Source organism: Arthrobacter sp. MYb227, from assembly GCF_002975435.1.
Taxonomy (GTDB): domain Bacteria; phylum Actinomycetota; class Actinomycetes; order Actinomycetales; family Micrococcaceae; genus Paeniglutamicibacter.
This window is the reverse complement of sequence record NZ_PCPT01000007.1, coordinates 115,343-173,013: the sequence shown is the minus strand read 5'-3', so window position 1 is coordinate 173,013 and position 57,671 is coordinate 115,343. Positions and strand designations below refer to the sequence as shown.

The following is a 57,671-nucleotide window of genomic DNA, read 5'->3' as shown; positions in this document are numbered from 1 at the left end:
ATGTGGTCCGAGGAAAGAACCACACGGCCGGCGGCGCTTGCCCCACCGTGAGCGCTTCGCGCTACCTCCGCGACCAGGTCGGCAAACACCGCAGGAGTTTCGGCAGGCGTCCCGGCAATCACCAAAAGTTCTGGGTCATGAATGTCGATGAGTTGACTTGCTACCCGGCCCACGTACCGATTACGTTCTGCGAGCACCTCAAGGGCAATCCCATTCCCAGCCTCGGCCAATTCAAGCACGTGGTCACTGTGCCGAACGCCTTTCAAACCGCGGGCAATGGCATTCTTGGCCAAGACAACATCCGATGCCATCACGGCCAAACACCCAAATTTCCCACATGCACAGGGCACCTGTTCATCACTGACCCGCAAGTGTGCAATCTGCCCGGCGGTCTGCGAATACCCGGCCCGAATCCGTCCGTCATCGACTAAGACGGCCCCCAAGTCCTCGGTGATCACCATCAACACAAAATCATCGCTTTGCTGACCATGGCCGTAGAGCAACTCCGATTGGGCCGCAGCGCGCGCATTATTATCCACGATGACCGGTCCGGGTAGCCGTCCTGCCAAAAGGTCCAAGACGTGAACATTCTGCCATCCAGCTCCCGGATTATCGATGATGACCGCTGCATGACGGTCAACAATGCCGCCCGTAGCAATTCCGGTGCCCAGCACCAGCTTGCCCCCCGCATGTTCGGCAAGTAACGCTTCGGCGGCCAGCACAATTTTTTCGATCGAGGCCACCGGATCAATTCCCGGGTGGGGTACCAAGACCGAGGCCCGTTCCACCCCATCAAGACCCATCAGCACCACGCCCGTGGTGCGCGGACCAAGGTGAATCCCCATGACAAGTGTCGATTGGTTATCTACTTCCAGCGGAACTCGTGGGCGGCCCTGCCCCCCGGACGGTGATGGCATGGTGCGTAAAAGCCCGGCCTCCAACAACGTCGAGGCGATCGCGGTAACCGATGCGGCGCTCAGGCCCAATTGCGCAGCAACTTCCGAGCGCGAAAGCCCCGGATGATCAAATACGTGTTTCATCACCGCAGCCGTGTTCAAGCGCTTGAGGTCATCGCCACGATGACCTCGCCCAGGGCGCGGCCCTGTTTTCTTCTCATTCCCCAGCAATTCCACGATGCGTTTCACAATCCGTTTCTAGTTCTCTGCCTCAGCATTTGGGCATCCAAAATACGCAAGCACGCGAAGTTTCTGGGCATGCAAGTCCCCGGCGACAAGATACCACGCAGGGTCATGCACCTTGGAGCAACATCTCGATGCCGTGGGCACCCACAGCATGCAATGGATCGCTCTGTTCTAGCCCGATCATCAGGCTTGCATAGTTCAGCGCCCAACCCCGCGCTCGTTCCCAGACTTCCGTGTCATACAGGGCATTATCCGCAGATAGACGGAATTCTTGAAGTCCAGAATCGCTAAAAAATAGCCATCCGCAGGCCAGATCGCTTGCCGGATCCCCAGCGGTTAAATCACCAAAATCTATTACCGCTGAAAGTCGTATTTTTTCCTGTGCACTTTTAGGAGTAACAATCACGTTATGTGGGTGCGGATCCCCATGTAGCCACAGCTGCGGTCCGGCATATTCTCCGGCCTGCAGCGCGTATTCCCACAGTCGAATTAGCTCATTTTTCCCTGCTCCAACGTAGTGTTCAAGCCGTTGGAGCAACGCAACGTTACGCGCTTGAAGTGGCACTCCGCGGACCGGGTTTTTTGGCGCATCGGCGGGTGCCGGGACATGTAATGCCCTAAAAAATCTGGCGAGTTCCGGCACCAAATCATCACGTGTTTTGACGTCCACACACGCGGCACTTTGCCCGCTAAACCACGGCACCACTGCCCAATGGTAGGGGTAGTTTTCCGCGGGCTTTCCACGGTATTTCACACTTGGTATTGCAACTGGCAGCCGAGGAGCCAAAAATGGCAACCAGCGTACCTCATTGAGCAGCAATCCATGAGCGCTCACCCGGCGTGGCAAGCGCACCGCAAGGTCATCACCGAGCCTGAAAACCACATTATCCCAGCCTGCCTCTACCCAGGACAGGGGCAACTCGGCTAGCTCGGGATATTGTGCTTCTAGTAGCCGGCGCACCAACACTTCATTGATCGCTACGTCCGCTTCCGGCCGAATGCCCTGCCCTTGATGCATGTTTATGCGCTTGGATCTTCCAGCATCTGGGCAAGCTGAATCAGGTTGCCGCAGGTGTCATCCAACACGGCGGTTTTGACGGGCCCCATCACCGTGGGAGGTTGGGTGAATTCCACGCCAAGTCCGACCAAGCGCTCATATTCGGCATCTAAATCTTTGACGGCAAACGAGGTGAATGGAATTCCGTCGGCGACCAATGCGTCTCTAAATGGTGCAACTGCTGGGTGGTTTGCCGGCTCAAACACCAGTTCAACACCGTCCAGCGCTTCTGGGGACACGACAGTCAGCCACGCAAATTCGCCGATCGGGACCTCTGTCTTCTTCACAAATCCCAACTTGCTGGTGTAGAACTCCAATCCCTTGTACTGGTCATCAACGAAGATGCTTGCCAGATGGATTTTCATAGAGTTTCTCCTCGTATATGTTCGGTGGGTGTTGTGGGCTGTGGCCAGCGCCGCTGAATATCTGCCAGCGGCGAGGTATCAATATAGTGGAACTTATAGCGGCCCAGGCGCTGCGTGCTGACCAGACCGACTCCTTCAAGCACGGCTAGGTGCTGGGAGATCGCCTGCCGCGACGCGCCTGATGCACCGCTGCTTGCCAATCTGGCACAGATCTCAAAGAGTGTCTGCCCGTCACGATCCAGCAACCCGTCAAGGATCGCCGCGCGGGTGGGATCCGCAATTGCTTTAAGAAGCTGTTCCACTTTTCAATTAAGGCAAGTATCCACTTGCCTGTCAAGAGATAGCTACGAAGCCACCGGATTTTTCGTACTATACGTCTGAGGCCGAAGCGCTCGACTACGCGCGATCATTCTTCTCCGCGCTCAAAACGTAGGTGACGTACCGAGCACAAACCACGTTAACAACAGTGGGGTCCCGCTCCTCGATCCAGCAAAGCGGATGAGGAACGGGACCCAACTATTATTTAGCGTTAGCTTTGAGGCTAAGAGTTAGCCAGCCAGACCCAACTTTTCAAGTACCAATTCGCGCACGCGGCCGGCGTCGGCCTGTCCGCGGGTGGCCTTCATGACCGGGCCCATGAGCGCGCCAATGGCAGCCATCTTGCCGGCCTTGATCTTCTCGACAACATCCGGCATCGCGGCGATCGCATCATCAACTGCCGCGCCCAGTGCCGAGTCGTCATTCACCACTGCTAGCGAGCGTTTCTCAACGATTTCGCTCGGGGTTCCTTCGCCACCAACAACGTATTCGAGCACCTGGCGGGCGATCTTGTCGTTGATCTTCTTCGCTTCGATCAGCGAGTTCAGCTCAACGATGGTCGCCGGGGTGACACCCAGGTCGATAACGTCCTTGTCGGCGGCGTTGGCCAGACGAGCAATTTCGCCCATCCACCACTTGCGGGCCACCGCAGCGGTAGTACCCGCGGCAATGGTCTCCTCGATCTGCTCGGTGATTCCGGCGTTGACCACATCGCGGAACTCGGCGTCCGAGTAACCCCAGTCGGCCTGCAGGCGCTTGCGGCGCTCGGCCGGCGGCTCGGGCAGGCGGGAACGCAGCTCTTCGATCCACTCGAGTGTCGTCACTACCGGGACCAGGTCCGGCTCCGGGAAGTAACGGTAGTCATCGGCATCGGACTTCGGGCGGCCCGAGGTCGTTGTGCGGGTGTCTTCGTGCCAGTGGCGGGTTTCCTGCACGATGGCAGCACCCGAGTTCAGCACCGCCGCGTGACGCTCGATCTCGAAGCGCACCGCGTGTTCGACGGCACGCAGTGAGTTCACGTTCTTGGTCTCGGTGCGGGTGCCGAACTTCTCGGCGCCCTTGAGCATCAGTGAGACGTTTGCATCGCAACGCACGTTGCCGCGTTCCATTTTTGCGTCCGAGACATCCAGGGCCTTGACGATTTCGCGGATCGCCGCGACGTAGGCCTTGGCCAGCTCGGGTGCACGCTTGCCGGCGCCCTCGATGGTCTTGGTAACGATCTCGACCAGCGGCACACCCGAACGGTTGTAGTCAACCAGCGAGTAGTCGGCACCCTGGATGCGTCCGGTGGAACCACCCATGTGGGTGAGCTTGCCGGCGTCTTCTTCCATGTGCGCGCGTTCGATCTCCACGCGGAAGACCTCGCCGTCTTCCAGCTCGATGTCGATCCAACCGTCGTAGGCAATTGGATCATCGTATTGCGAGGTCTGGAAGTTCTTCGGGGTGTCCGGGTAGAAGTAGTTCTTCCGGGCGAATCCGCAACGCTCGGCGATCTTGCAGTTCAGCGCCAGACCGATCATGATCGCGTATTCAACCGCGGTCTTGTTGACCACCGGAAGCACGCCGGGCAGGCCCAGGCACACCGGGGTCACATTGGTATTTGGCGTATCGCCAAACACGTTGGGGGCCGCGGAGAACATCTTGGTCTTGGTATTCAGTTCAACGTGAACCTCAAAACCGAGCACCGGATCATACTTTTCTAGTGCTACATCAAAGTCAACGAGTTCATCAATGTGTGAAGTCATCTTAGGCAACCCCTCCAGTGGCGGCGGACAGTTCGGGAGCCTGATCCAGCAGACGGCCACCCCACTTGTCTTCCAACAGTTTCTCAAGTGCCGCACCGGCACGGTACAGGCGGGCATCCTCACGGGCCGGGGCCAGGAACTGGATGCCGACCGGCAGTCCTTCGGACAGACCGCCCGGGATGGTGATGCCCGGGATTCCGGCCATGTTCGCCGGGATGGTGGCAATGTCGTTGAGGTACATGGCCAGCGGATCATCGACCTTGGAGCCCAGTTCAAAGGCAACCGTCGGGCAGGTCGGGGAGATCAGCACATCGGCATGCTCGAATGCTGCCTCGAAGTCGCGCTGAATCAGCGTGCGAACCTTCTGCGCCGAGCCGTAGTAGGCATCGTAGTAGCCGGCGGAAAGTGCGTAGGTTCCTAGGATGATGCGGCGCTTGACCTCTTCACCGAAGCCGGCGGCACGGGTTGCACCCATGACGCGTTCGATGGTCAGCGGACCCTCTGTGGGAAGCACGCGGGTGCCAAAGCGCACGCCGTCGAACTTGGCCAGGTTGGAGGAGACCTCGGAGGTGGAGATCAGGTAGTAGGCACCCAGTGCGTATTTGAAGTTCGGGCAGGAAACCTCGACGATTTCTGCACCCGCGGCGCGCAGCGCCTCGAGGGATTCATCGAAGCGTGCCTGGACGCCGGCCTCGTAGCCTTCGCCCTGCAATTCCTTGATGACACCCACGCGTACCCCGGTCATATCTCCGGAGGCGCCGGTTTCGGCAGCAGCAATCAGCGCCGGGACCGGTTCGTTCAGCGAGGTTGAATCGGCGGCATCGTGGCCACCGATCAGCTCGTGCAGGTAGGCGGAGTCGAGCACGGTGCGGGTGACCGGGCCAATCTGGTCAAGCGAGGAGGCCATGGCGATCGCGCCGTAGCGCGAAACCCCACCGTAGGTTGGCTTCACACCGACGGTGCCGGTGACGGCACCGGGCTGGCGGATTGAGCCACCGGTATCGGTGCCCAGGGCCAGCGGTGCTTCAAATGCTGCAACTGCTGCGGCGGAGCCGCCACCGGAACCACCGGGAATCCGGTTTAGGTCCCACGGGTTGCGGGTTGCGCCGTAGGCCGAGTGCTCGGTGGAGGAACCCATTGCGAACTCATCAAGGTTGGTCTTGCCCAACATTGGCAGCTTGGCGGCACGGATCTTTTCGATCACGGTTGCGTCGTACGGGCTCATCCAGCCTTCGAGCATCTTCGATGCGGCGGTGGTGGGCTGGCCCTTGGTGACGATGAGGTCCTTGATGGCGATTGGCACACCGGCGAACGGGTGCAGGGCTTCTGCTTCGGCACCACCGGCGGCGCGGATCGCGTCGACCTCTGCGGCAACGGCGAGCGCTTCTTCGGTGTTCACGTGCAAGAAGGCGTGGACACCGTGTTCTCCGCCGTCAACTTCGGCGATGCGGTCAAGGTGTGCTTGGACTGCGGCGACCGAGGTAATTTCGCCAGCGCGCAGCTTGGCGGCAAGTTCGGTTGCCGAGAGACGAATAATCTCGTTCATGAATTACTCTCCATCCAAAATGGCGGGCACACGGAAACGCGTGTCAACGGAATCCGGCGCGTTCATCAACGCTTCTTCGGCGGTGAGGGTTTCACCGACGACGTCTTCGCGGAAGACGTTCGTCAGAGCAATCGGGTGGGTTGTTGCAGGAACATCGGCGGATGCGGCTTCGGATACCGACGCGATGGCTTGAACAATGACACCGAGTTCACCGGTCATTTTGTCCAGCTCGGCATCGCTCATCTCAATGTGAGCCAGGTGCGCCAAGTGCGCGACGTCCTCACGGCTGATGGCAGACATGTATCTCCCCTAAGTGGGCGGATGGGTTTCCCCACTAGTCTAGTACGCTCACCCCTCCGTTTTTGCCCCGGAATCACCGCCTTCGATGGTGATCTTCCCCCGTGGAGATTTCCCACTTGGCTCACGGCCTCCGGGCTCGGCGCTCCCCCACATGGTGCATCCTTGGCTAGCCGGTGCAACTGTGCACCATCATTCCAAGACGTGTGGGCACCAACGTGCGTTAGACGCTCGGCCAGCATGCTTGGCGCCCACACAAGATTTACCGTCAGAGAAGTTCGATAACTGCCCCGAAATCGGCACTGTTTTCCGCGTGGCTTAGTGGAGCACTAACCCAGGCCCGGGCGTGTGCCGATCCTTTTCCACCGGCCACGGGACGACGAATTATCGAGGCAATGGGTTCATCCTGAGTCGGTGTCCCTTGATTCATGCTCACGGTGATCGAATGATCAAGCACATGTGAATCGTTCTGGTGTTGTGCCGTGACTTCTCCGGCAATCAGCGCCTTGACTTGGGCTTGCCAGACCGGGTCTACTGCCGCATCGTAGATCCACCGGGTCCCCAGGATCCCATGGGCGCTGGTGCCCAGCAAGGATTCTGCGGCGCCTTCAAGTTCGGCACCACGGTAGCTCAGCGGCACGTGATAAAGCACCGGAGTTTGGGGTGTTTCATCGAGGACCAGGATCATTTCCATACCCACCTCATCCGCGGGGTCATCGAGCCTGAAGCCACCAACTACTCGAAGTGAAAGCGTCGATTCGCCCTCAAACCACGACTGTTTGGGCATCCAGGCGGCAAGCAGCTCACCCTTGGTCGGATCCATTGTTGTTCTGTAAATGACGCTCACGTGGAATCTCCTTATGCTCGGCCACCGCAGTACCTGGTGTGCACCTAGCCAAGAGCCTAGCTAAAACTCAGGGTCAAAGCCCCACAAAGTCTTCATTGTTGAGCTAGTCTCTGCCGCACGATCTGCCGGCAAGATTTCTTCCTAAAAATTCCTCTGGCCTCGGCAAATCCCGGCAGCACTTCACCGGGCCACCTCAGGGACGTGTTTTTGGCTCATCTCGCTAGCTCTTTTAGCTACCGGAAAAAACACACGATCCCCTCGATCACGGGAGTTTTGGCAGAGATGATCGAGGCAATTTGCCTTGCGCCTTGGCCTTGGCAAAACGCTTAGAAAATTGCCCTCATGAGGCTTCGCCTACCACCCCATTGCCAAGAAGCACACTAGTTATCGGGTGGCAGCCGGCCAATGGATCCCTCGAATGTTAGAGCTTCAGGGTGTAAACGACGAGCACGATCTCGGTGTTTGGCACATACCAGTCACGTTCGGAAGCATGCTGGAAGCCATCCGCTTCGTAAAGGGCACGAGCGGCAACCCAGTGCCCACCGGTGGTCAGTGACACCGTATGTACATCTTCAATTTCACGGGCACGGGCAATGAGTGCGTTGAGCAGTGCGCGTCCGGCACCCGAGCGTTGCACCTTCGGGTCAACAACCAGCATGCGGAATTCGAGTTCGCCTTCGAGTGCGATATCCGCATAATCGCTACCGGGGCGCACCAGAGTTACCGAACCAATAACTACCCCGTCGCGTTCGGCAACAAGAATTTCGGTTTGCGCGTGACGCGCCGCCACCTGCTGCACGAATTGCATGTATTCGTGGTTGGGATCTTCGAAGTGGCCCGCATCCAGGTATGACGCGACGGTGATCCGTGCGATGTGTGGGTAGTCGGCGGGGACCGCTTCGCGAATTACAAGGGTGCTGGCTTCGGGGTGAATTGCAGTAGTCATCACCTCTAAGTGTGACAGCCCCGGCGCTTTCTCAAGAATGCCGGTGGCCGCGTTGTTGCCAAACTCACGCAAAGAAATATTCATCTGTCCCGTGGTGGGTGCACTGCCGCGTCAGTGCACAGTAATTTTGGCGTCCACTCGCACAAGTGGCGTTTGTTGAGCACGTCACAATTTGATTACGACCATAAAAGTTCACCGTTCGGTCTTGCGGATTGTTTGTTAGTACAGTTTACTAACACTCATGACCACCTCACGAGGACCCCTGCGCAGCATGGCGAATAACACCGCCGCACTGCCCTCACACGGCCGTGCACACAACCTCGCGTTAGCCCTGCAAACCCTGCACTCAACCGGCCCCATGAGTCGCGCGGATCTCTCCCGCACCCTGGGACTGACCCGCGTCACAGTTTCGGATCTCATCTCGGAGCTCCTCGAACGTGGTCATGTCATCGAACTCGGCCAGTCCGAGCGCATCCGACCCGGAAAACCAGCAATCATGGTCGATCTAAACCGCACGGGCCTACAAATCATTGGCCTAGACCTCGCCGAAAACTCGGCACTTCGCGCAGCAGTCCTCGATCTCGATGGAAACATCCTGCACCGCGTTGAAACACTCACCGGCGAGGAAAAAGGTGAAGAAGTCACACACCTGGTCCTGGACCTGGTCAACCGCGCCATCGATCTAGCAACGGCACCACTGCTGGGCATTGGGGTTGGCACCCCGGGCATCGTGGATGCCGACGGGGTCGTCCTCACGGCCCCCAACCTCGCATGGAAAGACCTTCCGCTGCGCGAACTGATCGAAACCACAACGAGCCTCCCAACCCTTGTCGCAAACGATGCCGACGCCGCAGTCCTTGCCGAATTCACCTTCGGCGGCGGCGCACATGACATGATCCTGGTCAAGGTCGGCCGCGGTGTTGGTGCCGGACTGATGGTCAATGGTCAACGCGCCCGCGGCGTGCACTCGGCGGCGGGAGAAATCGGCCACGTGGTCGTGGGCACCGATGGCGGCCTGGAATGCAAATGCGGGAAACACGGCTGCCTAGAAACCTGGCTCTCGGTCCCCTTCCTCGAACGCGGCCTGGCCCAGGCTTCTGCTGCCAGCGATCCGCAGGCAGCCGCCACCACGGTTCTTGAAATTGCCGGCGAGCGCCTTGCCGTGGCCCTTGCACCCATCGTGGGTGCCCTCGATTTAGCCGAAGTAGTCCTCTCCGGACCGGCACACCTTTTGGAAGGAACGCTGCGCGACAACGTCGAAAAGACCTTGACCGCGCGCATGCTTCCACACAGACCACCCCTGGTACAGGTGCGGCTTGCCAAGGAACCACAAGATGTGGTTCTGCGCGGCACCGCCGTCATGGTTCTTTGGAACCAGCTAGGAGTGGCCTGACCCCCCTGGGGGTTAGCCCCCCCGCAGTACCCCGGAGCACTACCCGGCTAGAAATGTTCGACCCTTCGCATGGGGTTTACCCGCAGTAAACCCGTTTCACCCCCCTTTGAAAGGATCTCCAATGAAGAAGTATCTTGGGCTTGCGGCTCTTACAACCGCCGCAGCACTGACGCTGAGCGCCTGTGGCGGAAGCGGATCACCCGCTGCCTCCGATGCCCCGGCCAGCACAGGTGCCGCAACATCATCTGCGAGCAATGCCGATAAGTCACTCACCCTCTGGCTTGCCGGCGGGGATACCCCGGACGAACTGCGCACCTATCTGAAGGACACCTTCAAGACCAAGACCGGCGCAACGCTAAAGATTGAGGAGCAGGGCTGGGGCGATCTTGTCACCAAGATGACCACCGCGCTGCCCGATGCCAACAACACCCCGGACGTCGTGGAAATGGGCAACACCCAGTCCCCGACCTTCACCAATATTGGTGCCTTCACCGACATCTCGGACATGTTCGAAGAACTCGGCGGGGATAAGCTGATCCCCTCCTTCGTCGAGGCCGGCGCCGTTGACGGCAAGAACTTCACCCTGCCGTACTACGCCGGATCGCGTTACCTCTTCCAGCGTGCGGATGTGTGGAAGGAAGCAGGGGTAGAAACTCCTAAGACCCTTGATGAGTTCAACACCGCGGTCAAGACCATCGCGGAAAAGAACCCACGCGAGATCAAGAACTTCTCCGGTTTCTTCCTCGGCGGCCAGGACTGGCGCAACGGCATCTCCTGGATCTTTGCCAATGGTGGAGAGCTGGCCAAGAAGGACGGCGACGCATGGGTCTCAACCCTCGCCGATGCCAATACCCTCAAGGGACTGGCCCAGTTGCAGGATCTGCAGAAGCACGCCTCCAAGGCACCCTCGGATGCCAAGGATGCTGCCCCGTGGCTCTACATTAACGATGCAGATCAGATCCTTGACGATGAGGGCAAGCCCACCGGCAAGACCTCACTTTCCGCGGCAACCATCATGGCACCGGGCTGGGCCCACTGGTCAATTGGTGATCTGACCAAGAAGGACGGCAAGGACGTACGCGAGTGGAACGATACAAAGTTCTCCACCCTGGTCCTTCCGGGCAACGATGGCGCACCGGCACCGGTCCTCGCCGGTGGCTCCAACATCGGGATCTCCGCCAAGTCCCAGAACCAGGATCTGGCCAAGGAATTGATGCGCATTATCTTCTCCTCCGACTACCAGAACATGCTCGGCAAGAACGGCCTGGGCCCGGCAAACTCGGATTACTTCGCTTCCATGGGCGATGACCAGTTCGCTCAGGCAGCCATTGCCTCGGCATCAAACTCCAAGCTCACCCCGGCAGCCCCGGGCTGGGCAGCTGTTGAATCCTCGATGATCCTCGAAGAATTCTTCGGCAAGATCCGCGATGCAGCAGACCTCGAGGCACTGGCGAAAGAGTACGACGCCAAGATCTCCCCGATGCTGAACCTTAAGTAACAACTGGTGGTGGTCGGGGCGCGCTCTGCGCCCCGACCACCACCGTGTTTAGCACTTCCAGCACGTCGGTCCGCCCCCACCGCTCACCGCGGAAGGAAGCGGGTCCGAGACGAAAGGCCCACTCAAGCTCATGCCAACCCCAGCCCCGGCCCCACCGGCGCAGCAACCGCAACCGGTAGCACCGGCCAGCGCCGCTACTTCCCCACCCATCGTTAAGAAGCGTCAGTCGAAGGTCCCCCTTCTACTGATCACCCCCACGCTGATCATCCTCATCGCCGCTCTGGGTTACCCGGTTGGTTGGCAGATCTATACGAGCTTCCAAAAATTCGGCCTGAAACAACAATTCGGTGCCGCACCGGAATTTGTTGGATTTGATAACTATGCGGCACTGCTTGCAGATACCAACTTCTGGGTGGTGCTGGGCCGCTCGCTACTTTTCTGTCTGCTGGCCGCTTCCATCACCGTGCTGATCGGCTTCCTCTTCGCGATCCTGATGAAGCGTGTGGGAACCGTGGCCCGCATTATCCTGCAGATTTCCATGCTGCTGGCCTGGGCCATGCCCGTTGTCGCGGCCATGACCGTCTGGGTCTGGCTGGTTGACTGGCGCCGCGGCGTACTGAACTGGCTGCTGACCAAATTTGGGTTCGACGCCGAGGGCCACAATTGGCTCGCCGAACCGCTCACCTTCTTCATCATCGCGCTGATCATCGTCATCTGGATGTCAGTGCCCTTCGTCGCGCTCAGCATCTACGCCGGGCTCACGCAGATCTCCGAGGAAGTCCTGGAGGCCGCGGCCATGGATGGTGCCACCGGCATCCAACGCATCCGCTTCATCATCATGCCGCTGATCGCCCCGGTCCTCTCGATCGTGCTGCTGCTCCAACTGATCTGGGACCTGCGCGTCTTCACCCAGATCAAATTGCTGCAGGATGCCGGCGGGGTCGCCAATGAGACAAACCTCTTGGGCACCTACATCTACCAAATGGGCGTCGGCTCGGGAGATTTTGGTGCGGCAAGCGCCGTGTCAATCCTGATGCTCATCATCACCATTGCCATCAGCTGGTACTACGTGCGCTCGCTGATGAAGGAGGAAAACTAATATGAAGATCAAATCGATCTCCACAGGTGTTTGGACCATCGTTGCCGTGGCCGTCGCCCTGATCTGGGCCTTCCCGGTCTACTGGATGTTCAACTCCTCCTTCCTACCCAACGCGGTCTTGCAGTCAACCACCCCCACCTTCTTGCCCTTCGGCGGCTCACTTGATAACTTCAAGGCAGTGTTCGTCGATGGAAAATTCGTCGCCGCCCTGGGCATCTCACTGACCGTCACCTTGACCACGGTCGCCATCGCACTGTTCGTCGCGTTCCTGGGTGCGCTGGCCATTTCCCGTTTCAAGTTCAAGGGACGTAAGTCCTTCATCCTGGCCATGTTGCTGATCCAAATGCTCCCGGCCGAAGGCATGTTCATCGCCCAGTACAAGATGATGAGCTCCGTGGGGTTGCTGAACAACGTGTTGGGCCTGACCCTGCTCTACACCGCAGCGGTCATCCCGTTCACCATTTGGATGCTGCGCGGCTTCGTTGCAGGTGTCCCGGCCGAACTCGAGGAGGCCGGAATGGTCGATGGGCTCTCGCGTACCGCCGCCTTCATGCGGATCACCTTCCCGTTGCTGGCCCCCGGGCTTGTAGCCTCCGGCGTGTATGCCTTCTTGCAGGCCTGGAACGAATTCACCGTCGCCCTGGTGGTGATGACCGAGGACCAGATGAAGACGCTGCCGCTGTGGCTGCGCGGCTTTGTGCAGGCCTCGGCCACCCGCGAAACCGACTGGGGCCTGGTCATGGCCGCCTCCATGATGGTTGCCGTGCCGGTGATCATCTTCTTCATGATCGTTCAATCTAAGATGTCCTCCGGCCTGGTCGGCGGGGCGGTAAAGGGCTAATGAGTCACATGTCTACTTCTTCGCTGTCTTCGGATTCCACACAGGCCACGGAATCCACGCTGCCTTCCAGAGCGGAACTACGTATTCTGGCCGCCGGCACCCTGATGCCCGGGTTCCAAGGCATGGTGATGCCTAACTGGATCGCTACTGCATTGAAGGCCGGGCTGGGTTCGGTCTGCATCTACGGCACTAACCTCAGCTCCCCCGCGCAACTGGCAACGCTCATGGGACAACTACGCGCGGTTTCTTCCTCCGTATTGTTGACCCTGGATGAGGAGGGGGGCGATGTCACCCGCCTGCACTATTTGACCGGATCCAACCAACCGGGCAACGCGGTCTTGGGCCGCATCGATGATCCCGCCACTACCGCTTCCTCGGCAGCGGCAATTGCCGATGAACTGAACTCGTTGGGATTCAACCTGAATTTGGCACCCGATGCCGATGTAAATTCAACAGCAGCCAACCCGGTCATTGGGGTGCGCAGCTTTGGTGCAGATGCCAGCCACGTTGCAACACACACCGCGGCCTGGACCACCGGGTTACAAGGTGCAGGAGTTGCTGCCTGCGCCAAGCACTTCCCCGGCCACGGGGATACCGCAACAGACTCCCATCTGGCGCTGCCCACTATTGAGGTGGATCTGCAGACGCTACGGGAGCGTGAACTGGTTCCTTTTGGCGCGGCCATCGCCGCCAACGTGGCAAGCATTATGACAAGTCACATCATGGTTCCGGTGCTCGATGCAGAAAACCCCGCAACCTTCTCCCCCGCCATTTTGGGAGGGTTGCTGCGTGATTCTCTGGGCTTTGAGGGCGCCATCATTACCGATGCACTTGATATGGCCGGCGCCAGCGCCCAAACCGGCATCGAGATTGCCGCCGTCCGTGCCCTAGCCGCCGGGGCCGATCTGCTCTGCCTGGGCTCGGAAACCACACCCGAACGTTACGAGGGCATCCTTGAGGCAATCGTTGCTTCGGTGCACAACGGTCAGCTGGCCCCGAGCCGATTGCGTGAGGCAGCGGCGCGTACCGCGAAGCTCACGCGTGATTATCCACCGCGCCCCGCCGCGGGGGCCGGGAGCACACCGGATCAGGCACGCATTACCGCCGCCTTCGAACTCAGCGACGCGGCACGTGCCTGGCTTGCCGATGCGGCGCAACCCGTGCTTGTACAGCTTGAAACCGAAGCAAATATGGCAGTTGGTCAGGTGCCGTGGGGTGCTCGCGCACTAGATGCCGCAAGCGAGCTAACAAATGTTGGGCCCGCGGCAAAGATCGCGCTCATTGGTCGAGGACTCGATCCGGCTCACCAGATCTGGGGGCTCGCAGATTCCTTGCGGGCTCAGGGGCACCGAGTCATCGTCGTTGAATGTGGTTGGCCACGCGGCGGTGCCGATCTGGTCACCTTTGGTGCTTCGCGCAGCGTCTCGAGGGCCCTTGTCGGTTTGTTGGCCCCGCACATCGGTGGATTGAGAGCATGAAACTAGGTCTTGATATTGGTGGTACCAAAACCGCTGCCGCGATCCTGCGCGCCGATGGTTCGGTGGCCGCGCTGCATACCGCACCGTCGGGTCATGGTCCTGCCGAGGTGATCGCCGTTGCCGCAATGCTTGCCAAGGCCGCACTGGCACAGGTTTCCGCAGAACTTGCTCTCACACCCGATGACAGCCACACCCTTCCACAACGTGCCGGGGCTTGTATGCCAGGGCTTGTTGATCCGCTCACCGGCCGGGTCCGCCACGCAGTGAATCTGGGGGTCAGCTCCATGGATCTACGTGCTGGCTTATCCGAGGCGCTGGGTCTTGAGGTCAGCATCGAAAACGATGTGAAGGCAGCGGCGTTGGGTGCCGACCAGCTCATGCGAGCCCGTGCTGCCGCGGCCCGGCTAGCTGCCGTGCGTTCCGGCTCCACGGCTGGTGGCAGCCTAGCTACCGCACGTATCACCGCCCACAAGCCCGAACACCAAATTCTTGCCTACCTCAACGTGGGTACCGGGTTGGCGGCAGCGGTGGTGCGTGACGGGCAGGTGGTCCGGGGCCGCGATGGCATCGTGGGAGAAATTGGTCACCTACCGGTAGCCGGTGGAGCACCATGTAAATGTGGACAATTTGGTTGTTTAGAAACCATCGCCTCGGGCTCGGCGCTTGACCGCCTTTGGAATGTTCCGGCGGGGCGCGGACGTGACCCCTTTGCCGCGGCGGCCGCCGGGGATCAGCGGGCAGCACATGCCGCACGGGTGCTCTGCCACGGCATTGCACTCTCGCTACAATTATTGGTGCTGACCACCGGTGCGGAGCGAATTGTGCTCGGTGGCGGGCTATGCGCGTTGGGAAAAGCACTAGAAAACGGGATACGCTCGGAGTTAACCCGTGATGCGTCCACCTCAGATTTTGTGGCCGCCCTTGAACTGGCCGATCGTTTTGAACTGTTGCCCTCCGACGTGCCGGTTGCTGCCCTTGGGGCCGCATTGTTGCCGTCCGTAGCGCAGCTTTAGTACAACTAAGGAAATACGTATACATGGAAGTTTTGATCGCTGACACCCCCGAAGCTGCAGCAGTTTTTGCCGCGGCCGCCGTGCTAGATGGGTTGCGCACCCACCGCGGCGAGACACAAGTGTTGGGCCTGGCCACAGGTTCTTCGCCGCTGGGCCTCTACGCCGAATTGGCGGCAGCTGCCAAGCGCGGGGAGATCGATTTCTCGCAAACCATCGGCTTTGCCCTCGATGAGTACGTGGGGATCCCAGATACCCACGAACAGTCCTACCGCCAGACCCTGATTCGCGAGGTATGCGAGGTCATTGGGCTTCCGGTCTCCGGGCTGAACGTTCCAAACGGTCATGGTGAATCGGTGGCGCAGATCGCGGCTCAAGCCACCGCCTACGACGAAGCGATTCGTGCCGCAGGAGGCGTTGACGTACAGATTTTGGGCATCGGTGCCAACGGACACCTTGGTTTCAACGAGCCTGCTTCCTCGTTGCGTTCCCGAACCCGCATTAAGCGTCTTGCCGCGCAGACCCGCGAGGATAACGCACGCTTCTTTGACGGGCTGGATCAAGTTCCCACGCACTGTGTGACTCAGGGGTTGGGCACCGTGCAGGAGGCTCGCCGTTTGGTGCTCATCGCCACGGGCAGCCATAAGGCCGAAGCCATTGCCGCCGCGGTTGAGGGTCCGCTGTCCGCTTCCTGCCCGGGATCCGTGTTGCAGCTGCACCCTGATGCCGTGGTGATTGTGGATGAGGCAGCCGCCGCTGGGCTGAAGAATCGTGCCTACTACGACGATGCGGCAGCCGGTTTGCAGTTCGGGATCTAAGACCCACATCTCTTGCCGATATCGCGCTGATGTCACATTGACGGTGCCCTCGTGAGGTTCATAGCGAACCTCACGAGGGCACCGTCATTTAACCCGCTACTAGTAACGCGGGTTAGGGCTGGGGTAGTGCGGCAAAATCCAGGTGCCCGGCGGCCTGCCAGCCGGGGTTGGTGGTGGGACGCAGCACCGGAAGCCCCGCTTCCTGGGCAATCAAAGCACCCGCGGCCCAGTCAAACTCCTGGGTCCCATATTCGGCGTAGGCATCAAGTGTGCCATCGGCAACCAGACATAGATCAAGCGCGGCCGAGCCGAGCCGGCGCATATTTGCATACCCGGGCATCAACCCCAGCAGCGCACCAACCTGGAATTGGCGGCGGTCCGCATCATAGCCAAACCCGCTGGCCAAGAGCTTGCCCGGCTCAGCTGGGTTTGGGCCATGAAGTTGCCTGGCCGAGGCACCCGATGTGGTGGAGTGGGCCTTGCTGTGCACCCCATGGTGTTGCTCGAGCAGCCAGGCACCGTGGCCGGTTGCGGCATAGTATTCGGTACTCAACGCCGGGGCATTGACGGCTCCGGCCAACCAGGTCTTAGTTTCCGAACCCGGGGTTTCCGGGCCCATGACGGCCACCGAGGTGCAGTAGTACACGATGCCACGCACAAAGTTTGCCGTGCCATCGAGCGGATCGATTGACCACCGGTAGCCCGAGGGGTTCGCCGGAACCGTTTTGCCATACTCCTCACCGGTGATTTCATCGTGGGGTCGTTTGGCGGCAATCACATCGCGCACCGCACGTTCGGCCCGGCGATCAAAATCGGTGACCCAGTCCCCGGCCGCGCTCTTGGTATCGGCACTGATTTTTCCGCTGCCGCGCAAGGCGAGCACCGCGGCTCCGGCAGCCGCGGCCTCACGGGCAATGGCTAACAGCTCGGTGCGGAGATCTTGTGCTGCCAAGGCAGTGGTGGTGTGTGAGTGCTGTGGGTTCTTAGTGATGGCGAACTCCCCTGGATCAATAAAACTTGGATCAATAAATCGGTGTTGTTGCCGGTACATGCCCGGTGCTACATGAGGAGAAATCCTGGCGTTTAGGCCTCCGGGTTGGGCCGACCGGCCACGGCTTCGGGGCCGCCCTCGAGCAATAGTACAAAGCCTTCTTCATCGAGCACCTGAACGCCAAGCGAGATTGCCTTATCCAATTTGGAACCGGCGGCCTCCCCGGCCACAACATAGGCGGTGTTCTTGGAAACCGAACCCACCGCCTTGCCACCGCGGATGATGATGGCTTCCTTGGCGGCGTCCCTGCTGTAGGTGGGCAAGGTACCGGTGACCACGATGCTCAGCCCCTCGAGGTATTTAATGATGGATTCATCTTGCTCATCTCTCATCAATACTCCGGCGTTGGCCCAGGCGCTAATGATGTCCTGGTGCCAGGGAACAGAGAACCACTCGATGAGTGCATCGGCGATGATCACACCGACGCCGTCGACCTCGGCCAGCGCCTCGCGAGCGCCCTCGGCGTCAAGGGCGGCGATGATCGCGTCCATCGAGCCATATTTTGTGGCAAGTGAACGGGAGGCGGTGGGGCCCACATGTCTGATGGAAAGGCCCACGAGCACCCGCCACAGCGGCTTGGTCTTGGCCTTTTCCAGCTCGTCGAAAAGTTTCTTGGTGGTGATGGTGGGGCCCGAAGGCTTTTTGGCGGTGGCCTTGGAGTAGAAGTATGGGGCTAGGGCAAATTTTCCGGTGCCCTCACCCTTTGTACGAATTTCGCGCCAGACCTGGACCTCGGCCAGTGTTTCACGCAGCGTGGAATCCGGGTTGCCGGTGGCTAGGTCAAAAATCTGTGATTCGGAAGTGATCGGGCCGGGGCCGGCCGGGGCGATCGCCCCGCCGTTTTGTTCAGGGTTCTCGCCCGGGCCGACCGTCAGTGCCTGGGCTGCCTCATAGCCAAGGGCCTCGATATCAAAGGCTCCGCGCCCGCCCAGGTGCGAGACGCGTTCGGTGAGCTGCACCGGGCAGGATTCGGCGTTCAGGCAACGGATATCTACATCGCCTTCCTTGGCCGGGGCCAACGGCTGCCCACAGGACGGGCAGTGCGTGGGCATGATGAATGCCCGTTCGGTGCCATCCCGCAGCGCGAGGACCGGGCCGACGATTTCCGGGATCACGTCCCCCGCCTTACGCAGAATGACAGTGTCTCCGATCAATACGCCCTTGGCCTTGACGACGTCCTGATTGTGTAGCGTAGCGCGCTCCACCGTGGATCCTGCGACAAGCACCGGTTCCATCATGCCAAAGGGGGTGACCCGGCCGGTGCGGCCCACCTGCACCTGGATGTCCAGGAGTTTGGTGTTGACCTCTTCGGGTGGGTACTTGTAGGCAACGGCCCAGCGTGGCACCCGGGAGGTAAAGCCCAAGTTGCGCTGAATCTCGAAGGAGTCGGTTTTGATCACGATGCCATCGATCTCGTGGAGTAGATCGTGGCGGTGGGTGCCGTTTGCCTCAATAAAGCCAAGCACCTCATCGAGTGTGTCAACGACCTGTGAATAGGGGGAGACCGGCAGTCCCCAGGAGGCCATCAGGTCATAGGTTTCCGATTGCGTGGCGGCGGAAAGTCCCTCGCGCACACCAAAACCGTGGACAAACATTTTCAGCGGGCGCTTGGCGGTCTCCGCGGGGTCCTTCTGCCGGATGGAGCCGGCCGCGGCATTGCGTGGGTTGGCAAGCGGTGCCTTACCGGCGGCGATGAGCCTCTGGTTATAGTCGGCGAAGTCTGCCGAGGGGATGAAGATTTCCCCGCGTACCTCGACCTCCTCGGGCCAGTTCTCCCCGTCAAGCTGCGTGGGGATCGATCTGATGGTCAGCACGTTGTGGGTGACATCTTCACCCGTGGTGCCGTCCCCACGGGTTGCCGCACGAACTAGCTTTCCATTGCGGTAGAGCAGGTTCACTGCCAGCCCGTCGATCTTGACCTCGCAGAGCCATTTCAGCGGGTGCCCCGCGGCACGCAGCGCGGCGTTGGCCGCGGTTTTTTCGCCCCAGGCGGTGACCTCATCGAGCGAGAAAACATCCTCGAGCGAGTACATGCGTGAGAGGTGTTCAACCGGGGCGAAGGCGGCCGAGACTTCCCCACCAACTTCTTGGGTCGGTGAGTCGTTGGCGACGATTTCCGGGTGCTGGGCCTCGATGAGTTCCAGGCGTGAGTAGAGCACATCGAATTCTGCGTCCGAGATCAGCGGGGCATCGTCGTTGTAATACGCGGCACGATGTGTGCGGATCTGATCTATCAGGTCTTGGTATTCGGTGCGCAGTGCGTCATCGGGGATAGCAGCTGCGATGGTTGTTGCTTCGGCTGCGGGCTGGGTTGCATCTTGGTGGCTCACCCTACCCATTTTGCCCCAGATTATGTTCTAGTGCCCGGCTCTCGAACATTCTTGGGCGGCGTGTGGTGCAACAGGGTTAGTGCGCCGGCATCGAATCGGTGCTGACATCGATGATGACGGCCGAAATATTGTCCCGGCCACCACTGGCAAGTGCCGCCTCAACCAGCCGGTTCAGTGCGGTTGGACGTTCGCGGCATTCGCTCAGGATTGTCTCGATGGCCTCGTGTTCGACCTCACCGGTGAGCCCGTCGCTACACAAGAGGTAGCGGTCCCCGGGGACCAATGCATGGAATTGGGCATCGGGTACCGAGTTGCCCCCGGCACCCAGTGCTCGGGTGATGAGGTTTCGGTGCGGGTGCACGCGGGCCTCGGCCTCGGTAATGGAGCCGGCATCGATCAATTCCTGAACCGCCGAATGATCGAGGGTTAGTTGGGTGAGCACTCCGGCGCGCAGGCGGTAGCCACGGGAATCTCCAACATTCAGCAGCATCAGGTGCAACTGTTCTTGTGCCTCGGAGGTATCGAGGTAAACCGGAGTGGATAACTCGTCGATGCCGGTCGGGGCCTCGGCTGGGGTGTTAGCCGAGGTGCTTGGCGGAACATAGGGCAACACGTCGGTGGCCGGTTCGGGAGTCCGGGTTGCAGCGGGATGTCGTGCCGAGTTTAGCGCGCCAAGGGCGATGCCCTGAGGTGCGGTGAAATTCTCGGCGGCCGGGTCGTGCGGCCTCTGGTGTTCTTGGCTGCGCAAGTGGGCGGAGAACGCCGTGGCAGAAAATTCTTGGGTGTTGGCTTCCGGGTGTGCCCCGGGGGTGGCGGCCGGGTTCGCCTGTGGCAATGACTCGGTTCCCGCAGCTGGCCAATTTCCACCCCCTGGTTCGCATCTAATCAGGGCCAGTGCGCAGAGCGTGGTGCCGCCGCGTGCCCCAATGGCGCTACGAATTGCCACATCGGCACGTTCAACCTGGGTGAGCAGATCGCGGGCGTGAGGCAACTGCTCATCGTCTGTGACCTGCGGGTCTATGGCAATTTTGGCAAGGGTTTGGATGCACAAGCGTGAGGCCAAATCCCCCGCCTCATGCCCACCCATGCCATCGGCGACAGCAAAAATACTTCCGCCGCTGAGCACCGCATCCTCATTGACCGCGCGGCGCAACCCAATATCCGTCAGTGCATCCCCGTGAATCCGAATCTTGTGCGGCATTGTTAGTCAAGCACCAGCCCGGTGCCGGCCCCGGGGGCAAGAATCACCGGGTTAATGTCACCGAAGCCGCGCACGGCAGTAGTTTCCTGGGGGTGCAGCACAAATCTGTCATCGCCTACCAAGGTGGAGGCGGTCTGTTCATCGATAAGCACCGTGCCGGGTTCGGCCAGCGCCGTCAGCCGGGCCGCAAGGTTGACCGTGGGTCCGTAAATATCGCCAAGTCTGGAGAGGATGCGGCCCCAGACCAGTGAGACACGGGTGTTGGGGAGCAGTTCATCTGCTGCAAACTCGCGGGACATTGCCAGGGCAATCTGCGCGCCGGCCTGCGGGGTTTCGGCAACAAAGAGCACTTCATCGCCGATGGTCTTGACCAAGCGGCCGCCACCAACGGAAATGATCTCGGCACATTTGGATTCAAAGCGTTGCACCAGCTGGGCCAGCGTGCGCTCATTCATGCGCCGTGAGAGCGAGGTGTAGGAAACCAGATCCGCAAAGCCGACGGCGCGGGCCAGCGGCAGTGACACATCGTCTTCTGAGCCGTCGCGGCCCTCTTCCGAGGCGGCAAGTCCGGTCTCTGCACGCAGCGCCAGGCGATGTACCGCGGCATTGAGCTGCCGGCGCCACGAGTAAACAAGAAGTTCTTCGATGGGGGTGATGAGTTCCGGGAGCAGCCCCACCAGATTGCGGCGGGCCTCGGGGTCACTCATCTTTTGGTTTTGCACCATGTCTTCGACGAGGGCTTCGACCTGCCAGACCACCATGCGGTCGGTCATCTGGCCGATGGAACGGGTCAGCGAGATTGCTGTTTCCTCGGTCAGCGTGCCGGCACGGACCATGCCGAGCATCAGTTCCAGGGCGCCCTGATCGACCTCGGTGAAAAATACTTCTTCATCGCCCAGATTGGGGAAGCCCAGGGCACGCCAAATTTTGCGTGCGGAGAGGATTGAGACACCCGCGGCCGCGGCAACTTCGCGGCGCTTCATGGTCCGATCGGCACCGAGCAGGCGCTTTTCAAGTTCGCGCACAGCGTCACGCGCAGAGGCAGGAGTTGTCTGGTCTACCTGTTCCGGGCGGCGCATGGCGGCGGCAAGTTCGGCCAACGGGTCGGCGAGCGCGGCCTCTTCAACTTCTGCCGAAAGCTCTTCTGGTGCGCTGACCGAAACAAGGGTATCGGTGGCCGGTTCCGCGGATTCGGTGGGCTGGCGTAAGGCCTGGGCACGTGCCGCATCACGGGCGGCGGTGGGCGCAGCGGGCTGGGTGCCCGCGTCGTGCGACCGCTCACTCATGCTCAGTCCAATCTCTTTGCTGTGGGTGCGTTGGATATTCGGGTTCAACGCGCTCTTCCATGTTTACACTATCTACCCGTGGGAAGTGTGGCAGGGCGCTGATTGCACCGATACTCAGTTCACGCATTTTGTGTACGGCGGGCAGGTTGGCGATGTTAATTCTTTGCTCGGCCACGACTACCTGCAAGGTGCCGGGGGCGTCGTTGGTTGCCCGTGCCTTAGTTAGCGCCCGGACATCTTGTATTGCATACAGACCGATGGAGCGTTGTCCGGCTGCCGTTCGGCCACGTTTGGTAATGATGTGTTGGTTGGTCAGGTAGATCCAGGTGCGTGCCCAGCGGGTCAGTGGGGCCAGACACCAGATGAATAGCAGCACGATGAATGTTACGGCCACCAGGGCCAACAGCAGCGGGCTGGCTTCGGTGAGCCAACCGGGTAAATCGGTGCGAATGAGAAAGCCGGCAAGGTAGCCAAAGATGGGGATGAGGATCAGGAAGCGGATCAGTACTCCGCGCAGGGCCCGTGGATGGGCACGGGTTTTAACCAGCACTCGCTCGCGCTCTTGCAGGTTCAGCTTCACGTCTTGCGCTCCTTGCGGCATCACACCGGTGATGTGTGCCGGTCTATCTCTTCTCCTATCCATCGTAGAGCGTACGCACCGACGCTTTGCCCAGGTAACGATGTCGCTTGGGGTGTTTTGGCACTCTTCGGTGCACCGTGGGAGCTTTTAGGTGGTCGGTGATCCCTCCGGAAAGGGGTGGGTTTGGTGCGCTGGCTTTGAGCCAGCGCTGGTGCCTTAGGCGTAGTTCCCGTCGCTGCGCCGCAGGTGAAAGACGTCTCCGGCCAGCACATTGTGGATTTCGCCGGTTGTCGCGCGCAGGATCAGTGAGCCGTCCTGACCCAGATCTATGGCGGTACCGGTAAGGATGCTGCCATCGGGCAGATGTGCATCTACGGCATGCCCGAGGCTGAACATATTCTTGGCCACCAGCGCGCGGAGGGATTCATTGGTGTTTCCCAGCGGGGTGTTTGCCTTGCCGTGTGCAATGGCGAATTGTTCGAAGAGCGAGCGGACGCGCTGCAGGTAGCCGGCAAAGATTGTGGTGCGGTTGGTGGTAGTTGCTTTGAGCGTGTGCAGGCTTGCCGCGGTGCTCACCGGTAGTTCGTTTTGTTCCTGGTTGACGTTGAGTCCGGCACCCACGATGACCCCGAAGCCTTCTTCGGTGGGTACTAGCTGGGCCAGCACTCCACATAGTTTGGCTCCGTGAGCCACCACATCGTTCGGCCATTTAATGCCCGCCGAAATTCCGGCCTCCTCCTTGAGGGTTTGCACCATGGCGCTGGCGCACAGCATCGATAGCCAGGGCAGGCCCGCTGCATCAAAGTGTGCCGGTGGTCTAAAGAAGATACTGATGGCCAGTGAGCTGCGGGCCGGGGTTTCCCAGCCGCGGCCCAGCCGGCCGTGTCCGGCCTGTTGGTGTTCGGTGCTTTCCACGCTCAGATTGGCTAGCGATCCATTCTTGGCTCGCTGGACCAGGTCATCGTTGGTGGATCCGGTGCTTGATGAGATGTGTAGCTGCCCCATACCCAGGTGAGCCATCGTTGCTTGGAGGCTGGAGATATCCAAGGCTGGGCGTTCGGTGGGTGTTGGCGTCGCTGGCTGGTGGGTGCTCATAGTCACAAGCCTAGCGAGCCGCACCGGGGGGATTCGTCTTGGGGATGATTTTTATAGGAAGATGTCCGGAATCAGGCGATCTTCGGGGGCGCCCATTGAGTAGTGGCTCAGATCGGTGACGCCGGTGGCAGCGAGCACCGCCTCATCGGTGAAGAAGTTTCCGCTACAGGTCTTTGCCTCGGATGAAAGGATTGCGTGGGCTGCGTCGGCGACGATGCGTGGTGAGCGTGCCGCCTTGACCAGCTGTTCTCCGCCAGGCATATTGCGGATTGCCGCGGTGTCTATCAAGGTGGCGGGCCATAGGGAATTCACCGCGATGCCGCTCTGGGAAAGTTCGTGGGCCAGTCCCAGCGTTGTCATCGACATCCCGTATTTGGCCATGGTGTAGGCGAGGTGTTCACCGGCCCATTTGGGGTCGAGGTTCAGTGGCGGGGAGAGCGTGAGGATGTGCGGGTTGTTGCCGGTGTGTAGGTGTTCGAGTGCGGTTTTGGACAGCAGGAAGGTGCCGCGGACATTAATGTCCATCATCAGGTCGTAGCGTTTCATCGACACGTCCGCGGTTTTGGACAGGTCGATGGCCGAGGCGTTGTTGATGATGATGTCGATCCCGCCAAAGTGTTCAACGGTTTGTGCCACGGCACGGGCCACGTCGTCGTCGTTGCGCACATCTCCCACGATGGCTAGTGCTTTGCCGCCGGCAGCTTCAATCTGCGCCGCAGCGGTATGCACCGTACCCTCCAGCGCGGCATGGGCGATCGCGGTTTTGGCCATGATTGCCACGTTGGCTCCGTCGGCGGCGGCTCGCAGGGCGATGGCCAAGCCAATGCCGCGGGATCCACCGCTCATCAAGATGGTTTTTCCCGCCAGAGATCCGGGGGTTGAGGCGATGGTGTTGCGCAGTGAATCAGTCATGTGACTCAGGTTACTGCAATATCCGCCGCTAAGCTACTGGCCAGTAACTTGTTTTATGGATGACTCGTTGCCCAACACGATGGCAATTTGTAGGTTTCCTACAGACGAATCGACCCAAACCGTCACTAGACTGGCCAAGGTGGCATAGTTATTGTGCCTTTCCTACTACGCATCTACCCCAAGGGAGCCCAGGGATGACCCAGAGCCGCATCGATGAGAGCACGGACTCGATCGACCTGTCGACAACTGCAGGCAAGATCGCCGAGTTCCGCCGTCGTGAAGCCCTCGCCCAAGCACCCTCGGGCCAAGAAGCCATCGAGAAGCAACATGCGCGCGGCAAGCACACGGCCCGCGAACGCGTCGAAATGCTCATGGATGAGGGCTCATTCATTGAATTCGACGCCCTGGCGGTGCACCGCACCAATGCCTTCGGCATGGACAAAAAGCGCCCACTGGGTGACGGCCTAGTCTCCGGCTACGGCACCGTGGACGGTCGCCAGGTTGCCGTCTACTCGCAGGACTTCTCCGTCTATGGCGGCTCGCTATCCCAGGTCAACGGCGAGAAAATCGTTAAGGTGCAGGAATTTGCGCTGCGCAACGGCTGCCCGGTCGTCGGCATCCTCGACGGCGGCGGAGCCCGTATCCAGGAGGGCGTGGCATCCCTTGCCATGTTCGCCGATATCTTCCGCAACAACGTGCACGCCTCCGGCGTGGTCCCGCAGATTTCGCTGATTATGGGCCCCAGCGCCGGTGGAGCCGCTTACTCCCCCGCGCTGACCGACTACGTGATCATGGTCGATAAGACCAGCCACATGTTCATTACCGGCCCCGATGTCATCAAGACGGTCACCGGTGAGGAAGTCGACATGGAGACCCTCGGTGGCGCGCGCCAGCACAACGCCACCACCGGTACGGCCACCTATCTGGCCACCGATGAGCAGGATGCCGTGGAGTTCTGCAAGGAGCTGCTCGAGTTCCTCCCCTCGAACAATATTTCCGAAGCCCCGGCAGTTGAGTTCGATGAGGAACTTGAGCTCACCGCCGAGGACCTCGAGCTCGATGCGTTAATCCCGGATTCAGCCAACCAGCCCTACGACATGCGCAAGGTCATCGAGGGCATCGTGGACGATGGAATCTTCCTAGAGATGCAGTCGCTCTACGCACCGAACGTGATGATCGGATACGCCCGCGTCGAAGGTAGCACCATCGGCATCGTGGCCAACCAGCCGATGCAGTTCGCCGGCACGCTGGATATTGCCGCATCCGAGAAGGCAGCGCGCTTCGTGCGCAATTGCGACGCCTTCAACATCCCCATCCTCACCCTGGTGGACGTCCCGGGCTTCCTGCCGGGCAAGGACCAGGAGTTCCAGGGCATCATCCGCCGCGGCGCCAAGTTGCTTTACGCGTACGCCGAGGCCACCGTGCCGAAGCTGACGGTGATCACCCGCAAGGCTTACGGCGGAGCGTACATCGTGATGGGCTCCAAGAAGCTTGGTGCCGACATTAACCTTGCTTGGCCGACCGCGCAGATCGGTGTCATGGGCGCCCAGGGCGCCGTGAACATCCTTTACCGTCGCGATCTAGCAGCTGTCGAGGCCGCAGGTGGCGACGTTGAGGCGCGCCGCACCGAAATCATCGAGGGCTACGAGGCAGAGTTGCTCAACCCCTACCAGGCCGCCGAGCTTGGTTACGTCGATGCCGTCATCGCACCGTCCGATACTCGTTTGCAGATTGTCCGCGGGCTGCGCGCAACGCGCGATAAGCACGCGGCACTGCCCGCCAAGAAGCACGGAAACATGCCGCTATGATCACTAACCACGCATCGAGCGCAACCTCCGGAAGCGGCGAAAGCACCACAGAATGTGCCCTGCAATTTACTCATGGTGCGCCAACCGCCGAAGAGATTGCTGCGGTCACCGCGATCATTTCCGCGCTGGGCGCCAATGCGTCAGCGGAGACTTCACCCTCAGGCAGTAAGGTGCGTAGCACTCGACTGCAGCGTCGCCGTCTGCTAGCTAGCGCGCCGCAGCCCTGGCGCACGGCACGGCACTAGGAAATTCACGAATTTTCGGTTAGCCGCCACGGTGGTGGTACCCAACGCTTGCAGCGCTGGGTACCACCACCGTTTTGTTTCTGTTTGGGCAACATCGGACGAACTTCCAAGAAATAATCTTCAATAACCACTTCATAGGCGCATAGGGTGGTGACATGACTAACACCTCAGCACCGCGCTCGCCCAGCGCCATCGACGATGTTGCAACAAAATATTTCCAAAAACTCCTTGAGCTTTCCCCCGAGTTTGCTACCTCGCTAGGCCTTCCCGGCTCCGAAGCCGGCTACAGCGACTACTCACCGTCCGGCACCGCGGCGCAGACGCTCGCCGCACGTGCTGCACTTGAGTCACTTGAATCGCTCGAGCCGCGCGATGCCATCGATGAAACAACTCTCGATGCCATGCGTGAACGCCTGGGCCTAGAAATCGAAATTGCCGAAACCCGGCGCACCGAGCTCAATAATATTGCCTCCCCCGCGCAAGATATCCGCTCCATCTTCGATTTGATGCCACAAGAAAGCGCACAAGACTACGGCTTCATCGCAGATCGCTTGCATAACGTGCCAGCCGCAATCGATGGCTACATTGCCTCGCTGAAAGATTCGGCCGCCCGCGGATTGGTTTCTGCCGCCCGTCAGGTCACCATCGTGGTCTCCCAAGCCCGAGAATATGCCAAGGACGGTGGATTCTTTGACGCCTTGGCAACCGCCGGAAGCGCCATTGATCCGCAGCTGACCGAACGTTTGAGGGCCGACGCAAGCCTGGCAAACGCCTCCTACAGCAAGCTTGCCGATGTGCTGGAGAAGGAGATTTTGCCACGCGCACCGAAAAAGGATGCAGTGGGTCGCGAGCTCTATTCGCTGATGTCTCGCCGTTTCTTGGGTGCTGCTGTGGATCTTGAGGAAACCTACGCCTGGGGTGTTGCTGAACTTGCCGCTATCATTTCCGAACAAGAACGCGTTGCCGAGCAGATTTCCGCCGGCGCTTCGATCGCCGAGGCAAAGAAAGTCCTCAACGCAGATCCGTCCCGCCAGCTCAACGGCACCGAAGCACTAAGGACATGGATGCAGGGCAAATCGGATGAGGCCATCACGGCCCTTGCCGGAACCCACTTTGAAATCCCTGCGCCCATGGACAAAATTCAGTGCATGATTGCTCCCACTCAGGAAGGTGGAATCTACTACACCGGTCCCTCGGAAGATTTCAGCCGCCCGGGACGCATGTGGTGGTCGGTGCCCGAGGGTGAGGATCAGTTCACCACGTGGGCCGAGCTCACCACCGTCTACCACGAGGGCGTCCCGGGTCATCACCTGCAGATTGCGACCGCTGTCATGGCTCGCGACACCCTCAACGACTGGCGTCGGCATGCATGCTGGGTCTCAGGACATGGTGAGGGCTGGGCCCTCTATGCCGAACGTCTGATGCATGATCTTGGCTACCTATCGGACCCGGGAGACTACATGGGCATGCTCGATGCACAGCGTATGCGCGCCGCCCGAGTGGTCTTCGATATTGGTGTGCACCTTGAACTCAAGGTCCCCGAAGCCTGGGGCGACGGGACTTGGGATGCAGCAAAGGGTTTCGACTTCTTGGAGAAGAACCTTGACATTTCTGCCGGGCAGCTGGAATTTGAATTCACTCGCTACCTGGGATGGCCGGGACAGGCACCCGCATACAAGGTGGGCCAGCGTTTGTGGGAACAGATCCGCGACGCACGTTCGGCAAGTGAAGGTGCAAACTTCGATTTGAAGGCCTTCCATTCCCAGGCGTTGGCGGTTGGCTCCGTAGGGCTAGATACCTTGCGCCGGACCCTTGTGGGGTAAGTTCAGCTTTACGTTTGATGTAGCCCGGTTCCAACTGCAAATTCTTTGCCGATGGGGCCGGGCTACCCACGTTTTAGGCAGTAAATCCAAGAATTATGGATAGTTTGTCTGGCAAATGCAATATTCGCACGTTAAGCGTATGATCCTGAATTCTTACTTTTATGACATGACAACATGAAACGCTTGCCGTGGCAGGGTGAACAGCAGGGTGAATCGAGTGCAAAGCCCCTCCATGACCACAGTTTTCTTGAGAGGGTTAGTCTTATCGATGCGAATTACACCGGGAGTGACCAGCAAGGGGAAAGCCCCTAGATACTCCACTGCCGGTGGCTAAAGCGATGACGCTGGGGATAAATCGCAAAGACAGCAGATGCAATCTTGGGGGATGCATCGGCTAGGGGAATGATTCCGAGGTATGCGGGTTGGTGGAATCAACCTCCTCCACTACTTGTTGGGGACATCTTTTCCCACCTCATTGCTCCTCGGCTTCACCGTCCTCTGGTTCGGTTTTCTGGGCCAAAAGACCTTGGACGTAGGCGACCTCGAGCGCGGCCGAGCGATCTGAAACGCCAAGCTTTTTATAGGCGCTTTTGAGCTGACTTTTAACGGTATTGACCGAAACAAACTGGCGTTCGGCTATTTCGGCGGTACTTCCGGTTGTCACAAGTTCTTCCATGATTGCTAGCTCGCGCTCGCTAAGTACCACCCGCCCCAACCCTCCGGGCATCGGTGAAATAGCGTTTTCACCAATGATCAACGCGATTCCCATTTTCCGTGCTTCGGCCAGGACCCGTTCTAAATCGGGCGCAGGAAGAAAATTCAGGGCTAGGCCCAAGCAAAATTCCTTGCTCAGCGCTTCAACCATTCGCATGGCGTCAGCTGCCGCCGCATAATTTTTTTGTTGCAGCGTCGCGGCAAGAATAACCACCGATTTTTCGAATCGTCCGCGGGGCGATGCCGGGGCACCGACCGAGGATGCCAGCCGCAGTGCTTCCCTGGCATCTCCCTGGGCTAAACGGATTCGCGATTGAAGTAGGTTCTTTGCTTCACCGCCGACACTTTTCTGAGTCACACGCAAGGCGCTGCCAACATCTCCCGCCGCAAGGCTCAGCAAACTTGCTGCGGTATTGAGCATCAATTTACCTGTTCTTTGGGCCACCGGTTGTTCATGTTCTCGGCTCAAGAAACCCTGGAGACGCACCACCGAGCTGGTAGTTTCACTCTTAATGATGGCTAGCATTGCTTCGGCCAATCTAATGGCTGGCCAAAATTCGTTACTGTCTTGACCCAATGACATCAGGTCAACCCAGCATTGAGCATCCTCAAATCTTTGTTCTTCCATCGCACAAAAATAGGAGGCAAGCCGAAAAGGCGTCGCAAAGTAGTCATTGGCCTCCGGGCGTAACCAATATTCCGGATAGCTCTCTTCCAGTTGCTCCTTGGCCTTGCGCATGTTGCCATCAAGCGCGTAGTAATACGCAAGCACCGTACCCGCATAATTCCCATTTTGTGCGGATTTGATCTTGCTCTCCGCCACCACGCCGAGTTCGAGCACCTCAAGCGCTTCCCCGTGTGTGCCTCCGCTGTGAAGAGACAGCGAGAGTTGAACGAGAATTGCACCCTCAAACCGCCCAATAGCGTCGCGTTCACCCGGTGTCATCTCGTTGTATAACCGAACTCCCGCACGCGCAGTGCGTACTGCAGCGTCACCGAAGCCGCTTAGACGCATGGCTCCAGATTCAACCATGATCATGATCAACCGGTCCACCACCGGAGCTTTGCGTGCAAGGGTATGGGCTCCCGTGGCTGCCAAGGCCAATAGTTCGAGTGTCTTGAACTTATATTTGCCCGTTGCGCTATAGGCAACCGCCAAGCTCATGGCCAATAGTGGGTAGCGCGCCAAGACCGTCAGCTGAAGTTTGTCGAGCAGATGAGCTCCACGCTGTCCCAGTTCACCTTCGAGGTATTCATCGGCATGTAAACGAATCACATCGGTGGCAAGCTGATAGTCCTCCGCCTGCAAAGCAAAATTAAGTGCCTGATATGCGGAGCCATGTTCCAGTTCGAAACGGGCACAAATCGTATGTAGCTCGCGAAGCCTATCCTCCGGGCGCGCGAGGAATTTTTCCTTCAGCACCTGCCGGCATACCGGGTTTATCAGGTAGCCCCCCTCTGGATTGCACAACGAACGGTGAATCAAACCACGTGCTTCCAAATCTGCTAACCACTGTGGCTGAGCATCGGGATAGATAAGCGCCAAGAGCCGCCTATCAATCAAGTTCGGAACGGCAATGATGGCGAAAAAATCTAACTCTTGAGCCCCTAACCTTTCTTTTTCAATGAGAAGTTGCACATCCTCGCGGACGGCCGCCGTGATTGCGTCAAAGATGGCCTGTGCTTCGGGAGCCAATGATTGCGGACCACTTATTTGAGTTTTTTTGATTTGAACGTTTGTGAACGGATTGAAAGATTTTCCTCCGAGGACAGCAGCTTCTATGGCCTGTGCCCGTAATCTAGCGATTCGAAGCAGTGCTATGGAACCGTTAAACTCTTCGGTTAGCTCGGTCGCTAAATCCTCAAGTTGAGTCCCCTGCAGGTAGGCCTTTGCCTCATCAATGCTGAAGCTAAATTCTTGAGGTGGAATCACCGATATTTCGATCTGCGCAAGGCTACGGGTACGCTCCACGTCCAGAAGCTCATGGGTCATGATGATGAACCTGCGCCCGGGATGCGCCGAGACTATTCGATTTACAGTCGGCCCGATAAATGGCTCGTGTTTACTGCCAAAACGCTGGAGGACAACTAGATGCGCATCTGGGGCTGAACTTTTGGCGTAGTGAGATTCAAGGAGTTCCTGATAAAGAGTGGACCTTGTTGCCGCATCCGAGGCATGTGCATCTTCTAATGACTCTGATGAAGCATCGAATGCGCCCAAGTCAATCCAGCTCCAGGTGCGTTTTTCGGGGTCGCACCGTTTGAGCCAGTCATTAACCGAGGTACTCTTCCCACTTCCCAGCGGACCACGCACGATCATTATGGGAGAACCAACTGCCTGAGTCAGTAAAGCATCAAGACGTTGGCGTATGAGTGTGTTTGTAGCCCGACCCCATCCCATCGCTCCGTACTCCTTCTGAAGATTGGCCATCGCTACAACTTCACAAGTCGAAGCCGGGGGGCTGCATTGAAATCTGCTGTACCCCGAGACTCTTCGGACTCTAAATCCTAGTAGCGCAGTAGACCCCAATATGGGAACCTCAGCTTAACACTGTGAAACGCCGATGTGTAACAACTCACTTAAGTAAGGAAATAATCGGGAACAAGCTTGAGTTTCGTAACATTTCTCAACGCTGGCTTTATTTGATAGGTTCCCCGCCCTAACTTCTAATGGTGACTACATCAACTTCTCAGACTTCAGCGCCCACGGTGCCCAAGCGACGCTTGCCAAAATGGGCAACCGCATTCGGCCCACAAATTATCATTGCCCTCATTCTTGGCTTGGTCCTTGGCTTGCTGGCCAAATACACCGGCCATTCTAAGGACACTCCAAATGGCCTAGGCATCACCCTAGCGACGATTGGTTCTAGCTACGTCTCGCTGCTTAAGGCAGCGGTGATCCCGCTGGTTTTCTTCGCAGTCGTAGCCTCGATTGCCAATTTGTCTAAGGTAACCAATGCTGCACGGCTGGCGTGGCAAACCATTTTGTGGTTCGCGATTACCTCGCTGATCTCCGTTGTCATCGGCATGGTGCTGGGTACGGTGCTGCGTCCCGGAGCCGGAACCGGCCAGGACGCACCACCAGAATATGATGGGCGCACCGGTGATTGGTGGTCGTTCCTCATCGGGATCATCCCGTCGAACTTCTTGGGCCTCGGCGCCACCTCGCAGGTCGCCGACTCCGGTGCGGTGACCACCGCGCTAAACTTCAACGTGCTGCAGGTGCTGGTCATCGCCATCACCGTGGGCATTGCCGCGCTGAAGGTCGGCGACGCCGCCCGCCCATTCCTCGAATTCTCCAGTGCAACACTTGCGGTGATCCAGAAGATCCTATGGTGGATCATTCGTCTTGCCCCACTGGGAACCATTGGGCTCATTGGTAATGCAGTAGCCAGCTATGGGTGGGACACCATTGGGGCTCTGGGCAAGTTCTCACTTGCCATTTACATCGGCCTTGCCTTGGTGCTCTTCGGGCTTTACCCGATCTTGGTCCGCGCACATGGTTTGAGCATCAAGCAGTACTTCTCCGGCGTCTGGCCGGCCGTGCAGCTGGGCTTCGTCTCCCGCTCTTCCATCGGTACCCTGCCACTGACCCAACGGGTTACCGAACGCAACCTCGGCGTACCCTCCGGGTATGCATCGTTCGCGGTGCCACTGGGTGCTACAACCAAAATGGATGGTTGCGCGGCAATCTACCCGGCAATCTCCGCAATCTTTGTTGCCCAGTTCTTCAATATTGATTTGGGTATCACCGACTATCTGCTAATCGCTCTGGTTTCGGTCTTGGGTTCGGCGGCAACCGCCGGCACCACCGGCGCCGTGGTCATGCTGACGCTCACGTTGTCCACCGTGGGACTGCCATTGGCAGGCGTTGGGCTGATCCTTGCAGTAGATCCCATTTTGGATATGGGACGCACCGCGGTGAATGTTGCCGGTCAGGCGCTTGTCCCAACCATCGTTGCCAAGCGCGAAGGAATCTTGGACGAAGCACTTTACAACGCACCGCGCCTCGGGGATCCGTTCAACGACGAGTTCTCCGTTCACGTAAGCGAAGAGCCCGCCACTATCGATTCCTCGGTCATTGAAGAAATCGAGTCAATTAATGACGCAAACACCGATCCTGAAGCGCACAAAGAATCCGCAAGGACCTCGGTCTAACCCCTTTTTGAGCTAACCACTCAAGCTCATTGCTTTTGTTGTAGTCACCTTGATGCGTAGCGACCGCCAGCCCTCCGGGGGTCGGCGATCGCTACGCATTTTTAATGCCCAATCAATATTCGCTCCGGCACTCAAGAACCCCTGCTGTGAAGCAAAGCGGAGCAAGGTATAGCGGTGCAGGTCCTTGGCCTCCCACGAATCAGACTCACATAAATTGCACAGCATGCAAGTTTGCACGTAGTGTAGAAAGGTGAGCTCCCCAGATACCACTGCCATCTCTCGGCGTGAACTGAACAAGACAGCAACTCGCGACGCAATAGTTCGCGCGGCCATCGAGCAACTCAAGTCCGATGGTTTCGCCTCCCTGACCGCCGAATCGGTAGCCGATGCCGCCGGCGTATCTCGTCGCACGTTATTCAATTATTTTCCCTCCATCGAAGCCGCACTCAATGAGCCAACCAAGCTATTACTGGATCGCGCGGTTGTCGCCTTTGACCGCTTGGACAGCGATGTCGACCTACTCAGCGCGGCAGTCTATGCGGTGGAATCCCTGGTCGATCCGGCCCTCTTGGAACCAGTAGCGGCACTGTACTTGCAAGCCGCGGCACACCCCCAAATGGCCCGCATGCAGCTTGAATCCTGGAATACCTGCGCCGAACAGCTCAATAAGATCATTTTGCAGCGAGCTCCCGAAGGCACAGAACTATCGGCGCTGGTCTTCGCACACGCAATAGTCGGTGCGGGGAAGGCGGCTTTTGCTCTGTGGGCCAAGGAGCTCACCGGCCCCATCGATAAGCGCAGCACCGATGTGCTGCGCGACATTCTTGCCGAGGCCATCGCCCAGTTACGCGATGGTTTCCCCTCACTTCAACAACGCGCCGACAACCCCGGAAGGCCTTAGACCATGGCTTCTTTTCTGTATCGACTAGGTGCGATGGCTTATCGCAGGCGGTGGGCGGTGCTCAGCGCTTGGCTTGTAGCGCTGCTAGCCATCGGTTTGAGCGCTGGCCTGTTCATGGGCAAGCTTTCAAACACGTTCTCCATCCCGGGCACCGAAACTCAGCGCACCCTTGACCGGATGAAGGTCGAGATGCCGGAGCTTGCAGGTGGCACCGGGTCCATTGTTTTCCGTAGCAAAGATGGCAAGCCTCTAGACGAGGCTCAGCATCGGGCCATTGAAAAATCCCTTTCCGACCTTGCCACTCAGTCCGAGGTCACCGAGGTTCGTAAACCATTCGAACTCCAAAAGCAGCTTGATGATGCTCAACCGCAGTTGAAGGAAGGGCGCCAAAAGCTTGACGATGCCGCCAAACAACTCGCCGACGGTAAGCAACAGCTCGCCGATGGCAAAGTCGCGTTAGAAACGGGCCAAGATGAGGTTGAGGCCGGCCTAACAAAATTGGGCGAAGCCAAAACAACACTTGCCGATGGCAAGAAACAGCTTGCCGCTGGACAAGCCAAGCTTGATGCGGCGCGCGCCGAACTAGCAACGGGCGAGGCTCAGCTCAAGAGCGGACAGACGCAACTTGCCGCCGGGCAGAAGACCTGGAACAAGGGAAATGCAGAGTATCAGGCAGGTGCCAAGAAAATTGCCGAGGGTCGTAAAGCAATTGCTGCCGCACAAAAACAGCTTGATGCCAGCGCCAAAAAAATTGTTGCTGGGCAAAAGGAACATGCTGCCGGGCTGAACCAAATCCTGCGCGGGGAATCACGGGCAACCGTTGAAAGGAATCTTGCAAAGGGCAAGGTAGAGGCGCAAAAGGGCATTGCCACCGCCGACGCCGGACTTGCCAAAATAAATGCCGGCATCACGGAAATCAATCAGGGCATCATTCAGCTGCAGAACAGCCTTGATCAGCTAAATAAGATCCCCGAGAACCAGCGAACCGATGAGCAAAAAGACATGCTCACCGCGCTTCCGGGACAAATTGCTCAACTTCAGGCACAGCGCGACGGTAAGGATGGTCTACTAGCAAAGAAGGCCGCCGCCGAGGCCGGAAGGGCGCAAGCCCAGGCGGGCCTGAAGCAGATTACCGCGGCAACCACCGGGCTGAACCGGCTCGATGCCGCGAAAAAAAAGCTTGATGCCGGAGCCAAGGAGCTGGCCGCCGGACAGAAAACTCTGAACGGGAAGAAAGCCGAGCTTGAGCGCGGTGCCAAGGCACTACCAGGGGCAAAGGCCAAGCTTGATGCCGGAGCCAAGGAATTGGCCACCAACCGTGCCAAGCTCAACGCTGCCGCCAACAAAATCGCCACGGGCAAGGCCCAGCTTCGCTCCGGCCAAACCGAGATCGATGCAAACGCCGCAACGCTCGCCGCGGGGCAAAAAACCATTGATGAAAATCAAGCCAAACTGGTTGCCGCGCAGCAAACCCTGAAGGAAAAGGCTGCCGAAATTCCTGCGGCCGAGGCCAAGCTGGAACAAGGAGCCAAGGACCTAGCCACCGGTGAAGCCGAGCTAGCCTTCGCCGCGCGTCAGGCCGGTGCCTCGGAGGGTATGCGCTTTATCTCTACCGATGGTTCAACCGCGGTGGCGCACGTGAGCTTTAAGGGACAGACCGATTCGCTGACCCCGGCACAACGCGAAGACATTCAGTCAATTGCCGCCGGCCCGGAAGCCACCGGCGTTGAGGTGCTCTTCTCCAAGGAAATCCTCCAGGACCTCTCCTCGATCTTTGGTGCCGCCGAAGTTATCGGCATTGCCGTTGCGGCAACGGTGCTGTTGATCATGCTCGGAACCTTGGTTGCCGCAGGGCTACCGTTGCTGATGGCCATCCTAGGTGTGGGAGCGGGCGTGGGTGGCACGCTAGCACTCTCCTCGGTCATCGAAATGGCATCGATCACCCCGGCGCTTGCGCTCATGTTGGGTCTTGCGGTGGGCATCGACTACTCGCTGTTTATCGTCCATAGGCACCGCCGACAAATGCTTGAGGGTGTACCGGTGGGCGAATCCATTGCTCGTGCCACCGGGACCAGCGGCAACGCCGTGGTCTTTGCCGGGCTGACGGTGGTGATTGCGCTTTCGGCGCTCGCTGTTCCTGGCCTTCCGTTCCTGAGTATCTTGGGGATTTCCGCAGCATTTACCGTGGCGATGGCCGTGTTGATTGCCATCACGCTGACCCCGGCACTGCTGGGCTTCATCGGTACCAAGCTGATTTCCAAGCGGGCTTGGGCCAAGAATGAGGCAGCAGGTTCCGAACACGCCGCACCCAAGAACGACGCAGGTAATCGTGGGTGGGGTGCGATAGTGACCAAGCGTCCCTGGGTTGCGGCAATTGCCTCAATTGCGGTGCTTGCCATCGTTGCGTTGCCTGCGGCCTCGCTGCGTACGGCACTGCCCGATGGCAGCGCCGAGCCAGCAGATTCCGCTGCATTCCAGGCATATGAGCAGATGAGCGACAAATTTGGGGCCGGATATAACGGTCCTTTGCTGGTGCTTGCCGATTTGCCGAGCGGACTGGATCAGCGCGGTGCGGATACTGCAAACCTTGATGTTGCCGATCAATTGCGCAAGATTGACGGTGTGGTTGCGGCAATTCCCGTGCAGACAAATAAGGAACGTACCTTAGGCGCCATCCAGATCATCCCGGTCGATGGTCCGGCCAGCGCACAAACCGAGGCACTGGTTCATACATTGCGTGATTCGGCAGCCGGCATCAAGGAAGCCACCGGTTCCAGCATTGCCGTGACCGGTCAGGTTGCAGCGCAGGTCGATGTTTCGGAGAAGCTTGCCGAGGCGCTGCCAATGTACATCGGAATTGTTGTGGGACTCTCGCTGATCCTGCTGCTGCTTGTATTCCGTTCGATTGTTGTTCCCTTCCTGGCCACCGCCGGGTTCCTGCTCTCACTCATGGCGGCATTCGGTGCAACTGTTGCCGTCTACCAGTGGGGTTGGTTGGGCAATATCTTTGATGTGAACGTGCCGGGGCCGATCATGAGCTTCCTGCCGATCCTGCTCACCGGCATCCTCTTTGGACTGGCCATGGACTATCAGGTATTCCTGGTGGCCGGCATGCGCGAATCATTTGCCCACGGGCAACCGGCACGTGCTGCTGTGCGCTCCGGATTCGCACATTCGGCTCCGGTGGTCACCGCCGCGGCACTGATCATGACGAGCGTTTTTGCTGGGTTTGTGTTCTCCCATCTGACAATGATTCGGGCCATTGGGTTCTCGCTGGCCGTCGGTGTGCTCTTTGATGCATTCATCGTGCGCATGACCTTGACCCCGGCGATTATGCACCTGTTGGGTAAGCATGCCTGGTACATCCCGACGTGGCTTGACAAGATTCTGCCGGATGTTGACGTTGAGGGCTCGAAGATTGCCGCGCTGGCTCATGCCGACGCGCCGCAGGCTACTGCCACGGGGCTCGGGACCGATCCGGGTACCGACCAATCGCCGAGCCGGGATACGGTTGACGCATGAGTGAATTGAGCCATGATGGAGCCGCTGTGCCCGCAGATACGGTGTTGACCCAGGACCCATTGGGCGATATTGAGAATCCCGATGAACTTCCGTTGTTGGTCTTGGCCTCGGCTTCTCCGGGACGGGCGAAGATCCTCAAGGATGCAGGCATCGACTTTGATATTCAGGTCTCAAGGGTTGATGAGCATGCGGCGCTGGCCGCGGCCACCGAACGCTTTGGTGAGCTGGGACCGGCTGATACCGCGCTGCTACTGGCCAAGACCAAGGCGGAGGATGTAGCTTCCCTCGAGGCGACCGATGGTGCAATGGTGCTGGGTTGTGATTCGGTGTTTGAATTTGAGGGCGTTGCCTATGGCAAGCCCTACACTCCCGAGGTTGCCACCGAACGCTGGGAAGCCATGAGCGGGAAATCCGGAATCCTGCACACCGGCCACTGGTTGATCGATAATCGTTCCGAAGAGGACGACGATGGTGGATCCGGTGCAACAATCGGTGCCGTTTCCTCGACTGTCGTGAACTTTGAAAAGGTCAGCGCCGAGGAGATCGCCGCCTATGTTGCAACTGGCGAACCGCTTCCGTGCGCCGGAGGGTTCACCATTGATGGTCGAGGTGCCGCTTTTATTCGCGGTGTCGAGGGCAACCCGCACACCGTCGTGGGACTCAATGTCTCAACCTTGCGTGAATTGTTGCATGAAGCTGGATTGTCTATTACCGATATTTGGGCCTAACCTGCTGAGCAATAGATGGCTGGTAAGGCAAATAAAAACCCTCGGGCGGTGTGAAAGATCTTCTTTCACACCGCCCGAGGGGTTTTGTGCCAACAGATGGGCCCGGTCGTGATTTTCCTACTTCAGGACTTTCTTCAGTTCCTCCTGCGCGTCGAGTTCCGGGTGTAGCGCCGAACCTACATCCGGATCATCGTCGAGAATCAGGGATTCAACATCTGCGTATGGATCTAGTTCCGGCGGTCGTCGCTTGAATCCACCGGTGATGTAGGCGAGCTGGATGGCACCCAGCGCCAGCCAGGACAGGCCGATCATGAAGGTCAGTCCTGACAGCGAGGTCCATAGCCATACGGTCAGGCAGAAACCGACGGCCGGGATCAGCCCGTAGCGCAGCAGATCTAGCGGGGTGCGCTGGTGCTTATCGATCACGAAGTGCTTGATGGTGGCCAGGTTCACCATCGAGAAAGCAAAGAGTGCGCCGAAGCTAATCATTGAGGACAGCGTGTCTAGGTCCAACCAGATCCCCAGCAGACCGATGGCACCGACCAAGAGGATACCCAGCAGTGGGGTGCGGAAGCGTTCGGACAGCGCGCCAAAGATTTTCCGCGGCAGCACACCGTCGCGCCCCATCGAATACAGGATGCGTGAGACGCTGGCCTGCGAGGTCATGGCCGAGGCGAATGAACCAGCGCAATATGCCGCCACGAAGAAGGCTCCGAGCACGATGCCACCGACGTCTTGCATGACCTCGAGTCCCGCGGATTCAATATCAACAAAGTCCTGCCAGTTGGGGAATGAGATGGCTGCGATGTAGGCAGTTGCGGTAAAGATGACGCCACCGCAGAGCGTGACGAGCATGATGGCCCTGGGTACCTGTTTTTTGGGGTCTTTGGCTTCCTCGGCGAGTGTTGATACGGCATCGAAGCCCAAGAAAGCTAGGCAGAGAATTGCCGCTCCGCCGAAGATCTCCGAGCCCTGCATCGCGGGGCTGAGCAGCGGAGCCAAGAAGTTTGGCGCTTCACCCTGGGCCACGGCACGCAGGCCGAGCGCGAAGAAGGTAATGAGGAAAACTACCTGAACCGCGATGAGAATGAAGTTTGCCTTGACCAAAAGCCGGATGCCAATAACGTTGAGCGCCGTAGAAAGTGCAAGTACCGCGACGATGAAGATCCCCGCCGGGATGTCCGGGAAGCTTGCGTGTAGATAAATCGAGATGACCATGGCGTCGAGCATGGGGAGCAATACGTAGTCGAGCATTAGTCCCCAGCCGGCCATGAAGCCGATCTCGCCACCGAAGGCACTGCGCGCATAGGCGTAGGCGGAACCGGATTTGGGGATGGCTCGCGACATTTGCCCGTAGCTAAAGGCGGTAAAAAGCATGGCGATTGTTGTGACTACATATGCGGCCGGCAAATGACCGGAGGTCATATTGGTGACGATGCCGAAGGTATCAAAAACTGCGAGGGGAACCATGTAGGCAAGTCCGAATAGAACTAGGCCTGACATTCCAAGTACGCGGCGAAGCTGTGGCGCATCTTTTGCCAAGAGTGCACTCCTCTGTTGGGGAACCAAGAAAACCGAACAGTGTAACCTGCGTCACTCTGCCAGAGATTCGATCCATCGACAAGGGTTTTCGTTGAGCACTTCGAGGATTACGGACGATATGGAATGCACTTTGAAAATAATGATGAGTTTTTCGCGGTGATTCCGGCATTTGCTGCACGCATTTCGCACCACACCACTCACCCATCCCCCAAATGCCATCCCGACATGGCGCCAGTCGCACTCTCCAGAGAAAATCAAAGAATTTCACGGAAAGTACTTGCAGAAATGGAAAGTACTTTCTAGGCTGTAGATACAACAACGTACCGAAGGAGCATCATGAACACCTCAACGAACTCAAAGATAACTTTCCGCTACCTTGCAATCGGTTTCACCGGGGCAATCGCCTGCATGACTGCATTGTTCATTTATGGGCTAGCCATCCAAAGTCAGGGACTCTTGGTTATATCTTCCACGATTGCGGCCCTGAGCGGTGCCGTATGGTCTTCAACTTACGCCTCGGTGAAAAAGAAGGAACGTGAATCGGCATGAGCAACAACAGCACCCCCTCCGACCCCTCGGCGCAAAACAATCCCGCGGAGGGACCCGGCATTTCGGCCCAGTCGGCGCGTGACATGCTCCAAGAGGCGGGCCGACTTGGCGCAGCTTCTCGTGCAGGAGCCAGCTGGCCTCACATCACCATGCTTTTAGGCCTCAGTGCCATCAGCTCGCTCTCACTCATTTCTTTCTGGCTCGTGGGGCGCTTCGATCAGTCCCTGATTTCCATCCCATTGATCGCGATGCTGATCTGGCTAGGAATTTTCATGGTGGTCATGATGGTCTTCGGCCGCTCGACCAAGCAGGGGTTTAGCAAACGCTGGATCCGCTTCATGGCCATCTGGGCAGCGCTGTGGATCGTTGGGGTGGGCCTAGGAACCACCATTGCCATCGATACACTCTGGTTCACCTTGTTGGTTTCCGGGGCTATCACGCTCAACGCGCTCGTGGCAACGTGGCTGGAGGCACAGAAATGACCGCCGTCGAACATCCACGCCACCAACTATGTGAGGATCTAGCGCATCCGGTGAGGTTTTCCCTGGTTGCGGCACTGGCCGGGACCGAGGAAAGCGAATTCAAGGTGGTGCGCGATCATCTGCAGGTTTCTGACTCGGTTCTGAGCCGGCAAGCCTCAGCACTAGAAAGCGCGGGGATCGTGAAAATCCGCAAAGGATTCATAGGCAAGCGCCCACGCACATGGCTCTCACTAACCACTGAGGGGCGAGACACCTGGAGCAAGCATCTCGCGGCGCTCAATGCCATTGCACAGGGGCAATAGCCAGCCGGTCCAGATAAGACATGCCGCTACGGGCATGTTTCTGGAGGGACACTGGCCAGCTGACTGAAGATTCATCCTGTACGCGGCGGAGGTCGGCACCATTTTTGTAGACTTCCTACAATAAATAGGTGACTTACACCCGACACAGGGTGTTTTGTGGGTATATATCCCACAACCGCGGGTAGGCTCCACAAGAGCACATTTAAGGAGATCACCCTGCCATGAGTCAGTTGACTAAGGTTCTCATCGCCAACCGCGGAGAAATCGCAGTACGCATTATCCGTGCAGCTCGCGACGAAGGTATTGGTTCGGTTGCCGTTTACGCCGAACCAGACCGCGACGCACTGCATGCACGTCTTGCCGATGAGGCCTATTCGCTGGGTGGTGCCACAGCGGCAGATTCCTACCTGAGCATCGAAAAGATCATCGAGGTCGCCAAGCGTTCGGGCGCGGATGCAATCCACCCCGGCTACGGCTTCTTGGCCGAAAACGCCATTTTTGCCCAAGCCGTCATCGACGCCGGGCTCATCTGGATTGGCCCTTCCCCGGACGCCATCGACCAGCTCGGTGACAAGGTCCAGGCCCGCCACTTGGCTGAAAAGGTTGGCGCCCCACTGGTGCCCGGTACCAAGGACCCGGTTGAATCAACCGAAGAAGTCCTCGCCTTCGCCGATGAATTCGGACTGCCACTTGCCATCAAGGCCGCCTACGGCGGCGGCGGGCGCGGCATCAAGGTAGTACGTAACCGCGAAGAAATTCCCGAAGCCTACGAATCCGCCGTCCGTGAGGCAGTTGCTGCCTTTGGCCGTGGGGAATGCTTCGTCGAGCGCTTCCTAGATGCCCCGCGCCACGTGGAGACCCAGTGCCTTGCCGATGCACACGGCAACGTGGTTGTTGTTTCAACGCGCGACTGTTCACTGCAGCGTCGTAACCAGAAACTCGTTGAAGAAGCCCCGGCTCCCTTCCTCACCGAAGAGCAGAACACTCGGCTTTACGAGGCCTCGAAGGCCATCATGCGTGAGGCCGGCTACGTGGGTGCCGGCACCTGCGAATTCCTCGTAGGCCAGGACGGGGTCATCTCGTTCCTAGAGGTCAACACGCGCCTGCAGGTTGAGCACACGATTTCCGAGGAAGTCACGGGCATTGACCTGGTACGCGAACAGTTCCGTCTGGCTCGCGGCGAAGAACTCGGTTACACCGATCCCGAGGTGCGCGGTCACTCGTTTGAATTCCGTATCAACGGTGAAGATGCAGGCCGCGGATTCATGCCGGCTCCGGGCACCATCACCACCATGAAACTTCCAACCGGCCCGGGCGTGCGCATTGACTCCGGCGTTGAAGCCGGAGAAACAGTGTCCGGTAACTTCGATTCGATGATCGCCAAGCTGATCGTCACCGGTGCTACCCGCCAGCAGGCAGCGGCTCGTGCCCGTCGCGCGCTTGAGGAATACCAAATCGAGGGCATGCCCACGGTGCTTCCATTCCACCGTGCAGTCATGGCAGATGCGGCATTCACCCCGGAATCCGGCCCGTTCTCGGTGCATACCCGCTGGATTGAAACCGAATTCACCAATGATATTCCGGCCTGGGATCCGGCAACCGCTGGTACCGCGGGCGAGGAATCCGAGCGCAATGCAATCACCGTTGAGGTGGGCGGAAAGCGTCTTGAGGTTGTCTTGCCTTCCTCGCTGGGCTCACTGTCCTCTTCCAATGGCACCAAGTCAAAGAAGAAGAAGCGCACCACGCGTGGCGGCTCATCCACCGGTGCTTCCGGAGCCGATCTGGTCTCCCCCATGCAGGGAACCATCGTCAAGGTTGCTGTAGAGGATGGCGCCGAGGTTGCCGAGGGTGATTTGATCGTCGTGCTTGAAGCAATGAAGATGGAACAGCCGCTGACCGCACACCGTGCTGGAATTGTCTGTGGGCTCAGTGCCGTTGCCGGGGATACCGTCTCCGCGGGTACCGTGCTGGCAACCATCGGTGAATGACTTGTTTGGCCTCTGAAATGAGGCGTTAGGTGGGCCCGAGTGTTTTCTTTATCGAAAACGCTCGGGCCTTCCTTTTGCGCTCGGTCCAGTCCAGTGGCCCGTACATGCAAATATGGCGTTGGGATCCATTTCAATGCTTTGAATTAGTAATCTCTTGCTCCCTACTGCCTTGCTAGGCCTAAGCTTTGCTTATGGGCACACCAATGTACGCACGTGATGAGGTTGACCCGCGCACCAATCCCCCGCCCTGTGGCAGCGAACGGGAGACCTTGCTCGGCTTCCTGACCTATCAACGCCAAACTTTTGCCGCCAAGTGCGCGGGGCTCACCGATGCCCAGCTGGCTACCCGATCTGTCCCACCCTCAGCCATGTCTTTGCTGGGGTTACTGCGGCATCTAAGTGATGTTGAACGATTTTGGGTGCGCATCCATCTGCTGGGGCAGTCAAAGAAGCAACTCTATTGGCATGCCGATGGCAATGACACAGATTTTGAGTTTCCCTACAATCAAACCGAGCTGGTGCCAAAGTCGTGGCGGGTCTGGCATAAGGAAACTGCGTTTAGCGATGCTGCGCTGAGCCAGGAATCCATGGAAGCAACGGTGCACATCACCGGTCATGGTGAGGTCTCGGTTCGTTGGATCCTTACCCATCTGATCGAGGAGTATTCACGGCACAACGGGCACGCGGACTTGCTGCGCGAATGCCTTGATGGGGTAGTTGGCGAATAACGCACGTGAGTTAACCGCCTCCGGCGCCCAGGGTTCCCCTTGTGAGGGAACTGGACGCCGGAAGTGTGCTTGCGGTAGTTATCGCGTTCCGCAGCGATTTCGAGCTAGGAGACGTTGTTCTCGTAGTCGACGTGTGTTGTGTCCTTGGTCAGGAACAAGGCGATGAGCGTCAGTACCGCGCCAATGGCCAGGTAGACACCAACCCAGACGGTATTTCCACCACCGAATTGCCACAGGGCAATTGCCACGAAGGAGGCCGGGGCCGCACCGATCACCGAAGACATATTGTAGGCAACAGCCGATCCGGTGTAGCGAACGTTGGAGGGGAAGAGCTCGGGAAGATAAGCGGCCATGGGCCCGAAGGTCAGGCCCATCAGGGTGAAGCCCACGATCAGTCCAACCATCGCGGCGGCCTTACCCGGGCCGAACATGAACGTCCATGCCAAACCGAAGACCAAAATCCCCAGAGTTACGGCAATCAAGAATTTGCGTCGGCCAAACTTTTCGGCCAGCGGACCCGAAACAACGGTGAAGATACCGAAGAAGACAACACCGATAATCAGCATGGTCAGGAATTCGGGACGTGCAATGCCAAGGCCCGGGGCAAAGGCTGCCTCTGCCGCTGCATCAAAGACCTTGCCCTTGGCTTCGGCTGCGGCACGCGCGGCCTCTACCGTTGCCGGAGCCGTACCGTAGGTCAGCGTGAAGGAGGTCATCAGGTAGAAGAGCACGTAGGTCGCCAACATAATGAATGTGCCGGCAAGGGTGGGGCGCCAGTGGTACTTCATGGTCACCTTAAACGGAGACTTGGCAACCTTTTTCTGCTCGACAACCTTGGTGAATGATGCAGATTCAACCAGCTTAAGTCGCACCCACAGGCCAACGGCGACCATCACCGCGGACAGCAGGAACGGAATACGCCAGCCCCAAGACATGAACTGTGCGTCGGTCAAGGTTGTCTGCAGCACCACAAAGATGACATTGGCGATAATAAAGCCGATGGGGGCACCTAGCTGCGGGAAGGTGCCGTAGATGGCTCGCTTGTTAGCGGGCGCGTTTTCGGTGGCCAGCAGCGCGGCACCCGACCATTCGCCACCCAGAGCCAGGCCCTGTGCAAAGCGTAGGAGCACCAGCATCAGTGGTGCTAGGACCACGAAGTTACCCTGCGCCGGTGGCAGGAAGCCGATCAGGAACGTTGCGATACCCATCAACAGCAGCGAAGCAACAAGGGTTCCCTTGCGGCCAATCTTGTCGCCAAAGTGCCCAAAGAGTACCGAGCCCACGGGACGTGCAATAAAGGCGACACCGAAAATGGCGAACGAGGAAAGAATTGCATTCACGTTCGAGGCGTTCGGGAAGAAGAGCGTCGGGAAGACTAGTACCGATGCTGTGGCATAGGCATAGAAATCGAAGAACTCAATGGTTGTACCAATGAGGCTGGCAAATAACACGCGTCCCCGGGTGTTCGCCTGGGGTGTCGTGACCGGTGCTGTTGAAGACATGACTCAGAATTCTCTGGGGGTATGGATATAACTACCCTCAATCTTAGGTCTGTGTTCAGCAGTTGGACGAGACCGTCCAATATGTGGACACTTTATGATGATTTATCAACATTTCCTCGGATCCATGAGCCCCACATCACAGGCATTGGGCATCGTCAAAAAATAGTCAAGCTCTCTTCACACACCTCACACACCAACAGGCCGGTGGCAAAACTCGAAAGTTTTGCCACCGGCCTGTTGAGAGGGCGTGTGTAGTTATTTAGAGATGTACGTGCAGGCGGCGCGAGGCCTCGGAAATCGAACCGGAAAGCGACGGGTAGACCGAGAAAGTCTCAGCCACATCATCAACGTGCAGTTTATTGTGCACCGCCAGCGCGATCGAGAAAATCAACTCCGAGGCGCGCGGGGCAACCACGACACCACCGATGACGGTGCCCGATCCACGACGCGAAATAATCTTCACGAAACCTTGGTCGATGTTCATCATCTTGGCGCGTGCGTTTGTCGCAAGATCCAGCTTGATGATGTCCGCTTGGTACTTGCCTTCGGCCACCATGCGCTGGGAAACACCGACGGTGGCAATCTCCGGGGAGGTGAAGATGTTTGAGGAGACCTCGTTGAGCTTCAGCGGTTTCACGGAGTCACCAAGCAGGTGAGCCATCGCGATGCGGCCCTGCATTGCTGCTACCGAGGCAAGTGCGAACACCCCGGTGCAGTCACCTGCCGCGTAGACGTTGGTGGCGGTGGTGCGCGAAACACCATCGACCTTGATGTGGCCCGACTCGGTCAGCTGCACGCCAGCGGCCTCGAGTCCGATGTCAGCGGTGTTCGGGATGGAACCCACGGCTACCAGGCAGTGGCTACCCTCCAGCACACGACCGTCACCAAGGGTTACCCGCACGACGTCGCCGTCGCGGACCACTGCCTCCGCACGAGCCTGTGCCACCACATTGACGCCATTGCGCTTGAAGGCCTCCTCCAAGACCTCGGCCGCATCAGCATCTTCACCCGGAAGCACGCGATCACGCGAGGAGACCAGCGTGACCTTGGTGCCCAGAAGGTTGTAGGCCGAGGCGAACTCGGCACCCGTAACACCGGAACCAATGACGATCAGGTGTTCGGGGATTTCTTTAAGATTGTAGACCTGGGTCCAGTTGAAGATTCGCTCCCCATCGGGAACCGCGGTGGGCAGTTCGCGCGGGTGTGCGCCAACGGAGATGAGCAGGGCGTCTGCCTCAATGCGCTCGGTGCTGCCATCGGCACGCGATACCTCAACGGTTTTGGCATCGAGAAGCTTGCCTTCGCCAATGACAACGCGTACTCCAACGCGTTCAAGGCCAACATGGATGTCCGAGGACTGATCCCGGGCAAGCTTGAGCAGTCGAGCGTTGACTATTGAAAGGTTTGCAACGGCTTCGGTGGTATCTTCACCAACCTTGACACCGAATTCACGCGCGCCCGAGACGCGGCGCATGGCATCCGCGGTGGCGATCAGCGTTTTAGAAGGAACTACGTCGGTCAAAACGGCCGAGCCGCCCATTCCCGCGCGTTCGACGATGGTGACCTGCGCTCCAAGCTGAGCGCCAACCATGGCCGCCTCATAGCCGCCGGGGCCGCCACCTAGAATTACAAGCCTATGGGAACTGAAATCGTGTTGTGCACTCACGATCCCTTATTCTCCCCTACCTAAGCCAATAGTGCACAACCCTTGGGTTTCTCGTGCCCACCTGAGATCAATTCTTGGGTGTCCGATGGTTACTAGCGGTTCTAACACCGTGTGGTGTGTGGTGGCTAACTAGCTGACATTAAGCGCTTACAGCTGTAGGTTTAACCTCGTGATGGATAACGCTATTGACCCCTTTGCCCTGGCCACCGCCGCCGCCCACAAGATCGCCGACATTACCGGTGTACCTTCCCACGACATTGCCTTGGTGCTGGGCTCCGGCTGGGGGGATGCCGCAAACCTCATCGGTGAAACAACCCACCGCATCGAGGCCACGGAACTTCCCGGCTTCCATGCAGCCTCGGTCCCGGGCCATGTTGGAACCATCTCTTCGGTGCTGACCACCGGAGGCAAGCGCGTGCTGGTGCTCGGTGCACGTACCCACTTCTATGAAGGTCAGGGCGTACGCGCGGTTGTTCACGGAGTGCGCACCGCAGCAGCCGCCGGGGCCAAGACCATGGTGCTGACCAATGGCTGTGGCGGTTTGAACCCGGCCTGGACCCCCGGGACTCCGGTACTGATTGCCGATCATATTAACCTCACCGCCACCTCCCCGCTGGAGGGCGCAACATTCGTTGACTTAACAGATCTATACTCTTCACGCATTCGCGATCTTGCCCGTGAGGTAGATTCCACCCTCGATCAGGGTGTCTATGCCCAGTTCACCGGCCCGCATTACGAGACCCCGGCCGAGGTGCAGTACGCAAAGGTTATCGGTGCCGACCTGGTTGGCATGTCAACGGCGCTTGAAGCAATTGCAGCACGCCATGCAGGCATGGAAGTCTTTGGCATCTCGCTGGTCACCAACCTTGCCGCGGGCATCTCTAAGACAGCTTTGAGCCACGAGGAAGTCATCGAAGCCGGAGCCGCAGCAGGGCCACGCATTTCGGCCCTCTTGGCGCAGATCATCGCCAAGCTCTAAACAAGCTCCCCTGACCGCCGCAGCATTTTTCAAAGGAACCATCCGATGATGCAGGACCCTTCACTCACCGAGCTCCTTGAGCGCGCCAGCGCGTGGGCACAGCAGGACCCCGATGAAAACACCCAGGCCCAGCTGCGGCAGTTATGTGAAAAGGTTCGAAGCGGTGATGACAGCGCTGCGCTGGAGCTTGCCGATAGGTTTGCCGGAAACCTTGCCTTTGGTACGGCCGGGTTGCGAGCAGAACTAGGCGCGGGACCTAACCGGATGAATTCAATGGTGGTGCGGCGTACCGCTGCGGGGATCGGCCGCTTCCTACGTCAGCGCGCCAAGGGCACCTATGTGCCCTCGGCAGTCATTGGTTTTGATGCGCGCTACAACTCCGATGTTTTTGCTTCCGAGTCGGCGGCCATCCTTACCGCGGCGGGGATCACGGTTTCTTTGATGCCGATGGCTCTTCCTACTCCCGTGCTGGCCTGGGCGGTGCGAGAATTTGCGGCCGATGCCGGGATCATGGTCACCGCAAGCCATAATCCACCGGCAGATAATGGGTACAAGGTGTATCTGGGCGGCAAGGCCGAGCCCGGCTGGGGTTCCGGTGCGCAGATCGTCACCCCTGCCGATGCGCAGATCGCGGCCCAAATCAATCACGATGAACCAATGATCGATATTGCACTCGCACACACCGGATGGAAGGTCCTGCCGGGCCGGGCCGAACCCGGTGATATTGAGGCCGCATACCTTGAAAAGATCACCGGGCTGCTCACGGCTATTGAGGATGCGCCAACGGCGGATCTTGCCCTGGCACGTGCTGCACTAAAAATAGTGCTGACTCCCATGCATGGAGTTGGTGGGCACACCATGGCCACCGGCTTTGCCGCTTCAGGTTTTTCTCACGTGGCAATCGTTGCCGAACAAGAACACCCGGATCCTGATTTTCCCACCGTGGCTTTTCCCAATCCGGAAGAACCCGGGGCCATAGATCTTGCGGTGGCCCTAGCCCAGCGCACCGGCGCAGATCTGGTGATTGCCAATGACCCCGATGCCGATCGTTGTGCCGCGGCGGTAAACTTCCCGGACACCGGATGGCGAATGCTGCGCGGGGACGAGGTCGGATGGTTACTGGGCACACGCATCGCCCAAACGGCTTCCCAGGACTCGGTCTTTGCTAACTCAATAGTCTCTTCTCGCATGCTTGCCTCGATTGCTGCACTGCGGGGCTTGGGGCATCGGCAGACGTTGACCGGATTCAAATGGATTTCACGCACCCCCGACCTGGCATACGGTTACGAAGAAGCCCTTGGCTATTGCGTTGCTCCGGATTTGGTCCGTGACAAGGATGGCATTTCAGCGGCCCTGCTACTTGCCGAATACGCTGCCGAGCTCAAGGCAGCGAATTCCGGCTTCCCGCAGGTACTAGATGCGCTGGCTTTGGCTCACGGCGCCCACCAAACCGATCAATTATCGTTGCGGGTCAAAGATCTGGGGCTACTGGGAACCATGATGGAGTCGTTACGTGCCAACCCACCTAGGGAATTAGCTGGTGAAACCGTTGCCCAGTTCGAGGATTTGAGTTTAGGCGCTCACCTGCCACCCACCGATGGGCTGCTATTTCTGACCGAGGCCAATACCCGTGTGATCATTCGTCCCTCGGGAACGGAACCAAAACTCAAGTGCTACCTCGAAATTATTTCGCAGGCCACGGACGCGCAGCAGCTGCCATCCTTGCGCGTAGCGGGTCAAGAAAAGCTGGACACCATTAAACGAGAGCTTTCACGGCTGTTGGCCGGATAGCTCCCGATCAAGAATCCGGTGAGAACGTAGACCTACCATTTTTTACGGTAGCGCCAGTTCCTCGCCCAAGGTACTCATTTCATTTTTCCCATGCCCCCCACGGCCTACCTATCTCAAGGAGTCAGAACCTGATGAGCAACGAACCAACGAGCGCCAACATCGCTTCCTACATTGACCACACCATCTTGGCTGCTGACGCATCGGGTGCAGATATCCAGCGCATTTGTGCCGAGGCAGCAAAATACAAGTTCTTCTCGGTATGCGTGAACCCACTGTGGGTTTCCACGGTCACCGAGGCGTTGGCCGGCAGCGGTGTCTTGACGTGCTCGGTCATTGGATTCCCCTTTGGTGCCACCACCACCGCGTCAAAGGTCTTTGAGGCTCGCGGAGCAATTGCCGATGGTGCCAAGGAAATCGATATGGTCATCAATATCGCTGCGGCCAAGGCCGGAGACGAGGCGGCCCTGGTTGCAGATATTTCGGCGATCGCCGATGCGGTTCACGAAAGTGGCGCCATTTTGAAGGTCATCATCGAAACCTCGCTACTGACCGACGATGAAAAGGTGTTGGCCTGCCGCGCATCGGTGAGTGCCGGAGCCGACTTTGTGAAGACCTCAACCGGGTTTGCCGGAGGTGGAGCAACACTGCAAGACGTAGCATTAATGCGCGCAACCGTCGGTCCCGACCTCGGGGTCAAGGCCTCGGGCGGTGTACGTTCACTTGAAACTGCGCGCGCAATGATTGCTGCCGGGGCCACGAGGCTCGGTTCGAGCTCCGGAGTTGCTATTGTAGAGGGTGAACTCGGAACCGAAGGCTACTAATCCTCGTACGTCCCTCGGCATAGAACATACTTTCAAGGAGAATCGCTGTGTACTCGAACGGCAAGAATCTGGCCCACTCGGGTCAGGGACGCTTCGTTGGTAACCTGATCGCTACTATCGTCTTCCTGGCCATCTTCTGCGGCGCGATCTACTCGCTGTCGTTCTGGACGCTGGAAAATGCTTGGATCCCGGGCATTTCTTGCTTCGTGCTCTTCGTGCTGGCTTTCGCAATTCCGCAGCACATCATGGGCATCTCGGATCGCGATCCCGCCGAGGCAGCCTCAAAGAAGTAGGGCGTTTCAACTCCCTTCAGGACGCTTACTTCCCCCATCCCCCGCAGCGTTGTGGTGGCACGGGGGGGAAGTAGGCGTCCTGAGTTGTTTAATCGGGTACTCGGAGCATGAAAAGTCTTCTGGCATCACCCTCAGCAACATTTCTACAGCACGTAGAAAAGGCCTGACGATGACGGGTATGATGAAGTCAACGGATCATTGGTGATCCGATATAGATCCGCTAGCTGCAGAAATGAGAGCTTCACATGGAAAACACCCCAAGCACCAAAATCATCGTTGGTGTTGACGGATCGCCTCAGTCAATTGAAGCCCTACGCTACGCAGCACCACTATCCAAGGCGCTGGGGCACGAACTGCAGGCGTTTGCATCATGGCTGCCGCGCATTGCGCTTGAAGACTACACCCCCGATTGGGCCCCCGAAGCAGATGCCCGCACCGCACTGGATGCAGCAATCACCCAGGCCTTCGGTGAGAATGTGCCGGAAAACCTGACGCGCGAAGTAGTCATGGGTCCTGCGGCACCAACCCTGATTGATGCCTCAAAGGACGCAGCGATGCTCATCATGGGAACCCGCGGTCGCGGAGGCTTCAAGGGGCTGCTCCTCGGTTCGGTTTCCAGTTCGCTTGCTGCCCACGCGCACTGCCCTGTTCTGATTCACCACGGCGAAAAGACCGAGAAGTAAGACTTCAACACAAGTCATTAACAGATGGCTGTGTCCCCCACCGCTTTGGTGTGGGGACACAGCCATCTGTCGCTGGTTTCCTAAGCCACCCTTAGCTCTTAACGCGCAGCGGTTCCGGCTCAAAGATATTTGAAAGCACCGAGGAAACCCACTCAAGAATCTGCTCATCAACAAGATCCCGCCCACCCACCGGGGAAGATTTGGGCTTGGGAATGAAGATTGCCTCCAAGGCCTGCTTATCGGCAGCGCCCTTATACATGCGGGCAATACGCAGCTGGCGCGAATCCGGAAGATTCGGGATAGCCGCCGGGGCAAACTTAATAAAGTTACCCACCATTGCTACATCGGTCAGCCCCAGAGCTCGGGCCCGAATACGAATTCGCGCAACCTCCAGCAGGTTCACCACGGGTGCCGGCGGCTGACCATAGCGGTCCACCAGCTCCGCGTGCACCTCCTCGAGCCCCTCAAAGTCTGTGGCCGCGGCAATCTTCCGGTAGGCCTCCAGGCGCAGCCGCTCGCCGGGCACGTAATCGTGGGGAAGATGAGCATTCACCGGCAACTCGATCTTCATCTCCGCGGTCTTTTCCTCGCTCTCGCCCTTGAAATCGGCAACCGCCTCGCCCACCAGACGTAGATACAAGTCGAAGCCAACCCCGGCAATGTGCCCGGATTGTTCGCCGCCGAGCAGATTACCGGCACCGCGGATTTCCAGGTCCTTCATGGCCAGCTGGTAACCGGAGCCCAATTCGTTGTGCGCGGCAACGGCCTTGAGACGCTCCAGCGCGACCTCACCCAAGGGTTTCTCAGCGTTCCAGAGGAAGTAGGCGTAGGCACGTTCGCGGCCACGTCCCACGCGTCCACGCAACTGGTGCAGCTGGGACAGCCCGTAGTTATCCGCCTTATCGACAATCAAGGTATTGGCGTTTGAAATATCAAGGCCGGTCTCGATGATGGTGGTAGAGACCAGCACATCGAATTTCTTCTCCCAGAAGTCCTGGATGATCTTTTCCAGCCGGGATTCGCTCATCTTGCCGTGTGCCACCTCCACCCGGGCCTCGGGGACCAGTTCGCGCAGTTCGGCTGCTACCTTGTCGATCGAGGAGACCCGGTTGTGCACGAAGAACACCTGCCCGTCACGCATCAATTCGCGGCGGATGGCCGCGGAAATCTGTTTGTCGGTGCGCGGACCCACATAGGTGAGCACCGGGTGGCGTTCCTCCGGCGGGGTGGCCAGCGTGGAGGTCTCGCGGATACCGGTCAGCGACATCTCCAGGGTGCGCGGGATCGGGGTTGCGGACATGGAGAGCACATCGACGTTGGTGCGCATTTTTTTGAGCTGTTCCTTGTGCTCAACACCGAAGCGCTGTTCCTCATCGACAATCACCAACCCCAAGTCCTTAAACTGCACGGTGTCCGAGAGCAACCGGTGGGTGCCAATGACCACATCAACTGTGCCGTTTTTTAGCTCCTCAATGATGCCCTTAGACTCCTTGGCGCTTTGGAAGCGTGAGAGCGTGCGTACGCGCACCGGGAAGCCGGCGTAACGTTCGGTGAAGGTCTGCTGGTGTTGGGAGGCCAGCAGCGTGGTTGGAACCAACACCGCGACCTGTTTGGAGTCCTGTACCGCTTTGAATGCTGCTCGTACGGCAATCTCGGTCTTGCCGAAGCCTACATCGCCGGAGATGAGCCGGTCCATGGGGATTTCGCGTTCCATGTCCGCTTTAACTTCGTTGATGGTGGTCAGCTGGTCCGGGGTCTCCACATAGGCGAAGGCTTCCTCAAGCTCGGACTGCCACGGGGTGTCCTTGGCAAAGGTGTGCCCGCGGGTCGCCATGCGGGCGGAGTAAAGCCGGATCAGATCCCCAGCGATCTCCTTGACCGCTTTGCGCGCCTTGGACTTGGTGCTGGCCCAGTCCGATCCACCCATCTTGGACAGTGTTGGTGTCTCGCCACCGACATAACGAGTGATCTGATCAAGTTGGTCGGTGGGAACAAAGAGCTTATCCCCCGGTGCGCCACGCTTTGACGGCGCATACTCAAGAACCAAATATTCGCGCTTGGCTTCCGCCCCACCGGCCACCTTACGGGCGATGAGTTCAACAAACTTGGCAATACCGTGCTGTTCGTGAACCACATAGTCGCCCTCCACCAGGGATAGCGGGTCAACAGCATTACGCCGTTTGGCAGCCATACGCTTGGCACCGCGCGGCGCATAGGCGCTAGAGCGACCCAGCAGATCGGCCTCGGTCAGCAGACCAAGTTTCAAAGAATCTAGTACGAAACCACGGCCCGCCTGACCCGTAGTGATCTCGATCAGTCCCTCGGTGGGTTGCTCATCGAGGGAGGCAATGCGGTGAGTTGGAATGTTCGCGTCGTGGAAGAGCTCGGCAAGGCGTTGGGCAGGGCCTGGTCCATCGGTTGCAACAACAATGCGCCAGTCATCCTTGATGCGTGAGGAAATGAACTGCATCATTTCGGCAACATCGCCTTGGTAGCCGCGCGGTTCACGAGCATCAATACGAACCGCGTCAACTTCGGGAACCAGTTCGGTATCGGTACCCAGCGAGGTCAGTGACCACCATGAGACCTGCGCGTTTTGGGCATCGAGAAGTGTTTGCGTCAGGGAGGTGAAGTTCCCTGCTTCAAGTTCGTCGGCCGCTGCTTGGGCTTGGGCCTGTGAAAGATCAAGCGGGGCAGCCCCTCCATCTGAGGCAGTAGCCCAGGCCGCGGCCAGGAACTCGGCATTCGTTGCCTCAAGATCATGGGCGCGAGCACGCACACGCTCGGGTTCCATCACCAAGGCAATTGATTGTGCTGGCAGTTGGCTCAGCAGCGGCACCATCGCTTCGACAAGTACCGGAGCCAAAGACTCCATGCCTTCAACGGCAACGCCGCCGGCAATCTTGGCCAACATGTCACGCGCCGCGGGCATTTGTTCTTGCAGCTTGGCGGCCTTGGACATGACGGAGGGGGTGATCAGCAGTTCGCGGCACGGTGGCGCCTGAATCGACAATGGCGGTTCATGGTCAAGTGAGCGCTGATCGGCAATTGAGAAGAAACGCATCGCATCGATTTCATCACCAAAGAAATCAATGCGTACCGGGTGGTTATAGGTGGGTGGAAAGACATCGAGGATGCCACCACGGACGGCAAATTCACCACGGTGGGTCACCATATCAACACGCGCGTACGCGGCATCGGCTAGAGAGCGCACAACATTGGAGAAGGCGTATTCATCACCAACCTTCAGATCTACTGTTTCAAGTTTGCCAAGTCCTGCAACCAGGGGTTGAATGACGGCTCGAATCGGCGCAACGATGACCTGCAGCAACGGATCCTTGAGTTCCAAGCGACGCAAAACCGCTAGGCGGCGACCCACCGTGTCCGAGCGTGGGGAAAGTCGCTCATGCGGCAGCGTCTCCCAGGAGGGGAATTCGACGACCGCTTTTTCGGGCAGATAGCTGGCAAGACCGGCAACGAGTTCCTCGGCCTCACGTCCCGTGGAGGTCACCGCAAGAACGATTCCGCCAGAAACTTTGGTGTGTAGTGCCTCAATAATTTCGGCGGTGATTACCGGTCGCATCCCAGAGGGGGCCGCGATCTCAAGTTGATTAGCACGTGCCGCATAGTCTGTTGCAGCATTTGAATGCACCCGTGAGAAAGAGGTATCGGCTCGCAATGCACTGCGCAGACCATGAAGCGCCATCGACTAGTTACCTTTCAAGATTTTCTGGTTCCAAATACAACACAACTACCCGGGAATCCAGATGGATCCCGGGGGTACGCAACTTCAAGCGTACAGCTCTTGTCAGATGAGCCGGGTACTCTAGGATGCGCAAGAAAGTTTGCTTCGGCCGATCTATTTTACGGAGTTTGCCCCATGGCCCTTAACGCCACAACCGATTTGATGCATGCCCCCGAGGCAGTCATCGCCACCCTGACCGACCGCGCCTTTGCGGAGCACCTGACCTCCTTGGTGGGCGGAGAGCTCAAGAGCTTTGAAATTGCTGGCGACACCGCTGCAGCATTCACGCTGACCACCGTGCGCGCACTACCTACCGACCGTGCACCGGAAATCGCTCGCAAATTTGTTGGCCAGAGCGTTGAGGTAACTCAAGTTGAATCATGGAGCGCCCCGGCGTCCGATGGTTCCCGCGAGGCAACCTTAAAGGTCACCGTCGGATCGCTTCCGGTTTCCGTTGCAGGCAGCGAATCGTTGCGTGCAACAGCACAGGGTTCCGCACTTGGCATTGATGCTACTGTTTCTTCCTCGATCCCCTTTGTTGGCGGCAAGATCGCTGCTGCTGCCGAGCCGTTCATTTCCAAGGCCTTGACCCTGCAGGGCGCCAAGGTTTCCTCGTGGATTGAACGCGGCTAACACATTCACAGCTACGTTCTGGCCGAGAGCCGTGGGGTTCTCGGCCGGAATTAGCCAAAGCGAATCGATCTGAGACGATGTTCAAGATGTTGCGCCCGGGCCATCGAATTTTACTGAGTCTTTTAGTGCTCTATCTGGTGGCCTTGGCCCTTGTGGTGTTGTGGCCAACTCCCGTTGATCAGTCTTCGGGTAAACAGCTCAGTTTGATCTTGGGCTGGTTGCACGAGCATGGGATTCCGCGATGGTTTAACTATGCTCTGGTCGAGTGGCTCTCAAATGTTGTGATGTTTCTTCCACTTGGATTTTTAGTTGCTCAGCTGTTCAAAAAATGGCGCATCTTGAAAACAACAACGCTGGGGTTTGCGCTTTCTGCGGCCATTGAATCCGCGCAATTGGTGTTCTTTGCCCAGCGGAGCGCAAGCGTTCTTGATGTGCTTGCAAATACGCTTGGAACACTTGTTGGAGCATCAATTTTGGTCATTTTGGTATTTTTCCGTCAAAAACACGTTAGGGTTGTCAACGGTGTGCCGGGAAGTCTGGTCGGCGATAGTTCAGTTGACCCCGAAAAGAATTGATAGAAATTCATGAGCCTGCCTCAACCCCCCACCCCTAAATCACGGACCATTCTTGGCCGCGGTAGCTATGCCGAACACCTGCGCATCGGCGAGATCCTTCGTAAGGAAACCGTTGGCGGCCTAGTGCTGATCATCGGCGCGGTAGTTGCCATCATTTGGGCCAATTCATCTGCATCGAACGCTTACTTTGCCTTGCGTGACTTCACGATTGGTTTTGAAGTTGCAGGCATTGATCTAAATCTTTCCTTGGGCCATTGGGCAGCCGATGGCTTGCTTGCGGTGTTCTTCTTCCTTGTTGGTCTTGAACTGAAAAAGGAATTTGTTGCCGGGGATCTGCGCGATTTCAAACGTGCGGTGGTTCCGGTAGCCGCGGCCTTTGGTGGCGTGCTAGTTCCGGCATTGATCTTTGTTGCTCTCAACCTCAGCAGCGGTGGAGAGACACTACGCGGTTGGGCAATTCCTACCGCAACCGACATTGCCTTCGCGGTAGCGGTATTGGCGGTCATTGGTTCAAACTTGCCATCCCCACTACGTATTTTCTTGCTGACTCTAGCCGTGGTTGATGACCTGATTGCCATTGTCATTATCGCGTTTGTCTTCACCGATGATCTGCGTCCACCCTACCTGCTCATGGCTCT

48 protein-coding genes (2 of these 48 running past the window's edge) are annotated in these 57,671 nt (G+C 58.5%); 27 read left to right on the top strand and 21 right to left on the bottom strand.

What is annotated here, in order from left to right:
• The 9 genes from CQ018_RS14445 to CQ018_RS14405 all read right to left on the bottom strand — a co-directional run.
• Positions 1-1,145: the 5' portion of an ROK family transcriptional regulator gene (locus CQ018_RS14445; RefSeq protein WP_105550714.1), read on the bottom strand. Its footprint begins 115 nt before the window's first position; the window shows 1,145 of its 1,260 coding nt (coding positions 1-1,145); the start codon lies at positions 1,143-1,145; its stop codon lies off the left edge, out of view.
• Between the two features lie 103 nt (positions 1,146-1,248).
• A complete protein-coding gene (locus tag CQ018_RS14440) occupies positions 1,249-2,160 on the bottom strand; it encodes an aminoglycoside phosphotransferase family protein (protein ID WP_105550713.1) in 912 nt (303 codons plus the stop codon).
• A 2-nt stretch (positions 2,161-2,162) separates the two neighbouring features.
• A complete protein-coding gene (locus tag CQ018_RS14435; RefSeq protein ID WP_105550712.1) occupies positions 2,163-2,564 on the bottom strand; it encodes a VOC family protein in 402 nt (133 codons plus the stop codon).
• Positions 2,561-2,866, bottom strand: coding sequence for a helix-turn-helix transcriptional regulator (locus CQ018_RS14430; protein WP_105550711.1), 306 nt, complete (start codon positions 2,864-2,866; stop codon positions 2,561-2,563). Before CQ018_RS14430 ends, CQ018_RS14435 begins: the two co-directional genes overlap by 4 nt.
• A 246-nt stretch (positions 2,867-3,112) precedes the next feature.
• Entirely contained in the window at positions 3,113-4,627 is a 1,515-nt protein-coding gene (gene gatB / locus CQ018_RS14425; RefSeq protein WP_105550710.1) for an Asp-tRNA(Asn)/Glu-tRNA(Gln) amidotransferase subunit GatB, read from the bottom strand.
• Between the two features lies 1 nt (position 4,628).
• Positions 4,629-6,173, bottom strand: coding sequence for an Asp-tRNA(Asn)/Glu-tRNA(Gln) amidotransferase subunit GatA (gatA, locus tag CQ018_RS14420; RefSeq protein ID WP_105550709.1), 1,545 nt, complete (start codon positions 6,171-6,173; stop codon positions 4,629-4,631).
• A gap of 3 nt (positions 6,174-6,176) precedes the next feature.
• A complete protein-coding gene (gene gatC / locus CQ018_RS14415; protein ID WP_105550708.1) occupies positions 6,177-6,473 on the bottom strand; it encodes an Asp-tRNA(Asn)/Glu-tRNA(Gln) amidotransferase subunit GatC in 297 nt (98 codons plus the stop codon).
• A gap of 265 nt (positions 6,474-6,738) precedes the next feature.
• Positions 6,739-7,317 (bottom strand): 1,4-alpha-glucan branching protein, encoded by a 579-nt coding sequence (locus CQ018_RS14410; RefSeq protein WP_146111921.1) that lies wholly within the window; start codon positions 7,315-7,317, stop codon positions 6,739-6,741.
• 421 nt (positions 7,318-7,738) lie between these two features.
• Positions 7,739-8,263 (bottom strand): GNAT family N-acetyltransferase, encoded by a 525-nt coding sequence (locus CQ018_RS14405; RefSeq protein WP_105550729.1) that lies wholly within the window; start codon positions 8,261-8,263, stop codon positions 7,739-7,741.
• 241 nt (positions 8,264-8,504) lie between these two features.
• Here CQ018_RS14405 and CQ018_RS14400 point away from each other — a divergent pair, with 241 nt between their 5' ends.
• From CQ018_RS14400 to CQ018_RS14370, 7 genes are all read left to right on the top strand, one after another.
• Positions 8,505-9,656, top strand: a complete 1,152-nt coding sequence (locus tag CQ018_RS14400; protein ID WP_105550706.1) for an ROK family transcriptional regulator — start codon at positions 8,505-8,507, stop codon at positions 9,654-9,656.
• Between the two features lie 121 nt (positions 9,657-9,777).
• A complete protein-coding gene (locus CQ018_RS14395; protein ID WP_105550705.1) occupies positions 9,778-11,154 on the top strand; it encodes an extracellular solute-binding protein in 1,377 nt (458 codons plus the stop codon).
• A gap of 130 nt (positions 11,155-11,284) precedes the next feature.
• Complete coding sequence (locus CQ018_RS14390) at positions 11,285-12,253, top strand: carbohydrate ABC transporter permease (RefSeq protein ID WP_105550704.1); 969 nt, start codon at positions 11,285-11,287, stop codon at positions 12,251-12,253.
• Position 12,254: 1 nt separating this feature from the next.
• Positions 12,255-13,094 carry a carbohydrate ABC transporter permease gene (locus CQ018_RS14385; RefSeq protein WP_105550703.1) on the top strand — a complete coding sequence of 280 codons (840 nt, stop codon included), beginning with the start codon at positions 12,255-12,257 and terminating at the stop codon, positions 13,092-13,094.
• Positions 13,095-13,102: 8 nt separating this feature from the next.
• Entirely contained in the window at positions 13,103-14,572 is a 1,470-nt protein-coding gene (locus CQ018_RS14380; protein ID WP_105550702.1) for a glycoside hydrolase family 3 N-terminal domain-containing protein, read from the top strand.
• Positions 14,569-15,585: an ROK family protein gene (locus CQ018_RS14375; protein WP_181149909.1), complete on the top strand. Its 1,017-nt coding sequence runs from the start codon at positions 14,569-14,571 to the stop codon at positions 15,583-15,585. The genes CQ018_RS14380 and CQ018_RS14375 overlap by 4 nt, the downstream gene beginning before the upstream one ends.
• 23 nt (positions 15,586-15,608) lie before the next feature.
• Positions 15,609-16,400: a glucosamine-6-phosphate deaminase gene (locus CQ018_RS14370; protein ID WP_105550700.1), complete on the top strand. Its 792-nt coding sequence runs from the start codon at positions 15,609-15,611 to the stop codon at positions 16,398-16,400.
• Positions 16,401-16,512: 112 nt separating this feature from the next.
• On the opposite strand, the gene CQ018_RS14365 is transcribed toward CQ018_RS14370, so the two are convergent.
• The 7 genes from CQ018_RS14365 to CQ018_RS14335 all read right to left on the bottom strand — a co-directional run bounded on the left by CQ018_RS14365 (position 16,513) and on the right by CQ018_RS14335 (position 24,855).
• Positions 16,513-17,451, bottom strand: coding sequence for an inositol monophosphatase family protein (locus CQ018_RS14365; RefSeq protein ID WP_105550699.1), 939 nt, complete (start codon positions 17,449-17,451; stop codon positions 16,513-16,515).
• Positions 17,452-17,483: 32 nt separating this feature from the next.
• Positions 17,484-19,790 (bottom strand): NAD-dependent DNA ligase LigA, encoded by a 2,307-nt coding sequence (gene ligA / locus CQ018_RS14360; RefSeq protein ID WP_105550698.1) that lies wholly within the window; start codon positions 19,788-19,790, stop codon positions 17,484-17,486.
• Positions 19,791-19,857: 67 nt separating this feature from the next.
• Complete coding sequence (locus CQ018_RS14355; protein WP_105550697.1) at positions 19,858-20,982, bottom strand: PP2C family serine/threonine-protein phosphatase; 1,125 nt, start codon at positions 20,980-20,982, stop codon at positions 19,858-19,860.
• A gap of 2 nt (positions 20,983-20,984) precedes the next feature.
• On the bottom strand, positions 20,985-22,268 hold the full coding sequence (locus tag CQ018_RS14350; RefSeq protein ID WP_374954206.1) for an adenylate/guanylate cyclase domain-containing protein: 1,284 nt from the start codon (positions 22,266-22,268) through the stop codon (positions 20,985-20,987).
• Positions 22,261-22,848: a hypothetical protein gene (locus CQ018_RS14345; protein ID WP_105550696.1), complete on the bottom strand. Its 588-nt coding sequence runs from the start codon at positions 22,846-22,848 to the stop codon at positions 22,261-22,263. Before CQ018_RS14345 ends, CQ018_RS14350 begins: the two co-directional genes overlap by 8 nt.
• Positions 22,849-23,064: 216 nt before the next feature.
• On the bottom strand, positions 23,065-23,943 hold the full coding sequence (locus tag CQ018_RS14340) for a biotin--[acetyl-CoA-carboxylase] ligase (RefSeq protein ID WP_105550695.1): 879 nt from the start codon (positions 23,941-23,943) through the stop codon (positions 23,065-23,067).
• A gap of 51 nt (positions 23,944-23,994) precedes the next feature.
• Positions 23,995-24,855: an NAD(P)-dependent oxidoreductase gene (locus CQ018_RS14335; RefSeq protein WP_105550694.1), complete on the bottom strand. Its 861-nt coding sequence runs from the start codon at positions 24,853-24,855 to the stop codon at positions 23,995-23,997.
• A gap of 194 nt (positions 24,856-25,049) precedes the next feature.
• On the opposite strand from CQ018_RS14335, the gene CQ018_RS14330 reads away from it, so the two are divergent.
• From CQ018_RS14330 to CQ018_RS14320, 3 genes are all read left to right on the top strand, one after another.
• A complete protein-coding gene (locus tag CQ018_RS14330) occupies positions 25,050-26,663 on the top strand; it encodes an acyl-CoA carboxylase subunit beta (RefSeq protein WP_105550693.1) in 1,614 nt (537 codons plus the stop codon).
• Positions 26,660-26,908, top strand: a complete 249-nt coding sequence (locus CQ018_RS14325; RefSeq protein WP_105550692.1) for an acyl-CoA carboxylase subunit epsilon — start codon at positions 26,660-26,662, stop codon at positions 26,906-26,908. Before CQ018_RS14330 ends, CQ018_RS14325 begins: the two co-directional genes overlap by 4 nt.
• 155 nt (positions 26,909-27,063) lie before the next feature.
• Positions 27,064-28,731, top strand: coding sequence for a DUF885 domain-containing protein (locus CQ018_RS14320; protein WP_105550691.1), 1,668 nt, complete (start codon positions 27,064-27,066; stop codon positions 28,729-28,731).
• Between the two features lie 472 nt (positions 28,732-29,203).
• Here CQ018_RS14320 and CQ018_RS14315 read toward each other — a convergent pair whose 3' ends face one another.
• The gene (locus tag CQ018_RS14315) at positions 29,204-31,876 is read right to left on the bottom strand and encodes a LuxR C-terminal-related transcriptional regulator (RefSeq protein ID WP_105550690.1); all 2,673 of its coding nucleotides are present in this window, start codon (positions 31,874-31,876) and stop codon (positions 29,204-29,206) included.
• Between the two features lie 239 nt (positions 31,877-32,115).
• On the opposite strand from CQ018_RS14315, the gene CQ018_RS14310 reads away from it, so the two are divergent.
• The 4 genes from CQ018_RS14310 (at position 32,116) to CQ018_RS14295 (ending at position 38,754) form a co-directional block, all read left to right on the top strand.
• Positions 32,116-33,603 carry a dicarboxylate/amino acid:cation symporter gene (locus CQ018_RS14310; protein ID WP_105550689.1) on the top strand — a complete coding sequence of 496 codons (1,488 nt, stop codon included), beginning with the start codon at positions 32,116-32,118 and terminating at the stop codon, positions 33,601-33,603.
• A 250-nt stretch (positions 33,604-33,853) separates the two neighbouring features.
• Positions 33,854-34,504, top strand: a complete 651-nt coding sequence (locus tag CQ018_RS14305) for a TetR/AcrR family transcriptional regulator (RefSeq protein WP_105550688.1) — start codon at positions 33,854-33,856, stop codon at positions 34,502-34,504.
• A gap of 3 nt (positions 34,505-34,507) precedes the next feature.
• On the top strand, positions 34,508-38,026 hold the full coding sequence (locus CQ018_RS14300) for an MMPL family transporter (protein WP_105550687.1): 3,519 nt from the start codon (positions 34,508-34,510) through the stop codon (positions 38,024-38,026).
• Complete coding sequence (locus tag CQ018_RS14295) at positions 38,023-38,754, top strand: nucleoside triphosphate pyrophosphatase (RefSeq protein ID WP_105550686.1); 732 nt, start codon at positions 38,023-38,025, stop codon at positions 38,752-38,754. Before CQ018_RS14300 ends, CQ018_RS14295 begins: the two co-directional genes overlap by 4 nt.
• Positions 38,755-38,871: 117 nt before the next feature.
• Here CQ018_RS14295 and CQ018_RS14290 read toward each other — a convergent pair whose 3' ends face one another.
• Positions 38,872-40,296 carry an APC family permease gene (locus CQ018_RS14290; protein ID WP_258142628.1) on the bottom strand — a complete coding sequence of 475 codons (1,425 nt, stop codon included), beginning with the start codon at positions 40,294-40,296 and terminating at the stop codon, positions 38,872-38,874.
• Positions 40,297-40,632: 336 nt separating this feature from the next.
• Between CQ018_RS14290 and CQ018_RS14285 the strand changes: the two genes are divergently transcribed.
• The 5 genes from CQ018_RS14285 (at position 40,633) to CQ018_RS14265 (ending at position 44,345) form a co-directional block, all read left to right on the top strand.
• Positions 40,633-40,845 (top strand): hypothetical protein, encoded by a 213-nt coding sequence (locus CQ018_RS14285; protein ID WP_105550685.1) that lies wholly within the window; start codon positions 40,633-40,635, stop codon positions 40,843-40,845.
• Complete coding sequence (locus tag CQ018_RS14280) at positions 40,842-41,327, top strand: hypothetical protein (protein ID WP_105550684.1); 486 nt, start codon at positions 40,842-40,844, stop codon at positions 41,325-41,327. The genes CQ018_RS14285 and CQ018_RS14280 overlap by 4 nt, the downstream gene beginning before the upstream one ends.
• The gene (locus tag CQ018_RS14275) at positions 41,324-41,629 is read left to right on the top strand and encodes a transcriptional regulator (RefSeq protein ID WP_105550683.1); all 306 of its coding nucleotides are present in this window, start codon (positions 41,324-41,326) and stop codon (positions 41,627-41,629) included. Before CQ018_RS14280 ends, CQ018_RS14275 begins: the two co-directional genes overlap by 4 nt.
• A 221-nt stretch (positions 41,630-41,850) precedes the next feature.
• Positions 41,851-43,617, top strand: coding sequence for a biotin carboxylase N-terminal domain-containing protein (locus CQ018_RS14270; RefSeq protein ID WP_105550682.1), 1,767 nt, complete (start codon positions 41,851-41,853; stop codon positions 43,615-43,617).
• 191 nt (positions 43,618-43,808) lie between these two features.
• Entirely contained in the window at positions 43,809-44,345 is a 537-nt protein-coding gene (locus tag CQ018_RS14265; RefSeq protein WP_219844064.1) for a DinB family protein, read from the top strand.
• A 104-nt stretch (positions 44,346-44,449) separates the two neighbouring features.
• Here CQ018_RS14265 and CQ018_RS14260 read toward each other — a convergent pair whose 3' ends face one another.
• Positions 44,450-45,847 (bottom strand): MFS transporter, encoded by a 1,398-nt coding sequence (locus tag CQ018_RS14260; RefSeq protein WP_105550680.1) that lies wholly within the window; start codon positions 45,845-45,847, stop codon positions 44,450-44,452.
• A 259-nt stretch (positions 45,848-46,106) separates the two neighbouring features.
• Positions 46,107-47,513 carry an NAD(P)H-quinone dehydrogenase gene (locus CQ018_RS14255; RefSeq protein WP_105550679.1) on the bottom strand — a complete coding sequence of 469 codons (1,407 nt, stop codon included), beginning with the start codon at positions 47,511-47,513 and terminating at the stop codon, positions 46,107-46,109.
• Positions 47,514-47,685: 172 nt separating this feature from the next.
• Here CQ018_RS14255 and CQ018_RS14250 point away from each other — a divergent pair, with 172 nt between their 5' ends.
• From CQ018_RS14250 to CQ018_RS14230, 5 genes are all read left to right on the top strand, one after another.
• Complete coding sequence (locus tag CQ018_RS14250; RefSeq protein WP_105550678.1) at positions 47,686-48,492, top strand: purine-nucleoside phosphorylase; 807 nt, start codon at positions 47,686-47,688, stop codon at positions 48,490-48,492.
• A gap of 45 nt (positions 48,493-48,537) precedes the next feature.
• Positions 48,538-50,283 (top strand): phospho-sugar mutase, encoded by a 1,746-nt coding sequence (locus CQ018_RS14245; protein ID WP_105550677.1) that lies wholly within the window; start codon positions 48,538-48,540, stop codon positions 50,281-50,283.
• Between the two features lie 131 nt (positions 50,284-50,414).
• Positions 50,415-51,104, top strand: a complete 690-nt coding sequence (deoC, locus tag CQ018_RS14240) for a deoxyribose-phosphate aldolase (protein WP_105550676.1) — start codon at positions 50,415-50,417, stop codon at positions 51,102-51,104.
• A 47-nt stretch (positions 51,105-51,151) separates the two neighbouring features.
• On the top strand, positions 51,152-51,397 hold the full coding sequence (locus CQ018_RS14235; RefSeq protein ID WP_105550675.1) for a hypothetical protein: 246 nt from the start codon (positions 51,152-51,154) through the stop codon (positions 51,395-51,397).
• 245 nt (positions 51,398-51,642) lie between these two features.
• A complete protein-coding gene (locus CQ018_RS14230; protein WP_105550674.1) occupies positions 51,643-52,080 on the top strand; it encodes a universal stress protein in 438 nt (145 codons plus the stop codon).
• A gap of 91 nt (positions 52,081-52,171) precedes the next feature.
• Here the strand turns inward: CQ018_RS14230 and mfd are convergent, their stop codons facing one another.
• Complete coding sequence (gene mfd, locus CQ018_RS14225) at positions 52,172-55,786, bottom strand: transcription-repair coupling factor (RefSeq protein WP_105550673.1); 3,615 nt, start codon at positions 55,784-55,786, stop codon at positions 52,172-52,174.
• Between the two features lie 174 nt (positions 55,787-55,960).
• Between mfd and CQ018_RS14220 the strand changes: the two genes are divergently transcribed.
• The 3 genes from CQ018_RS14220 to nhaA form a co-directional block, all read left to right on the top strand.
• Positions 55,961-56,458, top strand: coding sequence for a DUF2505 domain-containing protein (locus tag CQ018_RS14220; protein ID WP_105550672.1), 498 nt, complete (start codon positions 55,961-55,963; stop codon positions 56,456-56,458).
• Between the two features lie 77 nt (positions 56,459-56,535).
• Positions 56,536-57,033 (top strand): VanZ family protein, encoded by a 498-nt coding sequence (locus CQ018_RS14215; RefSeq protein ID WP_105550671.1) that lies wholly within the window; start codon positions 56,536-56,538, stop codon positions 57,031-57,033.
• Positions 57,034-57,042: 9 nt separating this feature from the next.
• Positions 57,043-57,671, top strand: the 5' end (the start) of a protein-coding gene (gene nhaA, locus CQ018_RS14210; RefSeq protein WP_105550670.1) for a Na+/H+ antiporter NhaA. 700 nt of this gene lie beyond the right edge of the window; the window shows 629 of its 1,329 coding nt (coding positions 1-629); it begins with the start codon at positions 57,043-57,045; its stop codon lies beyond the right edge, outside the window.

Bases quoted from the DNA above. Each gene is read 5' to 3' on its own strand.
- CQ018_RS14325 (WP_105550692.1), top strand. From the start codon at position 26,660: ATGATCACTAACCACGCATCGAGCGCAACCTCCGGAAGCGGCGAAAGC.
- mfd (WP_105550673.1), bottom strand. From the start codon at position 55,786: ATGGCGCTTCATGGTCTGCGCAGTGCATTGCGAGCCGATACCTCTTTC.
- CQ018_RS14365 (WP_105550699.1), bottom strand. From the start codon at position 17,451: ATGTACCGGCAACAACACCGATTTATTGATCCAAGTTTTATTGATCCA.
- ligA (WP_105550698.1), bottom strand. From the start codon at position 19,790: ATGGGTAGGGTGAGCCACCAAGATGCAACCCAGCCCGCAGCCGAAGCA.
- CQ018_RS14390 (WP_105550704.1), top strand. From the start codon at position 11,285: ATGCCAACCCCAGCCCCGGCCCCACCGGCGCAGCAACCGCAACCGGTA.
- CQ018_RS14265 (WP_219844064.1), top strand. From the start codon at position 43,809: ATGGGCACACCAATGTACGCACGTGATGAGGTTGACCCGCGCACCAAT.
- CQ018_RS14375 (WP_181149909.1), top strand. From the start codon at position 14,569: ATGAAACTAGGTCTTGATATTGGTGGTACCAAAACCGCTGCCGCGATC.
- CQ018_RS14405 (WP_105550729.1), bottom strand. From the start codon at position 8,263: ATGACTACTGCAATTCACCCCGAAGCCAGCACCCTTGTAATTCGCGAA.
- deoC (WP_105550676.1), top strand. From the start codon at position 50,415: ATGAGCAACGAACCAACGAGCGCCAACATCGCTTCCTACATTGACCAC.
- CQ018_RS14300 (WP_105550687.1), top strand. From the start codon at position 34,508: ATGGCTTCTTTTCTGTATCGACTAGGTGCGATGGCTTATCGCAGGCGG.
- CQ018_RS14280 (WP_105550684.1), top strand. From the start codon at position 40,842: ATGAGCAACAACAGCACCCCCTCCGACCCCTCGGCGCAAAACAATCCC.
- CQ018_RS14275 (WP_105550683.1), top strand. From the start codon at position 41,324: ATGACCGCCGTCGAACATCCACGCCACCAACTATGTGAGGATCTAGCG.
- CQ018_RS14355 (WP_105550697.1), bottom strand. From the start codon at position 20,982: ATGCCGCACAAGATTCGGATTCACGGGGATGCACTGACGGATATTGGG.
- gatB (WP_105550710.1), bottom strand. From the start codon at position 4,627: ATGACTTCACACATTGATGAACTCGTTGACTTTGATGTAGCACTAGAA.
- CQ018_RS14215 (WP_105550671.1), top strand. From the start codon at position 56,536: ATGTTCAAGATGTTGCGCCCGGGCCATCGAATTTTACTGAGTCTTTTA.
- CQ018_RS14380 (WP_105550702.1), top strand. From the start codon at position 13,103: ATGTCTACTTCTTCGCTGTCTTCGGATTCCACACAGGCCACGGAATCC.
- CQ018_RS14320 (WP_105550691.1), top strand. From the start codon at position 27,064: ATGACTAACACCTCAGCACCGCGCTCGCCCAGCGCCATCGACGATGTT.
- CQ018_RS14400 (WP_105550706.1), top strand. From the start codon at position 8,505: ATGACCACCTCACGAGGACCCCTGCGCAGCATGGCGAATAACACCGCC.
- CQ018_RS14395 (WP_105550705.1), top strand. From the start codon at position 9,778: ATGAAGAAGTATCTTGGGCTTGCGGCTCTTACAACCGCCGCAGCACTG.
- CQ018_RS14270 (WP_105550682.1), top strand. From the start codon at position 41,851: ATGAGTCAGTTGACTAAGGTTCTCATCGCCAACCGCGGAGAAATCGCA.
- CQ018_RS14330 (WP_105550693.1), top strand. From the start codon at position 25,050: ATGACCCAGAGCCGCATCGATGAGAGCACGGACTCGATCGACCTGTCG.
- CQ018_RS14385 (WP_105550703.1), top strand. From the start codon at position 12,255: ATGAAGATCAAATCGATCTCCACAGGTGTTTGGACCATCGTTGCCGTG.
- CQ018_RS14260 (WP_105550680.1), bottom strand. From the start codon at position 45,847: ATGTCTTCAACAGCACCGGTCACGACACCCCAGGCGAACACCCGGGGA.
- CQ018_RS14435 (WP_105550712.1), bottom strand. From the start codon at position 2,564: ATGAAAATCCATCTGGCAAGCATCTTCGTTGATGACCAGTACAAGGGA.
- CQ018_RS14350 (WP_374954206.1), bottom strand. From the start codon at position 22,268: ATGAGTGAGCGGTCGCACGACGCGGGCACCCAGCCCGCTGCGCCCACC.
- CQ018_RS14315 (WP_105550690.1), bottom strand. From the start codon at position 31,876: ATGGCCAATCTTCAGAAGGAGTACGGAGCGATGGGATGGGGTCGGGCT.
- CQ018_RS14335 (WP_105550694.1), bottom strand. From the start codon at position 24,855: ATGACTGATTCACTGCGCAACACCATCGCCTCAACCCCCGGATCTCTG.
- CQ018_RS14295 (WP_105550686.1), top strand. From the start codon at position 38,023: ATGAGTGAATTGAGCCATGATGGAGCCGCTGTGCCCGCAGATACGGTG.
- CQ018_RS14245 (WP_105550677.1), top strand. From the start codon at position 48,538: ATGATGCAGGACCCTTCACTCACCGAGCTCCTTGAGCGCGCCAGCGCG.
- CQ018_RS14370 (WP_105550700.1), top strand. From the start codon at position 15,609: ATGGAAGTTTTGATCGCTGACACCCCCGAAGCTGCAGCAGTTTTTGCC.
- CQ018_RS14310 (WP_105550689.1), top strand. From the start codon at position 32,116: ATGGTGACTACATCAACTTCTCAGACTTCAGCGCCCACGGTGCCCAAG.
- gatC (WP_105550708.1), bottom strand. From the start codon at position 6,473: ATGTCTGCCATCAGCCGTGAGGACGTCGCGCACTTGGCGCACCTGGCT.
- CQ018_RS14285 (WP_105550685.1), top strand. From the start codon at position 40,633: ATGAACACCTCAACGAACTCAAAGATAACTTTCCGCTACCTTGCAATC.
- CQ018_RS14440 (WP_105550713.1), bottom strand. From the start codon at position 2,160: ATGCATCAAGGGCAGGGCATTCGGCCGGAAGCGGACGTAGCGATCAAT.
- gatA (WP_105550709.1), bottom strand. From the start codon at position 6,173: ATGAACGAGATTATTCGTCTCTCGGCAACCGAACTTGCCGCCAAGCTG.
- CQ018_RS14340 (WP_105550695.1), bottom strand. From the start codon at position 23,943: ATGAGCACCCACCAGCCAGCGACGCCAACACCCACCGAACGCCCAGCC.
- CQ018_RS14250 (WP_105550678.1), top strand. From the start codon at position 47,686: ATGGATAACGCTATTGACCCCTTTGCCCTGGCCACCGCCGCCGCCCAC.
- CQ018_RS14220 (WP_105550672.1), top strand. From the start codon at position 55,961: ATGGCCCTTAACGCCACAACCGATTTGATGCATGCCCCCGAGGCAGTC.
- CQ018_RS14230 (WP_105550674.1), top strand. From the start codon at position 51,643: ATGGAAAACACCCCAAGCACCAAAATCATCGTTGGTGTTGACGGATCG.